Annotated in this window: 45 protein-coding genes, 1 tRNA gene and 2 pseudogenes; 20 read left to right on the plus strand and 28 right to left on the minus strand. The window is 66.0% G+C overall.

All coding sequences use genetic code 11. The features are described from left to right. Positions 1-193: 193 nt before the first annotated feature. The 5 genes and pseudogenes from A5750_RS06400 to A5750_RS06420 all read left to right on the plus strand — a co-directional run bounded on the left by A5750_RS06400 (position 194) and on the right by A5750_RS06420 (position 4,789). The gene (locus A5750_RS06400; protein ID WP_066954818.1) at positions 194-367 is read left to right on the plus strand and encodes a CsbD family protein; all 174 of its coding nucleotides are present in this window, start codon (positions 194-196) and stop codon (positions 365-367) included. Positions 368-390: 23 nt separating this feature from the next. Next, positions 391-1,071 carry a cutinase family protein gene (locus A5750_RS06405; RefSeq protein ID WP_082959057.1) on the plus strand — a complete coding sequence of 227 codons (681 nt, stop codon included), beginning with the start codon at positions 391-393 and terminating at the stop codon, positions 1,069-1,071. A gap of 27 nt (positions 1,072-1,098) precedes the next feature. Next, positions 1,099-2,082: an NAD-dependent epimerase/dehydratase family protein gene (locus A5750_RS06410; protein ID WP_066954819.1), complete on the plus strand. Its 984-nt coding sequence runs from the start codon at positions 1,099-1,101 to the stop codon at positions 2,080-2,082. 150 nt (positions 2,083-2,232) lie between these two features. Beyond that, positions 2,233-3,636, plus strand: a complete 1,404-nt coding sequence (locus tag A5750_RS06415) for a wax ester/triacylglycerol synthase family O-acyltransferase (RefSeq protein ID WP_067261684.1) — start codon at positions 2,233-2,235, stop codon at positions 3,634-3,636. Between the two features lie 12 nt (positions 3,637-3,648). Beyond that, positions 3,649-4,789 (plus strand): annotated as a pseudogene (locus tag A5750_RS06420) (zinc-binding dehydrogenase). Here the strand turns inward: A5750_RS06420 and A5750_RS06425 are convergent. Next, on the minus strand, positions 4,773-5,159 hold the full coding sequence (locus A5750_RS06425; RefSeq protein WP_066954828.1) for a PPOX class F420-dependent oxidoreductase: 387 nt from the start codon (positions 5,157-5,159) through the stop codon (positions 4,773-4,775). The pseudogene A5750_RS06420 and the gene A5750_RS06425 overlap by 17 nt on opposite strands. 154 nt (positions 5,160-5,313) lie before the next feature. Between A5750_RS06425 and A5750_RS06430 the strand changes: the two genes are divergently transcribed. Next, complete coding sequence (locus A5750_RS06430) at positions 5,314-5,850, plus strand: TetR/AcrR family transcriptional regulator (protein WP_066954972.1); 537 nt, start codon at positions 5,314-5,316, stop codon at positions 5,848-5,850. 6 nt (positions 5,851-5,856) lie between these two features. Here the strand turns inward: A5750_RS06430 and A5750_RS06435 are convergent, their stop codons facing one another. After that, the gene (locus A5750_RS06435; protein WP_067261686.1) at positions 5,857-7,059 is read right to left on the minus strand and encodes a cytochrome P450; all 1,203 of its coding nucleotides are present in this window, start codon (positions 7,057-7,059) and stop codon (positions 5,857-5,859) included. Positions 7,060-7,168: 109 nt separating this feature from the next. Here A5750_RS06435 and A5750_RS06440 point away from each other — a divergent pair, with 109 nt between their 5' ends. The 3 genes from A5750_RS06440 (at position 7,169) to A5750_RS06450 (ending at position 9,931) form a co-directional block, all read left to right on the plus strand. Then, a complete protein-coding gene (locus A5750_RS06440; protein ID WP_067261688.1) occupies positions 7,169-7,798 on the plus strand; it encodes a cysteine hydrolase family protein in 630 nt (209 codons plus the stop codon). A gap of 73 nt (positions 7,799-7,871) precedes the next feature. Continuing rightward, entirely contained in the window at positions 7,872-9,176 is a 1,305-nt protein-coding gene (locus tag A5750_RS06445; protein ID WP_067261689.1) for a hypothetical protein, read from the plus strand. Then, positions 9,173-9,931 (plus strand): rhomboid-like protein, encoded by a 759-nt coding sequence (locus tag A5750_RS06450; RefSeq protein WP_067261690.1) that lies wholly within the window; start codon positions 9,173-9,175, stop codon positions 9,929-9,931. The genes A5750_RS06445 and A5750_RS06450 overlap by 4 nt, the downstream gene beginning before the upstream one ends. Here A5750_RS06450 and A5750_RS06455 read toward each other — a convergent pair. Further along, on the minus strand, positions 9,928-11,970 hold the full coding sequence (locus tag A5750_RS06455) for a glycoside hydrolase family 172 protein (protein ID WP_082959054.1): 2,043 nt from the start codon (positions 11,968-11,970) through the stop codon (positions 9,928-9,930). The two genes, A5750_RS06450 and A5750_RS06455, sit on opposite strands and share 4 nt — an antisense overlap. 1,580 nt (positions 11,971-13,550) lie before the next feature. Then, positions 13,551-14,591 (minus strand): non-homologous end-joining DNA ligase, encoded by a 1,041-nt coding sequence (gene ligD, locus A5750_RS06460; protein WP_066954844.1) that lies wholly within the window; start codon positions 14,589-14,591, stop codon positions 13,551-13,553. Between the two features lie 26 nt (positions 14,592-14,617). Between ligD and A5750_RS06465 the strand changes: the two genes are divergently transcribed. Continuing rightward, positions 14,618-15,688, plus strand: coding sequence for an ATP-dependent DNA ligase (locus A5750_RS06465; RefSeq protein ID WP_066954847.1), 1,071 nt, complete (start codon positions 14,618-14,620; stop codon positions 15,686-15,688). A gap of 88 nt (positions 15,689-15,776) precedes the next feature. On the opposite strand, the gene usfY is transcribed toward A5750_RS06465, so the two are convergent. Beyond that, positions 15,777-16,157, minus strand: coding sequence for a protein UsfY (usfY, locus tag A5750_RS06470; RefSeq protein ID WP_231989146.1), 381 nt, complete (start codon positions 16,155-16,157; stop codon positions 15,777-15,779). A gap of 226 nt (positions 16,158-16,383) precedes the next feature. Between usfY and A5750_RS06475 the strand changes: the two genes are divergently transcribed. Then, positions 16,384-16,752 carry a hypothetical protein gene (locus tag A5750_RS06475; protein ID WP_066954850.1) on the plus strand — a complete coding sequence of 123 codons (369 nt, stop codon included), beginning with the start codon at positions 16,384-16,386 and terminating at the stop codon, positions 16,750-16,752. A 1-nt stretch (position 16,753) separates the two neighbouring features. Here A5750_RS06475 and A5750_RS06480 read toward each other — a convergent pair whose 3' ends face one another. Genes A5750_RS06480 through A5750_RS06495 form a run of 4 tightly spaced genes read right to left on the minus strand, consistent with a single transcriptional unit; the run spans position 16,754 to position 20,769 of the window. Then, positions 16,754-17,980: a cytochrome P450 gene (locus A5750_RS06480; protein ID WP_067261692.1), complete on the minus strand. Its 1,227-nt coding sequence runs from the start codon at positions 17,978-17,980 to the stop codon at positions 16,754-16,756. Between the two features lie 36 nt (positions 17,981-18,016). After that, positions 18,017-18,922, minus strand: a complete 906-nt coding sequence (locus tag A5750_RS06485; protein WP_066954856.1) for a haloalkane dehalogenase — start codon at positions 18,920-18,922, stop codon at positions 18,017-18,019. Between the two features lies 1 nt (position 18,923). Further along, positions 18,924-19,409 (minus strand): NUDIX domain-containing protein, encoded by a 486-nt coding sequence (locus A5750_RS06490; RefSeq protein WP_066954860.1) that lies wholly within the window; start codon positions 19,407-19,409, stop codon positions 18,924-18,926. A gap of 4 nt (positions 19,410-19,413) precedes the next feature. Beyond that, positions 19,414-20,769, minus strand: a complete 1,356-nt coding sequence (locus A5750_RS06495) for a wax ester/triacylglycerol synthase family O-acyltransferase (protein ID WP_067261695.1) — start codon at positions 20,767-20,769, stop codon at positions 19,414-19,416. Between the two features lie 123 nt (positions 20,770-20,892). Here A5750_RS06495 and A5750_RS06500 point away from each other — a divergent pair, with 123 nt between their 5' ends. After that, on the plus strand, positions 20,893-21,390 hold the full coding sequence (locus A5750_RS06500; protein WP_066954866.1) for an adenosine-specific kinase: 498 nt from the start codon (positions 20,893-20,895) through the stop codon (positions 21,388-21,390). A gap of 3 nt (positions 21,391-21,393) precedes the next feature. Here A5750_RS06500 and A5750_RS06505 read toward each other — a convergent pair whose 3' ends face one another. Beyond that, positions 21,394-21,777 (minus strand): DUF1330 domain-containing protein, encoded by a 384-nt coding sequence (locus A5750_RS06505; RefSeq protein ID WP_067261698.1) that lies wholly within the window; start codon positions 21,775-21,777, stop codon positions 21,394-21,396. 8 nt (positions 21,778-21,785) lie between these two features. Next, positions 21,786-22,643: an SDR family NAD(P)-dependent oxidoreductase gene (locus A5750_RS06510; RefSeq protein ID WP_066954872.1), complete on the minus strand. Its 858-nt coding sequence runs from the start codon at positions 22,641-22,643 to the stop codon at positions 21,786-21,788. A 106-nt stretch (positions 22,644-22,749) separates the two neighbouring features. Here A5750_RS06510 and A5750_RS06515 point away from each other — a divergent pair, with 106 nt between their 5' ends. From A5750_RS06515 to A5750_RS06530, 4 genes are read left to right on the plus strand one after another with little or no spacing between them, the layout of a single operon-like run. After that, positions 22,750-23,829 (plus strand): dihydrodipicolinate reductase, encoded by a 1,080-nt coding sequence (locus tag A5750_RS06515; RefSeq protein WP_066954975.1) that lies wholly within the window; start codon positions 22,750-22,752, stop codon positions 23,827-23,829. After that, complete coding sequence (locus A5750_RS06520) at positions 23,826-24,326, plus strand: VOC family protein (protein ID WP_067261700.1); 501 nt, start codon at positions 23,826-23,828, stop codon at positions 24,324-24,326. The genes A5750_RS06515 and A5750_RS06520 overlap by 4 nt, the downstream gene beginning before the upstream one ends. Then, a complete protein-coding gene (locus A5750_RS06525) occupies positions 24,323-25,096 on the plus strand; it encodes an SDR family NAD(P)-dependent oxidoreductase (RefSeq protein WP_067261702.1) in 774 nt (257 codons plus the stop codon). The genes A5750_RS06520 and A5750_RS06525 overlap by 4 nt, the downstream gene beginning before the upstream one ends. After that, on the plus strand, positions 25,093-25,707 hold the full coding sequence (locus A5750_RS06530) for a TetR family transcriptional regulator (RefSeq protein WP_066954880.1): 615 nt from the start codon (positions 25,093-25,095) through the stop codon (positions 25,705-25,707). Before A5750_RS06525 ends, A5750_RS06530 begins: the two co-directional genes overlap by 4 nt. Here A5750_RS06530 and A5750_RS06535 read toward each other — a convergent pair whose 3' ends face one another. From A5750_RS06535 to A5750_RS06565, 8 genes are all read right to left on the minus strand, one after another. Continuing rightward, complete coding sequence (locus A5750_RS06535; RefSeq protein ID WP_067261704.1) at positions 25,708-26,706, minus strand: D-2-hydroxyacid dehydrogenase family protein; 999 nt, start codon at positions 26,704-26,706, stop codon at positions 25,708-25,710. It abuts the gene before it with no gap. 42 nt (positions 26,707-26,748) lie between these two features. After that, the gene (locus A5750_RS25745; protein ID WP_156659606.1) at positions 26,749-26,895 is read right to left on the minus strand and encodes a hypothetical protein; all 147 of its coding nucleotides are present in this window, start codon (positions 26,893-26,895) and stop codon (positions 26,749-26,751) included. 230 nt (positions 26,896-27,125) lie between these two features. After that, complete coding sequence (locus A5750_RS06540) at positions 27,126-28,097, minus strand: LLM class flavin-dependent oxidoreductase (protein WP_067261707.1); 972 nt, start codon at positions 28,095-28,097, stop codon at positions 27,126-27,128. Position 28,098: 1 nt separating this feature from the next. Continuing rightward, positions 28,099-28,578 (minus strand): VOC family protein, encoded by a 480-nt coding sequence (locus A5750_RS06545; RefSeq protein WP_067261710.1) that lies wholly within the window; start codon positions 28,576-28,578, stop codon positions 28,099-28,101. A gap of 15 nt (positions 28,579-28,593) precedes the next feature. Beyond that, positions 28,594-29,343 (minus strand): SDR family NAD(P)-dependent oxidoreductase, encoded by a 750-nt coding sequence (locus A5750_RS06550; RefSeq protein ID WP_067261712.1) that lies wholly within the window; start codon positions 29,341-29,343, stop codon positions 28,594-28,596. Continuing rightward, on the minus strand, positions 29,340-30,581 hold the full coding sequence (locus A5750_RS06555) for an MBL fold metallo-hydrolase (protein WP_067261714.1): 1,242 nt from the start codon (positions 30,579-30,581) through the stop codon (positions 29,340-29,342). The genes A5750_RS06550 and A5750_RS06555 overlap by 4 nt, the downstream gene beginning before the upstream one ends. An 18-nt stretch (positions 30,582-30,599) precedes the next feature. Further along, positions 30,600-31,862: a sulfotransferase gene (locus A5750_RS06560; protein WP_067261717.1), complete on the minus strand. Its 1,263-nt coding sequence runs from the start codon at positions 31,860-31,862 to the stop codon at positions 30,600-30,602. Positions 31,863-31,932: 70 nt separating this feature from the next. Continuing rightward, complete coding sequence (locus A5750_RS06565; RefSeq protein WP_066954901.1) at positions 31,933-32,319, minus strand: DUF2237 family protein; 387 nt, start codon at positions 32,317-32,319, stop codon at positions 31,933-31,935. Between the two features lie 200 nt (positions 32,320-32,519). Here A5750_RS06565 and A5750_RS06570 point away from each other — a divergent pair, with 200 nt between their 5' ends. From A5750_RS06570 to A5750_RS26575, 3 genes are all read left to right on the plus strand, one after another. Further along, positions 32,520-33,653, plus strand: coding sequence for a 1,4-beta-xylanase (locus tag A5750_RS06570; RefSeq protein WP_067261719.1), 1,134 nt, complete (start codon positions 32,520-32,522; stop codon positions 33,651-33,653). A gap of 80 nt (positions 33,654-33,733) precedes the next feature. Next, complete coding sequence (locus A5750_RS06575; protein WP_067261721.1) at positions 33,734-35,371, plus strand: DUF4185 domain-containing protein; 1,638 nt, start codon at positions 33,734-33,736, stop codon at positions 35,369-35,371. Between the two features lie 33 nt (positions 35,372-35,404). Next, positions 35,405-35,932, plus strand: a complete 528-nt coding sequence (locus A5750_RS26575; protein ID WP_369828672.1) for a hypothetical protein — start codon at positions 35,405-35,407, stop codon at positions 35,930-35,932. 111 nt (positions 35,933-36,043) lie between these two features. On the opposite strand, the gene A5750_RS06580 is transcribed toward A5750_RS26575, so the two are convergent. From A5750_RS06580 to A5750_RS06595, 4 genes are all read right to left on the minus strand, one after another. Further along, complete coding sequence (locus tag A5750_RS06580) at positions 36,044-36,523, minus strand: CAP domain-containing protein (RefSeq protein ID WP_197505372.1); 480 nt, start codon at positions 36,521-36,523, stop codon at positions 36,044-36,046. Positions 36,524-36,676: 153 nt separating this feature from the next. Then, positions 36,677-36,766 (minus strand) — tRNA-Ser (locus A5750_RS06585). Between the two features lie 29 nt (positions 36,767-36,795). Then, positions 36,796-37,254, minus strand: a complete 459-nt coding sequence (locus A5750_RS06590) for a nucleoside deaminase (RefSeq protein WP_066954981.1) — start codon at positions 37,252-37,254, stop codon at positions 36,796-36,798. A 20-nt stretch (positions 37,255-37,274) separates the two neighbouring features. Beyond that, a complete protein-coding gene (locus A5750_RS06595; protein WP_066954912.1) occupies positions 37,275-37,796 on the minus strand; it encodes a tRNA adenosine deaminase-associated protein in 522 nt (173 codons plus the stop codon). A 131-nt stretch (positions 37,797-37,927) separates the two neighbouring features. On the opposite strand from A5750_RS06595, the gene A5750_RS06600 reads away from it, so the two are divergent. Beyond that, positions 37,928-38,872: a prephenate dehydrogenase gene (locus A5750_RS06600; protein WP_082959056.1), complete on the plus strand. Its 945-nt coding sequence runs from the start codon at positions 37,928-37,930 to the stop codon at positions 38,870-38,872. Here the strand turns inward: A5750_RS06600 and A5750_RS06605 are convergent. The 5 genes and pseudogenes from A5750_RS06605 to A5750_RS06625 form a co-directional block, all read right to left on the minus strand. Then, on the minus strand, positions 38,835-39,431 hold the full coding sequence (locus A5750_RS06605; protein WP_156659610.1) for a putative glycolipid-binding domain-containing protein: 597 nt from the start codon (positions 39,429-39,431) through the stop codon (positions 38,835-38,837). The genes A5750_RS06600 and A5750_RS06605 overlap by 38 nt on opposite strands. Positions 39,432-39,435: 4 nt before the next feature. Continuing rightward, a pseudogene (locus A5750_RS06610) lies at positions 39,436-40,145 on the minus strand (ABC transporter permease). After that, a complete protein-coding gene (locus A5750_RS06615) occupies positions 40,142-40,828 on the minus strand; it encodes an ABC transporter permease (RefSeq protein WP_066954921.1) in 687 nt (228 codons plus the stop codon). The pseudogene A5750_RS06610 and the gene A5750_RS06615 overlap by 4 nt, the downstream one beginning before the upstream one ends. Positions 40,829-40,842: 14 nt before the next feature. Then, positions 40,843-41,934, minus strand: coding sequence for an ABC transporter ATP-binding protein (locus A5750_RS06620; protein WP_066954924.1), 1,092 nt, complete (start codon positions 41,932-41,934; stop codon positions 40,843-40,845). Continuing rightward, a complete protein-coding gene (locus A5750_RS06625; RefSeq protein WP_067261724.1) occupies positions 41,931-42,878 on the minus strand; it encodes an ABC transporter substrate-binding protein in 948 nt (315 codons plus the stop codon). The genes A5750_RS06620 and A5750_RS06625 overlap by 4 nt, the downstream gene beginning before the upstream one ends. Positions 42,879-43,037: the final 159 nt, after the last annotated feature.

Genomic DNA, 43,037 nt, shown 5'->3' on the forward strand with positions numbered 1-43,037 from the left:
GCTCCGGGGCGGGCGGGGGAGCCGTCGGCGAATCGTTCAGATACCTGCGCAGCCGAAGCAACTGGTTGACCACCATGCCGACGCCCAGCAGCATCAGCCCCACCACTATTGCGACCACGATTGCGGCGCTCACGCCCTCCATGATGGCAGGACGGGGTTTTAACCTCGCCCATTGCTGGGTAGCCACACCGGCATGAGTAACGAGGACAAGCTGAAGAACAAGATCGAAGACCTGGGCGGGCGGGCCAAAGAGGCCGTCGGCAAGGCGACCGGAGACCACGACACCAGGGACGAGGGCCGGGCCGACCAGGCGAAGTCCAGCCTCAAGGACGCGGGCGAGAAGGTGAAAGACGCGTTCAAGAAGTGAGCGGGCTTTCCGCGCTGCGCCGGCTGCCGGCGCTCGTTGGACTGGCGGCGCTGGTAGCCGGCGCCCTGGTGTCCAGCGCGCCCAGCCCATCGGCGTCCGCGGAACCGTGTCCCGATGTCGAGGTGGTGTTCGCCCGCGGGTCGGGCGAGCCGCCCGGCATCGGCGGCATCGGCGGGTCGTTCGTGGACGCGCTGCGCTCGCAGATCGGCTCGCGGTCGCTCGGGGTGTATGCGGTGAATTACCCCGCCAGCACGGACTTTTCGGCTCCCGACTTCCCGCAGACGGTGGTCGACGGCATCCGTGACGCCAGTTCGCACGTCGAAGCCACCGCCAAGAACTGCCCCAACACCCGCGAGGTGCTCGGCGGGTACTCGCAGGGCGCCGCCCTGGCCGGGTATGTCACCTCGGCGGCCGTGCCGCCGGGGGTGCCCGCGTCGGCCGTGCCCCCGCCCATGCCGACCGATGTCGCCAACCATGTCGCCGCGGTCACCCTATTCGGAACGCCGTCGGGCGACTTCCTGCAGAAGTACCACGCTCCGCCGCTGGCCATCGGCCCCCTGTATCAGCCGAAGACCATCGAGCTGTGCGCCCAGGGCGACCCGGTGTGCGGCAGCGGCAACGGCGACGACTTCGCCGCGCACACTTCCTACGGGATGAACGGCATGACGGGCCAGGCCGCCAACTTCGCCTCCAGTCACCTGTAGCCCGGAAGGCCCTGCAAAGATCGCAGCATGCGCGTTCTGATCACAGGCGGTACGGGATTCGTCGGCGGCTGGACGGCTAAAGCCATCGCGGACGCGGGGCACTCGATCCGATTTCTGGTGCGCAACCCCGGCAAGCTGGAGACTACGGTGGCCAAGCTGGGCGTCGACGTGTCCGACTTCGCCGTCGCCGACATCACCGATCGGATAGCGGTGCGCAAGGCGCTGGACGGTTGTGAAGCCGTCGTGCACAGCGCCGCCCTGGTCGCCACCGACCCGCGCCAGACGACGGAAATGCTCACCACCAACATGCAGGGCGCCCAGAACGTCCTCGGCCAGTCGGTCGAGCTGGGCCTGGACCCGATCGTCCACGTGTCCAGTTTCAGCGCGCTCTTTCACGCCGGCCTCGAAGAGCTGTCGGCGGACCTGCCGGTCGTCGGCGGGGCGGACGGCTACGGGACTTCCAAGGCGCAGGTCGAGATCTATGCCCGCGGTCTGCAGGATGCCGGCGCGCCGGTGGACATCACCTACCCGGGCATGGTCATCGGTCCGCCGGTGGGTGACCAGTTCGGCGAGGCCGGCGAAGGCGTCAAGGCCGCCCTGCAGATGCATGTGATCCCGGGGCGGAGCGGGGCCTGGTTGATCGTCGATGTGCGCGATTTGGCCGCGTTGCATGCGGCCCTGCTGGAGCCCGGCCGCGGGCCGCGCCGGTACATGGCTGGCGGCCACCGCGTTCCGGCGGCGGAGTTGGCAAAGATGCTCGGCGAGGTGTCCGGGTCTGCGATGGTCTCGGTTCCGATTCCCGACACCGCGCTGCGCGTCGCTGGGGCGGTAATGGATCGCGCCAGCCGGTTCGTACCCTTCGATACGCCCTTCACATGGGCCGGGATGCAGTACTACACGCAGATGCCGGCGTCCGATGATTCCCCCAGCGAGCGCGAACTCGGCATCACCTACCGCGATCCGCAAGAGACTCTGGCTGACACATTCGAAGCCCTTCGCGCCGTGAGCTGAGCGGGGCGCGGCGCTCAGCTGAAGGACTAACGACTGCCGTAAACGGGGTCCTAATGCCCTCGCCGGCCGTGGTCGGCGGAGAGACCATCGCCGTATCGATTCGAGTCATGCGCGCCCGGGCAGGGTCGGACTGCGGATTGGAGGTACGGCATGACCAAACCCATTCCACCCCTGGATCTTTCATGGCTGTTGATCGAGTCGCCAGCCGGTACTACGCACGTCGGCGCCATGCTGTTGTTCAAGAAGCCGGCCGGCCGCGCGCCGATAGTGCGCGAGATCGTGAAGGCGTATCGAGCGTGCGCGCCGGCACCGCCCTTCAACTACGTTCCGGAGTTGCTCGGTCGGGGTGCGCCCCATTTCCGAGAGGTGACGCAGTGGGACCCCAACTACCACGTCGGACACCTGGCCCTGCCCGCACGCTCCTCCTACGACGATCTGCTGCGGCTCGTCGCGGATCTGCACGAGCCACAACTCGACCGTAACCGGCCGCTATTTCGGTGCTGGGTGATCGATGGAGTGCCGGACGGTATGTTCGCGATCTACACGAAGACCCATCACTCGATCATCGACGGCGAATCCGGCCTCAAGCTGCTTTACGCCGGGCTGAGCACGACCGGGGAGCGCACCGTCCCGACGCCCGCCTTCGCGCTGGGCGCGCCGGAACCCACACCACACCCTCCGACACCCCTCACGTCGCGGATCACCGATTCGATTCGCGCTACCCTCACGCAGGTCGAGGCGCTCAGCCAGATTTCGGTCGGCGCGCTGCGCAAGCTCTTCGCGACTATGGTCCGATCACATCTGGAGGGCAGTCTGCCGTTCGGGGCGCAACACGCCCCGACCAACGCCCCGCTGCAGATTGGGCGAAGCTTCGCGACGCTTTCCTTGCCGCTCGAAGAGATGCATGAGGTCGGGCGGCGCCTCGGGGCGACCCTGAATGACGTGGCTGTCACGGTCATCGATGCCGGACTGCACGCCTACCTACGCGAGACGGGCCAAGCCTTCGCGCACCCTTTCATTGCGATGTGTCCGGTGTCGTTGCGCGGCGGCCGGGACACGACGATCGGCACGCGAGTATCGGCCGTGTTTCCGCGACTCGGAGAGCCCGGAGCGAGCATGCCGGAACGGATCCACCAAGTGGTGGACTCGGTCGCCGCGTGCAAAAAGGAGCTCAGCCGCATGTCCAGCGAGGCGGCACTCACCTATGCGGCCGGGCTCGTGGCGCTCGCCGGCCTGGGTTCATCCACGCACCTGGACCGGGTCGCGCACCCGGCGTGCAACCTCGTAATTTCCAACGTGGCGGGCGCAGCGGAGATCAAATACCTCAACGGTGCGCGCCTCCTCGGCATCTACCCGGTTTCCGCCCTCGCGGCCTCGATCGGACTCAACGCCACCTTCGCGTCCTACCACGACAGCATGGACTTCGGTTTCATCGCCAACGCCGCGGCGCTCGGTGACCTACCGCGCCTCGCCCGGTGCACCCGACGGGCCTACGGAGAGCTGAAAGAGGCGGCGGGACTGCAACCGGAGGGTTCCAAGTCGGCCACCGTGTAGGAGGATCGACGGATGAAGAGCGTCACGTGCACCAACGCAAAACTCGAAGTGGTGGACCTGCCCGCACCGACACCGGGCAAAGGCCAGTTGCTGATCGACGTCCTCCGATGTGGCATCTGCGGATCGGACCTGCACGCGCGCCGGCACTGCGACGAACTCGCCGACGTGATGGCCGAGTCGGGATATGACGCGTTCATGCGATCGGATCAGCAGGTGGTGTTCGGTCATGAATTCTGCGGCGAGGTAATCGATTACGGTCCCGGCACCCGCAAGGCCCCGCGGCCCGGCACCCCGGTCGTCGCCCTGCCGCTGCTGCGGCGCGGCAAGGAGGTGCACGGGATCGGGTTGTCGACCATGGCGCCGGGCGCCTACGCCGAGCAGCTTCTGGTCGAGCAGTCGCTGACGTTCGCCGTTCCGAACGGACTGTCCCCCGACGTCGCCGCGTTGACCGAGCCGATGGCCGTCGGGTGGCACGCCGTTCGGCGCGGCGAGGTGGGCAAGGGGGACGTCGCCATCGTCATCGGCTGCGGGCCAATCGGTCTCGCGATTATTTGCATGCTCAAGGCGCATGGGGTGCGCACCGTCGTCGCGAGCGCTCGCGACGGCCTGCGGTGCCGATATCGTCGTCGACCCCGCACAGGACTCGCCCTACGAGACCGAGGCCGGCCGTAAGCATCTGCAAGGCATCCTCGAGGCGTTCGACCTCGCGGTCGGCACGATCGAGAAGCTACAAAGGCTGCGGCTGCCGTGGTGGCACGTGTGGCGCGCCGCGGAAGCGGCCGGCGCGGCCACCCCCAAGCATCCCGTCATCTTCGAATGCGTCGGCGTCCCGGGCATCATCGACGACATCATCTCCAGCGCGCCGCTGTTCTCGCGCGTCGTCGTCGTCGGAGTCTGCATGGGTGCCGACCGCATTCGGCCGGCCATGGCGATCAACAAAGAAATCGACCTGCGGTTCGTGCTCGGCTACACGCCACTGGAGTTCCGCGACACCCTGCATATGCTCGCCGACGGCAAGGTCGACGTCGCACCGCTGATCACCGGGACGGTCGGGTTGTCCGGCGTTGACGCCGCTTTCGAGGCACTCGGTGACCCCGAGGCGCACGCGAAGATCCTGATCGACCCGAAGAGCGACGCTAAGCGGCCGGCGTGATCTCTAGCCCCACGTGCACCTTGTCGACGCCGCCGCGCACGATCGAGTGCGCATAAAACCACCACGCGTGGTACCAGTATCGCTTGAGCACGGCGTTGTACACCCGCCGCGTCTCCGACTTCGGCAGGACCCGCGCGATCGCTTCGACCGGCTCGCTCTTCGGCTTGCCCAGGGATCCGCTCCTCGCGATCGTCACCCGCGGCGTGTTGTTGATCCGCCTGACCTTCCACGACCCGTCGTCGGTGATGACCAGGAGCTTCTCCCCCTCGGGCACACCCCAGATCGCCGTCGGTTTCGGGCGACCGTCCCTGGTAAAGGTGGTCAGCAGCAGGTATTTGGATGCGATGACGTCTTTGAAGCTTGGAGCCACGATTTTTCCTTCACTTTTTGAACTGTCCGGATGACAATTCCCCGGCCGCCGATTCCCTAATCATGGACTTGGCCTGCGCTCGCCCGCCGTGTTGATTTTTGGCGATCGCCCAAATTAGGGTCCGTTGATGGCCAGGGACTCCACGACGCGCGACATGTTGATCGACGCGACGGTCCGGATCATGGTCGACGAGGGTTACGCCGCGGCGACGTCGCGCCGGGTGGCGGCCGAAGCCGGCGTCAAACCCGCCCTGGTGCACTACTACTTCCCGACCATGGACGATCTCTACCTCAACGTCTTCCGGCGCGGCGCTGCCGCCTATCTGGAACGCCAACGGCGGGCGCTGGCATCCGACCGCCCCCTGCATGCCTTCTGGGACACGCTCATCGAGCCGAAGGACACCCGCCTGCTGCTGGAGTTCATGGGTCTCGCCAACCACCGCAAGGAAATCAGGGCCGAGATCGCGGCCTGGTTCCAGCGCTGGCGCGAGATGCAGACCACCGCCCTGAATTTCATCGTCCGCGAACACGGCCTGGACACAGGCGATTTCCCGCCCGCCGGCCTCGCGGTAATCATCGCCGCGGTCGGCCGCATGCTCATCCTGGAGCAGGCGCTGGGCGCCACGACCGGCCACTCGGAGGCCGTCGCGCTGGTGAGCCGGATCGTCGACCGGTTCGAAATGCCGAGTTAATCCGTTTCAGGGCAATGTGACCCGCAGCCGCTCCCAGCCACGCACGGTCGATGTCGAGGCCAGTTGCGCCGTGTCGTAGTTGATGCCCCATTCCGGCCAGCGGTTGAGAATCTCGTCCAGCGCAACGCGACCCTCGAGGCGGGCCAGGTTGGCGCCAAGGCAGTAGTGCACACCCTTCCCGAACGTGATGTGCGAGATGTTGTCGCGGCGGACGTTGTAGGTGTCGGGATCGGTGTAGCGGCGGTGGTCGCGGTTGGCGGCGCCGAACAGCAGCAGCATGGCGCTGCCGGCGGGAACCGTCGTGCCGTAACACTCGAAATCCCTTGCCATCCAACGCGCGACGTGCGGCCCCGTCGGCTCGAATCGCAATGTCTCGTCGACGGTACGGGTCAACAGTGACCGATTGTCATAGACGACGCGCCGCTGTTCGGGATGCTCGGCGAGCACCTTGGCCAGCCAGCCGATCAGCCGGCCGGTCGTCTCATTGCCCGCCCCGGCCACCACCTGCGTGTAGTGCAGCACCTCCTTGCGCGTCAGCTTTCGGTGCACCCCGTGCTCATCGTCGAACTCGACGTTGAGCAGCGTCGTCATCAGGTCATCGGAAGGGTTCTTGGACCGCCATTCCACGTATTCGGCGTAGATCCGGCCGTCGGCGATCGAATCGGCGTCGGCAACCTTCAGCGGTGCGCCCGGCTTGGTGCGCAGGTTGGCGTCATTGGCGTCGCGCACCGAGACTTGTTCGGATTCAGGGATTCCCAACAGCATCCCGATCACCCGCATCGGCATCATCGAGGCCAGCTCCGCGATGATGTCGAAGCCTTGCGAGCCGACGAGCGGGTCCAGGCACCGCACGCAGTATTGCCGAATCTGGTCCTCGAGGGCGGCCATCCGGCGCGGCGTGAACACGCGCGCCATCAGGCCGCGCAGCCTGGTGTGCTCGGGCGGATCCTGGAACATCATGACGCCGCCGGGCATGTCGAATTTCGACTGGATGAGCTCCAAAATGTCACTGCGCTTGTTGGAGAACGTCTCCCAGTTGGCCAGCGCCCGCTCGACGTCGGAATGCCGGGACAGCGCCCAGAAGTCATAGCGCTCGTTGTAGTAGATCGGTGCCTCGTCGCGCAGCCGCGCGTAGGTCGGATACGGGTCGGCGTTGATGTCCACGTCGTAGGGGTCGTAGTAGACGTCCGTGTCGCTGGCGACGGTCATCGATGCTTCACCTCCACACCGTTTGGGCGATCGCCCAAATTTGCGGCGAACCCATGTCTAGCAGCAGGTAGACCGGGCAGTCAAGACGCCGGAGAGGGATGATGTCCGCGTGACATTTGGCCAGGACACCACCGGGCTGGTGGTGATCGATCCGTACACCGACTTCATCTCCCCCGGCGGCAAGGTGTGGGACCGCCTGAAGAACGTCATCGAGAGCAACGACTGCGTCACGCACATGAGGCAGGTGCTCGACGCCGCGCGGACCGCGAACATCCGCGTGTTCTACGCGCTGCATCGCCGATACCGCCCCGACGACTACGAGACGTGGAAATACATCGCCCCCGTCCAGAAGGCGGCGTGGTCGCGCAGGACCTTCGAGTTCGGCACCTGGGGTGGTGAGCTTCGCGACGGGTTCGAACCGCAACCCGGCGATATCGTCGCCCATGAGCATTGGTGTTCAAGTGGTTTCGCCAATACCGATTTGGACCTGCAGCTCAAACGGCACGGCATTCATCGGCTCATCGTCATGGGGCTGATCGCCCACACCTGCCTCGAGGCCACGGTGCGGTACGGCGCGGAGCTTGGTTACGAGGTCACCGTGGTGCGCGACGCAACCGCGGACTATTCGGACGTCGAGATGCGCGCCGCGCTCGAGGTGAACATCCCGAACTACGCGACCGCGATCCTGCCGGCGAGCGAGGTGATCGCCTCGATCACGGCCAGTGTTCCGGATCTGTGAAGATTTACCGCCCGGGTGTGAAGGCTTCGTTAAGAAGGCGGCACGCCCGCGGCCGGACCGGCACCGTGGATGTATGACGCTCTTCGAGCTGCTTCCGTCGGTGAGGCACGGGCTGAACCCGCACCTCGACCGCGCGGTCTGGCCGCTCAGCGCGTACGTCGACGACCTGGGCCGATTGTGCGTCGGGGACGTCGCCGCCGACGATATCGCCGCCGAGTACGGCACCCCCACCTACGTGGTGGACGAGGAGGATTTTCGCGCCCGCATCCGCTGCTATCGCGCGACGCTCCCCGATGCCGAGCTGATTTACGGCGGCAAGGCGCTGTTGAGCGTGGACGTGGCCCGCTGGGCCGCCGACGAAGGGGCCGGCGTGAAGGTGTGCTCGGCCGCCGAGCTCGCCACCGCGCTGGCTGCCGACGTCCCGCCCTCGCGGATCGTGCTGGCCGGCGCGAAGACCGCGACTGAACTCGGTGACGCGATCGCGGCCGGCGTCGGGCGGATCGTGATCGACTCACCCAGCGAGATCTCGCTGCTCGCCTGCCGGGCGCGGCACCGTCAGCGCGTCCTGGTGCGGGTCATTCCCGACGTCGGGACGCCCGACCAAAAATTCGGCTTCGCCCTGGCGGGGGGCCAGGCTGCGCTCAGGCGTGTCGTGGACCAGCCGTCGCTCGACTTGGTGGGGCTGCACTGCCAACTCGGGGGGCACATCACCGACGCCTCGCTGTACGGTGCGGCTATCCGGCAGACGATCGGCGTGATGGCCGCGGTCCGCGAGCACCATCAGGTCGTCCTCACTGAGCTCAATCTCGGCGGCGGTCACGCGATCCCATACCGTTCGGGCGACCCGGAACTCAACCTGCGGTCACTCGGGGCCACCGTGGATGCCGCGTTGGAATCCGCTTGCGCGGAGCACGGATTCCCGCGGCCGAAGATCGCGATCGAGCCCGGCCGGGCGATCGCCGCACGCGCCGGGGTGACCCTGTGCCGGGTCACCGCTGTGAAGCGGCAGCCGGGCGGGCATACCTTCATCGCGGTGGACGACGGCCCGGCCGACAACCCGCGGAGTTTGGGCCTGAAATACACGGTGGCACTGGCGAACCGCCACCGCCCGACCGCCAGCGCACCCGTCACCGTGGTGGGCCGGAATGGACACGGTGACGAGATCGCCCGCGACGTCGAGCTGCCCGCGGACATCCACCCCGGCGATCTGCTGGCGGTGGCCTGCACCGGCGCCTATCAGCACTCGACGGTATCGAGCCCCAGTCTGGTGGGCCGGCCGCCGCTGGTCGCGGTCTCCGGCGGCCGCTCTCGCGAGCTGGTGCGCCGGGAGACCGTGGCCGACCTGCTGGCCCGCGACCGCGGTTGGAACGGCCAATGACGTCGCCCGGCACGAACGTTCGCGCACGCGCCGACCGCTTGCGTGTCACGGTGGCGTACGCCGTCCTGTTGCTCGCGGTCTCCGTCACCCTGACGGCCATGGGTGCGCGCACCCGCGCCTCGGTCGTGAGCGAAATGAGCACCAACCTGCACAACCTGGCGCACGGCCACCTGGCCGCCCTGGTCGGTAGCGCATTCGTCAGCGACGGGGGCGACGTCTATCTCTGGTTGCCGGGGCTGGTGTGCCTCCTGGCGCTGGGCGAACTCATCTGGCGCGGTCGGGGCTTGCTGATCACCTTTGCCGTCGGCCACATCGGCGCCACCTTGATCCTCGCGGTAGGGCTGGTCGCCGCGGTGGAGACGGGATGGTTGCCGTTCTCGGTCGCGCGAGCCACCGATGTCGGGATCAGCTACGGCGCGGTGTGCGTGCTGGGCGCCCTGACCGCATCGATACCGTTGCGCTGGCGTCCGGCCTGGATCGGTTGGTGGCTCGGCATCGGGTTGGTGGCCACGTTTAATGCGGACTTCACCGCGTTCGGTCACGTTCTGGCGCTACTCCTTGGCATGGGCTTGTCGTTCCGGTTGCCGTCGATGGCGCGCTGGACGCCCGTGCACGCGGCCTTGCTGAGCGTCGGCGCCGCGTTCGGGTTCTTCGTGCTGTCGGGATGCTCGTCGTTGATGGCTCCCGTCGGCGGGTTGACGGGTGTCGTGATGGCCCTGCTCGCCAACCGGGTGGTGCGGTCGGCCGCGGTCTAATCGGTTGAGCCGGTCAGCGTCTCGATCTCATAGCGGCTGGCCGTCCACGGCGGGGAGTCTTGTGTGGGCGTGAGGGTGATCGTCAGCTGCGCTTTGCCCGCGGTTATCGATTGCGGCAAGAGGTACGTGTCGTCGAGCCAGCGATGAAAGCCGTTGCTGCGCGGCTGCAGCCAATTCCCGACGGGAACGCCATCGATGGTGACGTCCGCCGACTGGAAGCCGTCCGCCTGATCCGACGTGCGGCGCAGCGCGATGCCGCGGTTGTCCGGGTCGGTCTCGAGGTGGAACGTGACCGCGGCGTTGGTGGCGCGGACCGACCCGATCACCGGATGGGTGTCGTCGGCCCCTTCATATTCGCTGACCAGCAGCTGATCGGCGCCGTCAATGTCGGCGTAGCCGTGCAGGAGTCGACTGACCGGGTCGCCCGGGCGAACGTCGTCGCCAGGCGTAAGAGTGTCATTCGGCTGCGTGTAGAGGAAAGCTGTTGAGCTGTAGTCGGGTTGAACCATGTTCCGTTTACCGTGCTCGATGCCGAAGCGGATCGCGGAATGGTAATCGATGGCGTCGGCGAGCATGAGTCGATAAACGGCGACACAGTAGTCGGCGCAGCCGGCGGTGGCCGTGCGCCGGTCGGGTTGCCCGGTGAGCGGGTCGCTGAAGCGGGTGCCATCCTTGAAATACCAACCGCCCTCGTAGAGGTCCTCGGTACCGGTGCCATACCACTGGGGCGACCCGGCGCCGTCCGTGTAGACGCGCTCGGCCCCTTCGAGAAAGTAAGGGGCGGCGTCACTGAACGCGGTCCTGATTCGAGAACCGCGGATGGTGTGGCTGACGCCGACGAATTTCCCGTGGCCCTGCTCGTCGGCGAACAACCAGTCCTGGCCGACGACCGTCGGCCCGGAATGCGAGCGAGCGGTGAAGTAGCCGGCGCGACCGCTGGCCAGCGCGGCCGCCCATTGGGCATCGGGGGCGGTGGTCACGTCGCTGTCGATTCCGGCTACCGGGTGGTCGGTGGTGTTCACAATCGTGATGCGGGCCGCGTGGGCGAAAGGCATGGGCCACCATGCGGACAACGACAGCGGTCCCCCGGGCTGCTGGACCACCGCGAACATCAGGGACCGCACGGTGTTGGCACCGAGCCCGGCGCCGAAGAACTCCCCGAGCGGCGAGTCGACCAGGGTGCGGCCGTCGAAGTCCATTCGCAGCCGCAAGCCGCTCAGCAGTTGGTCCGCCGGTTCGGGCAGTTGCAGCCGTAACGCCGAGATGGTGCCCGCGCCGGCCGATTCCGCGATGGTCATTTCGGCCCCGGCCGGGACCTCGACGACCCGGTTGTCGTGAACCGCCGCAGCCGCAGCCGGTTTGGGGTCGACGGCGCCCGCGGCGCGCAGCATGTCGAGCACGTCGAGCGCGGGGTCGGAGGGCGAGAAAGTGGACACGCCCATGGCGCTCGAGAATTGTCGATAGTCGACGTGGTAGTACTCGAGATTCGACGCGACGCTGATCCGCATCGACTGTCGGTAGGGCATCGGCACCTTGATGTACACACCACCCGGCGACTGCGCCGCATTCGCAACGAGCGGCCACTCGAACGGCGCACCCAACGCACCGTCGACCACCGATTGCAGGGGCGCGTCGATCACCGTTCGTCCGTCCAGTTCGACGCGGATGTTCCCGAGCCGGGTCACCTTGCCGCCGTCGCGGGTGAGCCAGATCGAATCCACCTCGCCGGCACCGCGATCCTCCGCGATGACGCAACCGGCACCGCCCGAGGTCAAACATCCTCCGGTGCCGTTGCGATTACCGGTGGAGAGGTCGAAATCACCGCCGCTGCGGTCGAAACTGGAAAGCTGCAGGGCCTGCGTGTCGGTGCGCAGATACGGCAACCGGTCGAGCCGTCGATAGGTGTCCCAGCCGACCAGCCGGTCGCCGGCGTCATTACCGATCGGCGTCGCGAGCGCCGCGCCCGCGAGGGTAATACTGGCCGGCACCGAGAGCGCAAAAGCTAATGTTGCGCACCACGTACGAAGAGCCACCGGCATAGCGAAGAAGCCTACTTTTCTCGGTCGGGTTGACCGGATTTGGAATCTAATCAGGCCGGTGCCGTGGGACACGAAAGATCACTCTGGCATGAAATGCATTCAGCGTGTCGTCACTTGAGGGAAGAGCGGACCGAGATTGGCGCGAGCGGATGCGCCGGCGCGGTGTGGTCGTGCAGACAGCCTACCGAGTTGGCCGGCAGGATTGCAATGGGCACGGCAAATGCCGGGATGGCCGACAATCGGCAGCGCTGCAGGGGACCCCAGAGTCCGTATCTCGGTTCCCCCGAGCATGTTTCGCATCGCCCTGCATTGTTGGAAATGTAGGTCGGATCGCGCGCTATTCCCTATCTTATGCCGCGCCCCGCCCCGGCGGAAGATTTTGGAAAATGAATGCAAATCAGGCTCGCGATCGTCATCATGGACGCATCCGCCGGCCGCGTTGCCGACGACTATGCCGCGCTTTCAATCAGTTGAAGTAGGCCGCCGCAAATTTAGTAAATCCCATAGCATTCCGCATTGCACTCACGTAACATAACTCCCCTCGGGCGTACATCTCTCCTCTAACGGATGGAGTGGTTCATGTCTCGTATGAAGTACAAGGTTGTCCTCGGGCTGATTCTGGCCGCCACCGCGTTAACATCCTCGGGTTGCACGGTGCCGCTTGTGATCGACTGCAGCACTGCAGCCACTGGAGTTACCTGCACGCCATAGGGGTCGTTCGGCCTTCGAGGGGTGCGCTGCTGGCACGCTTTCCTTGGTAAGACCCACTTTTGGGTCTACCGAGTGCTCGGCGTGCCAGTTAGCGCACCGGCTCTCGTCGTAGTGCTCGAGATGAGACTGCCTGCACGCCAAGCACTTATCTGAGCAGCGAGTCGCACGCTTCGTTCGCGCGCGCCGGTGACGAAAGTGTATCGCGCGATCCGGGCGGTCGTTGTGCGCTTTAATGCACGTCGGCACAGCCGCATCGAATCCGTTGCCGCCGAATGCCTGATACTCCTGGTGCGCTGCCCTATGTGGCCGCCCCACTAACCAGTGCGGACATCACGGTGACCCGGATCCTTAAGTCGTTGCGGCACAGGGACCTTCGATACCGGAATCGATGGCCGTGGTCTTACAACCTATCGACCGCTAGGGGACCAGGAATTCGCAAATTCGTTTAATCCCATAGTATTCCGGATTGTACTCACGTAATATAACTCGTCTCGGGCGTAACATTTCTCCTCGGATGGATGGAGTGGTTCATGTCTCGTATGAAGTACAAGGTTGTCCTCGGCCTGGTCCTCGCCTTCACCGCATTGACGAGCTCCGGCTGCACGGTGCCTACCTTCTCGTGCAGCGGTGGAGCGACCGGAATCACCTGTACGCCATAGGCCGTCGGGGTTGCGCTACTGGCACGCTCTACTTTGCAGGTCCGCCTTCGGCCATAGGGCGTGCCAGTCAGCGCACCGATGTCCGTCAGGGTTCCTTTAGCGTGCCCGTCGACTAGGCGCCGCGCCGGCGTCACTGTGACAAATCGCCGCACGCCCTGTGGCACAACGAAATCGCGGCTGCGCAGTGCTCGGCGCCCGTGGGCCGAAGCTCTATTGCTTCCCTTTGCCGTTCTTCTTCAAGTCCGTATCCCGGCTGGGCTGAACGCGTTTCGGTTCTCCGGGCATTTTCGGGTAGTTCGGCGGATACGGCATATCGCCGAGGCCGCGTTCTTCGTCGGCGTCAGCGATCGCCAGTAGGGGCGCGATCGACTGCGCCACGTCATTCATTGCGGCCCAGGGGTCTTGGCGGCCCTTCACTAGATCGGGAACCGTTGTGATGGTGTAGTCGTCTGGTTCCGCGCCGGCCAGTTGGTCCCATGTCAGCGGCGTCGACACTGTCGCGATCGGGGTGGGGCGTACCGAGTACGCGGATGCCATGGTGCGATCCCGGGCGTTCTGATTGAAGTCGATGAAAATACGCTCACCGCGTTGTTCTTTCCACCACGCAGTGGTGACGGCCTCAGGCGCGCGTCGCTCTACTTCACGGGCCAGCGCGATGCCGGCTCGGCGTACCTCGATGAAATCCCAGTCGGTGGCGATCCGAAGGAAGACGTGGATCCCGCGCCCGCCGGATGTCTTGGGATATCCCACCAGACCGAGCTCGTCGAGCAGTGGTCGCAACACGTCAACCGCGACCTCGCGCGCCTGCTCGAAGGCGACGCCCGGCTGCGGATCCAGGTCGATGCGCAACTCGTCGGGATGGTCGGTATCCGGGCAGCGCACCTGCCACGGGTGCAAGGTGATGGTGCCCATCTGTGCCGCCCAGACGATGGCGGAGGGGTGCGTCACCTTCAGCGCGTCGGCGGTGCGTCCAGACGGGAACGTCACCCGGCAGGTCTGCAGATAGTCGGGGTGATGCTGCGGGACCCGCTTCTGGTAAATCTCCTCACCGTCGATGCCATCCGGGAAGCGCTGCAGATGAGTGGGCCGGTCACGGAGCGCGTCGAGCATCGGACCACCAGCCACGGCGAGGTAATACTCGACCAGCCGCCGCTTGGTGCCTTTCGAGCCCAACTTGGGGAAATAAACTTTGTCCGGATTGGTCAGGCGAACCGCAATACCGTCGACGTCGAGCTCTTCTGCAGCGGCCATACCAAAGATTCCAGCACAATCGGCGTATGGACTTACCCGTCATGCCCCCGGTGTCGCCGATGCTTGCCAAATCGGTGCGGTCGATCCCGCCCGATGCGTCATACGAACCGAAATGGGACGGATTCAGGTCCATCTGCTTCCGTGACCGCGACGAAGTGGAGCTGGGCAGCCGCAACGAACGGCCCATGACGCGCTATTTCCCCGAGTTGGTGGCCGCGGTCCGCGCGGAGCTGCCCGAGCGTTGCGTGATCGACGGGGAGATCGTCATCGCAACCGACCACGGCCTGGACTTCGAGGCACTACAACAGCGCATCCACCCAGCAGATTCGCGGGTGCGGATGCTCGCCGAGGCGACACCGGCGTCCTTCATCGCATTCGACTTGCTCGCCCTGGGCGACGAAGACTACCTGCGGCGACCATTCAGCGAGCGGCGCGCCGCCCTCGTCGATGCCGTGGCGGACTCGGGGCCTTCGATCCATGTCACTCCGGCCACCACCGATGTTGAGGTTGCGCGGCGCTGGTTCGACGAATTCGAGGGGGCCGGCCTCGACGGTGTGATCGCCAAGCCGCTGACCGTCACCTATCAGCCCGACAAGCGCGTCATGTTCAAGATCAAGCACGAGCGGACCGCCGACTGCGTGGTCGCCGGCTACCGCGTGCACAAGTCCGGCGGAGACGCCATCGGCTCGCTGCTGCTCGGGCTCTACCAAGAGGATGGTCAGCTCGCGTCCGTCGGGGTGATCGGCGCCTTTCCAATGGCCGAACGACGGCGCCTGTTCACCGAGCTGCAGCCGCTCGTCACCGGTTTCGAGGACCACCCGTGGAATTGGGCTGCCCATGAGGCCGGCGAACGGACGCCGCGCAAGAACGAATTCTCGCGCTGGAACGCCGGAAAGGATCTTTCGTTCGTGCCGCTGCGTCCGGAGCGCGTTGTCGAGGTTCGCTACGACCACATGGAAGGCCGGCGCTTTCGTCACACCGCGCAGTTCAACCGGTGGCGCCCGGACCGCGAGCCGCGCTCGTGTACATACGAACAACTCGAACAGCCGGTCACCTTCAGCCTCGGCGACATCGTGCCCGGTTTGGGATCGAGCTAGAAAAGCGGCGGCTGGTTAGGCAGGAAAAGACGACCGCGCCGTCAGCTGGACTTCGCTGATCGCTTTTATGAGCGCGATGCACCCGCGATCAGCACTTTTGCTGCACGCCTGACACATCCAATTCGCTTAATTCCCTTGCCAATTCGCCGATCATTTCTGAGCCGTCGGCGCGCTGGCGTCGCGGGCGTCGCCGTAGTCGATATACCTGCTCGTCGATCCGAGCCACACGGCGACGCTCCACAACGCACCACAGCGCTCCGGCGATGGTTCCCAGTCCGGCGACCAATCCCGTCGTGGCGAGCCATTCGTAATGTCCGTAGGCCGCGACCGCCGCAGTGCTTATCATCCCGGATACCCCGATAGCTAGCAGGATGAGCCCCGGCCATAAGAGGTTGTCCTTCATCGTCATGCCGGCGTGCGGTTGCGTGGTCCGGAAATGATCAGTTGGATCGTGATGCCTGTCTCCCATCATCCTCTCCCTCGGTCGTCGGACGAGTGGCGGCATTCGTTACTTATAAAGACGATTACCGTCGGGGGGAGGTTCGGCGGATCCGGCGAAAACTTGGGCACCCCTGCTTTCGCGCAGCTCAGAGACAGGGAAACTCCACGCATCGTGGAGGCCGTGCGCGAAAAGACAGCCGCCATTCGACGGCCCCGGCGTTTAGCGCCCGCCGCGGGCGGGCACGCGGACGTACATGTCAGTGACAGCGTTTCAAGACCTGCCGTTGGCCGATCGCGATCGCAAGTGGGACGGTGACGCCGCGGAGAAGCGCGTCCGCAAATGGGCCGACGCGCAGGACGCACCGAACCAGAAGTACCGCGACGCCCACGTCTGGTACGACAACGCCAAGAAGGACAACTTCACGGCGTACAAACTGTTGATCGCCGATGTCGTCGGCGGCGACCTCAAGGCTGTGCCGCGTGGTGTGATGGCGGCCGGCGCCATCATGGACGGCGCCCGTGGCGGCATCGACCTGCCGAAGGCGGACGTCGACCGTGTAAAGAGCCACTTGGCGAAGTACTACAAGAAGATGGGCGAGAGCCCGCCCTGGGAGCGCGGGTGATCTAGACCGCGACGGACAGCCGCGACAGTCCGCGCAGCGTGACGTTGTCCTTGTACTGCGGCTCGCTGTCCAGCCGCGCGTTTGGGAAGCGCGCGGTTACCGCCGCCAGCGCGACACTTGCTTCCAGCCGGGCCAGCGGCGCGCCCAGACAGTAGTGCGCTCCCCGACCAAAACCCAGATGTCGCAATCCTTTCCGCTCCGGGTCGAAGAGATCGGGCCGGTCGAATTCCGCAGGGTCACGGTGGGCGGCGGCGAGGACCAACATCATGACATCGCCCGCTGGTACCTCGACTCCACCAATCATCATGTCGGCGAGAGCAATTCGCCCGACCAGCTGTACGGGTGGGTCGAACCGCAGGGTCTCTTCCACGATGGCCGACGCTCGACCGGAGTCGGCGCCCAACCGGCTCCACTGGCCGCGATCGCGCAACATCGCCAACATCGCATTCCCGATCAGGTTCACCGTCGTCTCGTGTCCGGCGATCAAGAGCAGATTGCAGGTGGAGACAATCTCCTCTTCGGTCAGTTGATCTCCGGACTCCTCCACCGCGATCAGCCCCGACAGCAGGTCGTCACCGGGTGTCGAACGGCGGCGGTCGACCAGGCCGTGAAAGTACTCGCGCAGCCACGTTCCGGCCTGCTGTCGCTCATTCGCGACCTCGGGCGGCACTCCGGTAATCGTCGAGAACGGATCCAGCGCCTGGGCGAGCAGGGCGGATGCACGGCTGAATTGGGGCTCGTCGTCGAGCGGCACGCCGAGCAGCCGGCAGATCACCGCGACCGGCAGCGGATAGGCGAAATCCTCGACGACGTCGAAGTGGCCCTTTTCGGCGACCCGATCGAGCATTCCGTCGACCAGCGAACGAATATCGGGTTCCAGCGCGTTCACCACCTTCGGCGCGAATGCCTTACTGACCAGCCTGCGCAGCCTGGTGTGATCGGGTGGATCGAGAAACAAAAAGCCCGGCGGGCCCTGCCTGCGCGGCGCCGTGCCGGTCTCGGCCTGCCGCTTGGCGACCGTCGAGTTGACGTTGTCGCTGCTTGACGATGGGTGCCGCAACACCTCGTCGCAGTCTCGGTAGCTTGAGAAGACGGTCAGGTTGGCGCCGGGCAATTGCAGCGCGCCGCCGTCGCGAAACTGCGCACACAGTGGATACGGGTCGGGCCGGTTGGCCGGGTCCAGCAGCTGCAGCAGCAACCCCTGGGAATCGGTCGGCGCGGTCGTCATGCGGCCATTCTGCCCCTAGGCGGACCGCACGTAGTTTCAGCGACGGAGGAACTCGACGATGTGGCCCGCCAGCTCCTCGCCCGCATCCTCTTGCAGGAAGTGTCCGGCGCCGCGGATCAGGGGATGATCGATTCCCTGCGCGCCGCGCATCTCGCGTTGGAAGATGGCGCCCATCGGGCCGGTGATCGGGTCGCTGTCGCTGAAGGCGACCAGCATTGGAGTGGGGCTCGCCGAGAGTTTGGCCCACGCCGCTTTGTTGGCCGCCGCCGCGGGATCGTCCGGCGAGGTCGGCACCAAGCCCGGCATGGCCCGCGGACCCGCACAGTACTCGTCGCCGGGGAACGGCGCGTCATAGCTCGCGCGCACGTCGTCGCTCATCGGTTGCCGACAGCCGCCCTGCACGAACGCGCCGACGTGTAGCTCCGGCGCGGTGGTGATCGCCTCGCGAAAACGCCACCAGACGTCGGGCATCGGCTGCTCCCCGGTCGGCAGGCCGGTGTTGGCCACGACCAGCTGGGCGAATCGATCGGGGTGTTCGGCAGCGAGGCGCAAACCGATCAGCCCGCCCCAGTCCTGTCCGACCAGGGTCACGTTTCGAAGGTCGAGGACGTCGAAGGCCACCGCGCGCATCCATTCGACGTGGCGCGCGTAGCTGTGATCCTCGCGGCGGGTTGGTTTGTCCGAGCGACCGAACCCGACCAGATCGGGGCAGATGACCCGGTGTCCGGCGCCGACAAGTACCGGAATCATCTTGCGGTACAGGAAAGACCACGACGGTTCGCCGTGCAGCATGAGGATCGGGTCGGCGCGCTCGGGGCCGTCTTGCACCCAGGCGACCCGCAGCGTCCCGCCTTCGCCGTCCGATATTTCGCAATACCTGGGCGCATACGGAAAGTCGGGCACGCGGTCGAACGACTCGTCGGGTGTGCGTAACGTCTGCATGTCAGGTCCCTTCGTGTAACCCCGCCAAATCGGGATACGCCATCAATCGGTCTAAGAATTCGAGTTGCCCTTTCAGGAGCTTGACGCGGGCCTGCGCCACCGAAAACCAGCCCACCCGATCGACTTCCGGGAACTCGCGAAACTTGCCCGAACCCTTCGGCCATTCCAATTCGAAGGTGTTGCTGCGCGCGTCGGTCACGTCCAAGTCGCCGCAAACGGCGAAGGCGGTGACCAGCTTGCCGCCGGACTGTTTGAGTTGGCCGAGATCCAGCCGGGCCCCGGCCGGGGCCGAAAGCCCGAGTTCTTCTAAGAACTCGCGTTGCGCGGCCGCCCACGGATCTTCGCTCTCGGCGTACTCCCCTTTTGGAATCGACCACGCCCCGTCGTCTTTTCGCGCCCAGAACGGGCCCCCCGGATGGGCGATCAGGACCTCGACGACGCCGTCGCGGGTCCGGTACAACAGCACACCCGCACTGAGCTTCGGCATTCGCTCAGGACCCGACCGAGCGTTCCAGGTCCTTGAGCGACGACTCGAGGTGCGCGAGCAGACGCTGCAGGTGCGGCACGCTGCGACGGCATCCCACCAAGCCGAAGTCGAGGTTTCCGGCGTTGTTGGCCAGCGTGATGTTCAGCGCCTGTCCGTCCAGCGCGATCGACAGCGGATAGTTTCCGTCGAGCCGGGCGCCCCCGTAGTAGATCGGCTGGGTAGGCCCCGGCACGTTGGAAATGATGATGTTGAACGGCGGCGACGTCGACGCCACCCAGCCGGGGACCGCCGCCAACGCGAGCGCTGACGTATTGGCTGCGGACAGCGCCAGCGCCTGGAAACGAGGCAACTGCGAAAACACCTCCTTGTTGCTCCGCATCGAATCGCTGATCGTCTGCAGTCGCTGCGCGGGATCGTCGGTGTCGGTGGCGAGATTGCACAGGATGGCTCCGACGAGGTTGCCCCCGGCGTCGGCCTCGTCTTCGGTGCGGAGGCTGACGGGGACCATCGCGATCAGCGGTGTGTCCGGTAGCGCGTTCTGCTCGAGCAGGTAGTAGCGCAGGGCGCCTGAACACATCGCCAGGACGACATCGTTGACCGTCACGCCGGCGGCTTTCTTGACACTCTTGATGCGGTCCAACGACCATGACTGCGCGGCGCAGCGGCGCGCGCCGCCGATCTTGACGTTCAGCATGGTGCGCGGGGCTCCGAACGGCAGCGTCAGCTGCTGTTCGAACAGCGCCGCTCGGGCCAGCAAAAGCGTCGACGGGGCGAGCGCCGCAAGAGATCCCGCCGCCCGCAGCGCCGAAGTCAGCGGGCTTACCGGGTTGCTCTTGCGCTTGCTTTTGGGCAGGCTCCATGGCGCGCGGATCTCACGATTGTCGGGATCGGTCGACAACGCGCGCTGCATCAGCTTCTGCGCGGAGACGCCGTCGATCAGTGCGTGGTGGATCTTCGTGTAGATGGCGAACCGGCCGTCCTTGAGACCCTCGATGATGTGCGTTTCCCACAGCGGACGATGACGATCGAGCAGGCTGCTGTGCCACCGCGAGGTCAGCTCGAGCAGTTCACGGATCCGGCCGGGCGACGGCACCGCCGAGCGCCTGACGTGGTAGTCGATGTCGACGTCTTTGTCGTAAGACCAGCCCAGGTTCGCGATTCCACCGACGAACGTCGCCGGATGCTTGCGGAATGTGGGCTGGAAATCATCCTGCGCGACCAAGCGGTCGTAGAGGTCACGGACGAAGCCGCGGCCGGCGCCCTCCGGCAGCTCGAACAACTGCAGACCGCCGACGTGCATGGGGTGTTCCCGCGACTCTCCCAGCAAAAATATCGCGTCGGTGGGCATCATCAGTTCCATCCATCAATTAGACCTCGACGGACGCCGGGCCGAAGGCGCTCTTCGAACATCGCGGTCTTTCGACCCGACCGAAAGGACAAAAGGCCGTACCGTAGGCCCGCAGCCGGGTGGCAGCATGGGTTCGTGACGACACCATCGTTGACCTGGGATGTGGTGGCCGTTGACAAGCCAGAGGATGTCAACGTGATCATCGGTCAGGCGCATTTCGTCAAAACGGTCGAAGACCTGCACGAGGCCCTGGTCGGCGTGAGCCCATCGCTGCGGTTCGGCGTGGCCTTCTGCGAAGCGTCCGGACCGCGGTTGGTTCGCCACAGCGGCAACGACGCGGACTTGGTCGACCTGGCAACTCGCGCCGCGCTGGCCATCGCGGCCGGACATAGCTTCGTGATCTTCTTGCGGGAGGGCTTTCCGGTCAATGTCCTCAACCCCGTGAAAGCGGTGCCCGAAGTCTGCGGGATCTACTGCGCCACAGCCAATTCCGTTGAAGTCATTGTCGCGGAGTCCCCGCGCGGTCGCGGCATCGTGGGTGTCATCGACGGTCAGACTCCCGTCGGAGTGGAAGGCGACCGCGACGCGGCCGAGCGCCACGATCTGCTGCGCGCTATCGGATACAAGCTCTGAGTGTCAGCCGCCCGCGAGTGACCACACCGACGTGGCGATCAGATCACCCCGATCGAGCCCGGCGGCGCGGTGTTGGTGCACTTCGGCGTACTCGGCAGTGGTCACCATGTCGATGAACGCCTGCGGCGTCGGGTATTCAACGATGAGAATGGCGTCCCACCATGGCTTTTCGCCGTCGCCGATGACGAAGGCCGGTGCGGTTCCCGCGTAGCGGACGGTGGCACCCACCCGCTGCAGGTGCGGTGCGACCTCCTGCCCGTAGCGCAGGTAGGACTCCAGGCCATCCGGGGTCTTGAACTTCAACAGGTTGACCATCACCACGGGTGCGTCGGCGGGCCGCGCGGCCAGGGCCGCGAACTGTTCGGCGGTGGGCTCCAAGTTGCTCATGGTGACGATTAGAGCAGATCGGTGATGGTCTTCAGGCCTGCTTCGTACAGCACGCCGGGCAGCATGCCACCGTCGTGCTCGATGGTGGTGCCGTTGACGAAGTCGGCCTCCCCGCCGGCCAGGAACACGCAGACCCTGCCCACCTCCGCGGGGTCGCCCGCGCGCCGTAGCGGAATCGCGGCGAAATACTCTGCGCCCGTTGGGTCGTCCTTGGGCAACACGAACGACCGGAAGTTCTCGGTCATCGTCGGCCCCAGCGCGATGCAATTGACCCGCACCTTGGGCCCCCACTCCTCGGCCAGCGAGCGGGTGAGATGGTTGAGCCCGCTCTTGGCCGCGCCATAGGAAACCAACGTCGGCGACCCGGCCGGATGGCCGGCCCCGCTGGAGATGTTGATGATGCAGCCAACACCGTCTTGGGTACGCATCTGCCGGTAGACGCGGATGGCGAACCAGAGCGGGCTGATGAGGTTCATCTGCACCGCGTACGCGTGGAACAGCGCGGTGCGCTCATATTCGTCGTCGCTGGCTGGCGCCCCCTGAATGCGTTGCACCAGCTCGGGAATGCTGTCGGCGTGCGGCGCCGGAACGGTACCGCCGGCGTTGTTCACCAGGATGTCGATCCGCCCGTGCTCGGCGACGACGTCGGAGACGAAGGAATCGATCGCGCGGTAGTCCCCTTGGTCACACACTTTCTGGTAGGCCCTGGCGGCCCAGTCGGTTTCGCAACCGGGGATGGCGTCCAGCGGCGAACGCGAACAGCCGACGACGGTGGCACCGGCGCGGAGCAGTTCGTGGGCGATGCCGACGCCCACACCGCGGCTCGTGCCGGTGACGATCGCGACCTTGCCGTCAAGGATGCTCATGACAGGCCTTCCCACTCGCAGTCGATGTTGACAGTCACTGTCAGCGGGTCATACTGTGCCAGTCCGGTCGTGGGCGTGTAAAGGCATGCAATTCGGAGGTCAGCAGATGAGTAGTCCGTCCAAGCTTCGTGTCATCCAGTGGGCGACCGGAGGCGTCGGCAAGGCGGCCATCGCGTGCGTCCTGAACCATCCGCAGCTGGAGCTGGCGGGCTGCTGGGTGCACAGCGCCGACAAGAACGGGGTCGACGTCGGGCGAATCCTCGGAACTGAGGACCTCGGTGTCACCGCCACTTCCAGCATCGACGAGATCCTGGCGCTGGACGCCGACTGCGTCATGTACAGCCCGCTGATACCCAACGACGACGAGGTGATCGCGATCCTGCGATCCGGCAAGAACGTTGTCACGCCCGTCGGCTGGGTGTATCCCGATCCGGGTAACCGCCGGCACCAGGCCGTCGCCGACGCGGCGGTGGAAGGCAAGGTGACCCTGCACGGTTCGGGGATCCACCCCGGGGGCATCACCGAACGATTCCCGCTGATGCTTTCGTCGTTGTCGTCGGCAGTCACCCACATCCGCGCCGAGGAATTTTCCGACATCCGCACCTACAACGCCCCGGACGTCGTGCGCCACATCATGGGCTTCGGCGGCACCCCCGAGGAAGCCATGCAAGGGCCCATGGCCGGGCTGCTCGATGCCGGATTCAAGCAGTCGGTGCGAATGATCGCAGATCACATGGGATTTCGCATCGAACCGAACATCAGGACCATCCAGGATGTCGCCGTCGCGACCGCCGACATCGACTACGCACCGTTCCCGATCACCACCGGAACCGTGGCCGCGCGCCGGTTCCGCTGGCAGGCCCTGGTAGACGGCGAGCCGGTCATCACGGCCGCGGTCAACTGGCTGATGGGTGAGGAAAACCTGGAGCCGGCGTGGAATTTCGGCGGCCGGGGCGAACGCTTCGAGGTGGAGATCACCGGTGATCCCACCGTGAGCCTCACCTTCAAGGGTCTGCAGCCCGAGACGATCGCCGAAGGGCTGGTGAAGAACCCCGGCGTGGTGGCCACGGCCAATCACTGCGTCAACGCGATCCCCGACGTCTGCGCCGCCGGACCCGGCATCAAGACTTACCTGGACCTGCCCATGTTCGCGGGCCGCCCGGCACCCCAACTCGCCTCGTCATGACCGGCGCCCTCGGCGACGTATCGTTCTGTCACCTCGTCGTCGGTGTGACCGACATGGACCGTGCCCTGATGTTCTACCGCGACCTGCTCGGCATGGAGATCGTGTTCGAAACCCTCATCTCCGGTGAGCCTTTCGACGCGGTGCTGCACGCCACCCGCAAACAGGAGGGCCGGGTGGTGGGCGGGCTGCTCGGCGGGCTGATGGTTGAACTGCTCTCACTGGGTGCGAGCCCTGCCGATCAGCGGCCCGCGCGTCGCGGTATCACCGGGATTCACAACGTCTCCCTGTCGGTGCCCGATCTCGACGACACCCACCGCCGTGTTAGCGCGGCCGGCTACCCGCCCGACCAGAAACCCTTCGAAATCGGCGGGGTGCGAATGTTTTTCGTCAAGGACCCGGACGGAACCCCGGTCGAGTTCATCCAGCTGCCCGACGGAGCGCGCAGCACCTACGAGATGCATCGTGGGACCCCGCTGCGGATGGGACCGGTCACATGACCTACAGCCATCCCTCCTCGATGCGCGAGCACGTCGCAATCGTCACCGGCGCCGCCCAAGGCGTGGGCAAGGGCACCGCCGCCGCACTGCTGGAACGCGGAGCGGCGGTGCTGCTGGTCGACATCCAGGACGAGTTGCTGGGCAAGACGGCCGCCGAACTGTCGGCGTTGGGACGCGTCGAGAAGCTGACGGCTGACCTGCGCGACCCGGACAGCGCCCAACGAATTGTGACGGCCGCGGTCGACGCTTTCGGCACGGTGCACGGCCTGGTCAACAATGCGATCGCCACCAACGAGCCCAAGGCGCTCGTCGATATCACCACCGAGGACTTCGCGCTCGGTCACGACGTCGGCCCGCGGGCGACCTTCCTGCTCATGCAGGCCGTGCACCCCGTGATGGTCGAGGCGGGCGGCGGCTCGATCGTCAATCTCGGCTCCGGGACGGGCACCGGCGGCGAGCCGAAATGGGGCGGATACGCCGCCGCCAAGGAGGCCATCCGGGGCCTGTCGAAGGTCGCCGCTTTGGAGTGGGGGCGCGACAACATCCGGGTCAACGTCATCTGCCCGTTCGCCGAATCGGACGGTGTGAAGTTCTGGAAGTCGTTCGCCCCCGGAGAGTACGAGAAGGCCGTGCGGCGCGTGCCGATGAAACGGATAGGGGATGTCCGCACCGACGTGGGCGCGCTGGTGGCCTTCCTGCTGGGCAGCGACGCGACGTTCATCACCGGCCAGACCATTCACGTCGACGGTGGAATCGGCTGCTTCCGGTGACCCTTCCCACCAGAGGAGAATCGCTGCGGGACCGGCAGCGCGCCCAGATCCGGGCCGACATCAGGCGCGCGGCGTTCCGGCTCTTCGTCGAGCGCGGATACGACGCCGTGACGACCGAGGAAATCGCCTCTGCCGCAGGAGTTTCGCCGCGAACATTTTTCCGGTACGTGCCAACGAAGGAAGAGCTGCTGCTCGCACCCGTTCGCCATGGCGGCGCAGCGATCGTCAACCTGCTCGAGCAGCGGCCCGCGAGTGAGCCACCCGATGTCGCGCTGATCAACGCCATCATCACGCGGACCCGATCGTTCGACCAGGCGGATACCGACGAGTGGCGAGAAGCGCTGCTGGTGGCCCCCGACCTGCTGCGTAAGGTGACCGTTCACACGCCCGCCGACAAGGAGCGGGCGGCCAAGCTGATCGCCGAGCGCATGGGCGTGAACTCCGACGCCGACCTCCGTCCCGGCTTGCTGGTCCAACTCGCTTTCGCAGCAGCCGATTTCGGTTTCCAGCAATGGGTACGTCAGTCGGGCCGCCCCTGGCCGCTGGACCGCTACGTCACCGAAGCACTCGAAGCGGTCAAGAGCCAGCACTGGAAACGGAAGCGCACCTGATCAACCCCGCAACGCCTCGGGGTTCGCGATCCGGATCGGGGCCCCGTCCAGCCACGCGGCCACCGCCTCCACGGTGTCGGAGTAGAAGGCGGCGAGCATCTCACGGGCGACGTAACCCAGGTGGGGAGACAGCGTCACATTCGGGAGCTGCCTTAACCGGTGATCCGACGGCAGCGGTTCGACGTCATAGACGTCCAGCCCCGCACCGGCAATGCGCCCGGTCTCGAGAGCCACGATCATCGCGGCCTCGTCGACGATCGGGCCCCGCGACGTGTTGATCAAGTATGCCTGCGGCTTCATCAGGGCCAGCTCGGGCTCACCCACCAGACCGCGGGTGCGTTCAGACAAAACGACGTGGATGGAGACCACGTCGGACTCCTCGAAGAGCGTCGCCTTCTCGACCCGGCGCGCGCCGGCCGCCGCGGCGGCGTCCGCGGTGAGGTTCTGGCTCCACGCGATGACGTCCATGCCAAAGACTTTCGCGTATTCGGCCATCCGCTTGCCCACCCGGCCCAGGCCGAGCAACCCGAGCGTCTTGCCGGACAACGTGAGACCCGTCGTCACCTGCCAGCCGCCGCCTCGCATGCGCCGGTGTTCTTCCGCCAGGTTGCGTACCGTGGCGATGAGTAACCCCCAGGCGAATTCGGGGGTGGCGTCGTGCACGGATCGGAATCGCGGATGGGCGAAGTCGGTGTGGGCGACGATGACGCCGAGCTCGGTTGCCGCATCCAGGTCCAGATTGGGCAGGCTTCTTCCGACGATCGTGATCAGTTTCAAGTTCGGCAGTTGCGCGAGCAGCGTTCGCGGTAGCGCCATCCGCTCGCGCAGGGTGCAGATCACATCGAATGGCCGCAGCTCTTCCGCCGCTTCGTCCTCGGAGAGGTGGCGATCGAAAACGGTTACGCGGGACCGGTTTTGCACCGATGACCAGTCGGCAAGCCGCAGGGCCGCTTTGGCATAGTCGTCCAAAATCGCCACTTGGGGCGCGGGGTCACCCATCTCACCATTCAAGCACCGACGCTTGGTCTTGTGATGCGGCGGCTAGCCCTGGTTGTGGTCGCGGCGATATGGGTCGTTGGGCCGGGCCCGGCGATAGGTCGCCAGCTCGCGCCTAACCGCCCCCACCGGCGCCTCCGCCAGCACCCCCAGCGGCGCCGCCACCCGTGCCTGTGCTCCCGCTGCCCCCATAGGCCCCACCGGGAACGGGCGGTGGTGGCGGTGGGGCCGGACTGGACGACGTGGGCGTCGGCGGCGCCTCGGGCGCCTTGCTTGCCGACGTGCCTGCGCCCGTACCACCACTTAGGGCGACCGCCAAACCGAGTGCGGCGGCGCCGCCGACGAGCGTCAGGGTCCTTGCTCCAGATTTCATGGCTGGCCGCATACCCGCTTATTCCGGGACGCAATCTGCGGTTGGCCCGTTAGTTCAGCGCGGGCAGGACCTTGTCGGTGAGCAATTGGACCGACTTCCACGCTTCGTCGACGGGAATGCCACCGACCAGTGGGTGCATCACGAGCGGTCCGTAGTCGTCGGCGTCGCGCACCTCGGCGATCAGCTCGTCGGGAGTCAGGAAGCGGTACCGGCCCGACGCACGGACCTCGTCCAGCGTTTGCACGCCGGGCAAATGCATCAGGGACCGTTGGTCGGTCGACCATCTGCCGTAAGTGACCGCCTCCCAAAGGATGTGGTCGCCGAGTTCGGCCCATGCCCGGTCCGGGTCCTCGTGCAGGAAGATCATTCCGCGGTTAACCGGTCCCGGCATGAGGATGAGCGGCGTCATGCCGGCGTCGGCACACAGCTGGCGGTAGTAGGCGGCGATGTCGGGCAGGTGGTCGGCGAGGCTGAGGGGTAGCCGGAATCGTGCCGCACGTCGCGCCGTGGCACGGGCGCCGCCGCCGACGTACAGGGGCGGATGCGGCCGGGTCCAGGTGCCGGTGCAGATTCCCGCTTCGGCCTCGGCGCCGGACCATACCGACAGCATCCGCTCGAGCAGGCTGTCCATCAGAGCGCCCCGGCGCGCGAAATCGACGCCCATTGCGCCATATTCGATGGTGCGGTACCCGAGGCCGACCGTGGTGTGCAACCGGCCGCGGCTCATATTGTCGACGAGAGCGATGTCCTCGGCGAGCCGGACCGGATTCCAGAGCGGGCCGAGCGCACAATCCACGCTGGCGATCAGCCTCGACGTTCGGGCCAAGAACATTGCCGCGGCCATGATCGGATTGCAGCTCCAGCCGTGGCCGGTCGCGTGGTGCTCGTCGACACTGATGGAGGTGATGCCGTGCGATTCGCCCCACTGCGCAAGTTCGAGGGCGGCCGACAACAACCCGCTCTGGGTGCGTGGTTCGCCTTGCGGCGAGGCGAAGTTGAAGCGCAGCACAGTCAGCAACACGTCATGCCCCCTCGGACCCCGCCATAGACCGTAGGAACGCGGGAAAGTCGGGAAACAGCGCGCGGTCGACGATCTCGATGCGGGCGCCGAAGGCGTCCGTGTAGTAGGCGAATAGCCCGAGGTCGGAGCCGGGGACGTCCGCCGTCATCTCGAGCGTGAAGCCGTTGGCCTCCAGCGCACGCGCACTCTGGGACAGGTCGTCGCTGAAGTAGCCCAGGTGGTGGACCGCGTTGCCCGGCGCTGCCGTCCACGGGCTCCCCGGCACCTCCTGCACGAGTTCGAGGTGCGGACTCTGCAAGGAGTAGACGATCGTCGAGGTCAATTCGCGGACACCCGCCGGGGTGCGGAACGGCAGGGTGTAGCTCATCGGGTTGATCCACCGGTAGCCGGCCAGCGCGCTCAGTCGGCCCATGGCCGCATCGAGGTCGGGCACGATGATGCCGGTGTGGTAGAAGTCCTCGGGCCGCAACGCAATTGACATGTCTTCCCTCGTGTCTCAGACGCAGTCCGACGCGGCGTCGACGACGAACACCGCGCCGCTGGTGTAGCTACTCTGCTCGGTGCACAGGAAGGCGATGGTCGGGGCGATCTCCCCGACCGAACCGAAACGGCGCAGCGGGATGTGCGCCAGTTCGGACTCCACCAATTCGGCCGAGCCGTGCATGGGCGCGGTCATCGGGGTGTCGATCGCGCCCGGCGCCACCGCGTTCACCCGGATTCCCTTACTGGCCCATTTGACCGCGAGGTTCCTTGTGATGCAGACGATCCCCGCCTTCGCCGCCCCGTATCCGGGCACCAGGGGAACGGCCCGCAGCGCAGACATCGACGCCAGGTTCACCACGCTGGCGCCGCCCGCGGCGGTCGACGCCTTCAGGGCCGGGTAGAGCCCGACCGTCAACCGGTACGGCCCGGTGAGGTTCAGCGCGACCGAGGCCTCGAACCCATCGGGCCTGGATTCGTCAAGGCCGCCAGGGAAATTGGCGCCGGCGTTGTTGACCAGTACGTCGAGCCGGGTGAACTTGTCCGCCAGCGCGTCCACCGAATCCGGGTCGCTGATCTGGAGCTGGTGATAATCCATGCCGGACAGGTCAACTTCGTAGTCGTCCGCCGCCGGTTTGGTTCCGGTGATGGCGACGCGGGCGCCGGCGTCGCGGAACAACATGGCGGTCGCGTGCCCGATCCCGCTGGTGGCGCCGGTGATCAGGGCCGTGGTCCCGGTGAAGTCGAAGCTGACGCGTGCCGTCATGAGTTCCTCGCTATCTGGTTTCTCAGCCAGGCGGTTTCCCAGAAGTTCGTGCTGCCGGCGAGAAGTTCTTCGTGGGCGTCCCGAAGCACGTCCCGGGCCCCGGCATGGTCCGACGGAAGAAGCTCGGCGAGGTGGATGGCCTGCAGCGGGCGACCGTCGGCGAGGTGTGCCCGCGCCCGGTTCACCAATGCGTCGGCCCCGGCCAGCTCGACCACGTCGGCCGCGACGGCGTCGAACCCGACCGGATAGAGCTCGGTGGTTGACTCGTGGTGAAACCAGCCGGAGTAGTTCTCCCAGATGGCCCGCACGTCCCAGGCCACCTTTCCATAGCCCTGTCCTACTTCGTATTCCGCGGGCAAGGCGATCTCGCGCATCAGGGTCCGGACATCCTTGCCGGCGTTCATCCCCTCGACGGTCTGATCGTGGACGTACCGGATCGCGTCGCGCAGCCGGGTCAGTTCGGCGTAAATCAGCTCGGCCCCGGCTATCGGTTCGAAATGACCGGTCACCAGGAGGTCGGCCCGCAGGTCGCGCACCCGCTCCACGGACGCGCTGGCCGTCAGCGCGTCGCGGTACCGGTCGCCACGGATGGTGACCAGGTTGGGAATGTGCCCAAAGAGCGGGCCGAAGACGTTACCGCACAAACATATACGCTCATCCGGCAGCCACACCACCAGTGAGTCGGTGGTCTCGCCGCCGGGCACCGAGATCAGCTCCATCCGCCGACCGGCGACCTCCAGGGTCAAGGTGTCCTCGAAATCGAGGTCGACGACGGGAACGCTTTGGCCGGCCAGCCGGCTACTCCCCAGCCGCCGCTGAACGGCTTGGACACCGGTCGCCAGGGTGTCCTTGAACGCGAAGGCGCTACGGCTGGCGCGATACGGAATGAGGCGCTCGTTGTCGTCGTGCCACAGCGTCCAGTTGGCCTGCGCGACGACGGTGGTGTCGGGGTCGCGCACGCTGTCCAAACCACCGACGTGGTCGACATGGCCCTGCGTGAAGATGATGTAGCGCACGGGCGAGGGGTCGACGGCGTCGAAGTTCGCCCGATGCACCGGGCCCTCGAAACCCATGCCGGTGTTGACGATCACCCGTCCCTCACGGGTGATGAGTAGGTAGGAATTCGACAGCCCCGGTGAGACCCACAGACCGGGCGCGATCTCCTCGGCCCGTTCGGCGGCCGCGGGGCGCATGGCGTCGGCCCCGGGCCTGTTGCGGTAGACCGGTTCGAAATTCATCGATGTGTCGCCTTCCGGTTAGCTCTCGGCAAGGACGTCGAACCTGTCGAAGTAGAAGTCGAATCGTCGGCGCAGCTCGTCGGCCGTGACGCCGAAGTGTTTTTGCAGGTCGTAGTGGATGCGGCCGTGTTTGCCGCGCGGATTGCCGCCCAGGTATTTCTGGAAGCGCGTCCGCACCTTCGGCGGCAGGTCGACGCCACCGCATTCGTAAAGCCTTTCAAGCAGCTGCATTTCGTTGCCGTTCAGCTGGTGGAAGCTGACGTCGATGCTGCGTTCGGCCGGGACGAGATCGCGGTCGCGCACGCAAGCGCTGAGCAACCGATGCACCCGGTCGCTCCAATAGTCCAGCAGCCAGTCGGGCTCGATGCTTGTGCGCCGCAGCCGATCGGAGTAGGCCATCATCGTGATCGCCGACTGGATAACCGCGACGGGATCGCGGTGCGTGAAAGCCACGGTAGCGTCCGGAAACGTCGCCATGAGCGGTCCGAGCTGCTCGCAATGCTGCGGGCTTTTCAGGACCCAGGTCCGCGGACCGCGCAGGAAGGTCAGCGCCTGCAGAACCTTTCTCAGGTATGCGTAGTGCCGGGTTTGATCCAGGCTCAGGTAGTAGTCGCGCCAATCCGGCACGCGCGCATGCCATTCCAGGACATAGGCGGCCACGTCGAGGTCGAGCAGTTCGACTTCTTCCTCGATCGCCTCGGGGAACCGGTCGTGCATGGCGGCGACCACCGGAGCGCTGGCCATCAACGCGTCGTGCTCGGATTTGGCTCGCGCATAACGGGGGTCGACCCCGGGGATGTCCGGCCCCTGACCGCGCGCCGGAATCGGCTCCTGGCTCTCCCAATACGGCAGGGCCCGCCGGCGCGGGTCGGCGGCAATGAGATTCACCAGATGAGTGGTGCCCGAACGCGGCATCCCGACGACGATGAACGGACGCTCGATCGGGATGGCTTCGATCTCGGGGTACCGCTTGAGGAGCTCGGTCAGGGACAACCGGTTGCGCAGCAACCGTACGACGCGTTGTCGCAACGACGAGCGCGTGAGCTGGCGCAGACCCTCATCGGCTTCGATCGCGGCGATGTGCGCGGCGAGCCGATCACCGAAGCCGTCGACATCGTCAAGGTCGTCGACTCCGGCCTGCTCGACGGCCTCCGCGAGCATCCGGTCGATGTCGAAGTCGACGTGTTTGGCCTCGGTGAATTCCAGGATCTGGCGTTGGACGTCGGTCAGCCTGGGCGCGGTCAGGTCGTCGAAGTCGATCTCGTCAACGGCAGAGCCCACCGGATCCTCTTTTCGACGTGTCGTCGAAGAGAAATATGACACAGACGTCAGGTGTCGATCTGCTGTGGTCCTACAGGTTCGCCAAGTCGTCGGGCACGTCGACCTTGTGCTCCTCCAGCGCCTCGAGGGGCACCACCTCGAGGGTGCGCTCGTGCGTGGAGGCCAGCACCACGGGTGCCGCGCAGCCATCCTGGTGCGCCCGCAGCCAGTTCAGCGCCGTGACGCACCAGCGATCGCCGGGCAACAGGCCCGGGAACCGGTATTCGGGAACCGGTGTCTGAAGGTCATTGCCGATGGAACGCTGGTGCTCGAGGAACTCCGTGGTCATGACCGCACAGATCGTGTGCCGGCCGAGGTCCTCGGGGCCGGTCGAGCAACAGCCGTCACGGTAGTACCCGGTCACGGGTTCTGTGCCGCACGGTTCCAGCGGGCCGCCTAACACGTTTCGATCGGGCACGGGTTCAGTATTGCGCTCCCGGGGGTGAAGTTTGAAGTAACTTTGCCGTCTCCGCCGGGGCAAATTTGTCCGGCTGCGGTGCGGGTGGGGCGGCGTGAGTGCGGGCGCCAGTGACGAACCGATAACAATTCCCACGTCAAGCTGGCGCGACGCGCTGAGCAAATCCCGGGGAAATCGCCGGGAAAATTTATCGTCACATCGTGCAACGAAGAACGGCCCTCAAGCTGCCACTTCTGCTGGCAGCCGGCACCGCGCTGGCGCGAGCGCCACGCGCCTCCGCGGAGGAACCGGGTCGGTGGCCCGCCGACCGCGCCAACCGCTGGTATCAGGCGCAAGGATTCCTCGTCGGATCGAATTACATCACCTCCAACGCCATCAACCAGCTGGAGATGTTTCAGGCCGACACCTACGACCCGCGGCGCATCGACGCCGAGCTCGGCTGGGCCAGGTTCTACGGGCACAACACCGCCCGGGTGTTCCTCCACGATCAGCTGTGGGCGCAGGACCAGCGCGGCTTCCAGACGCGCCTTGCGCAGTTCGTCGACATCGCCGCGCGCCATCGCATCAAACCGCTGTTCGTCTTCTTCGATTCGTGCTGGGACCCGGCACCCAAGGCCGGTCGACAACGCGCGCCGCGGCCGGGCGTGCACAACTCCGGCTGGGTGCAGAGCCCGGGGGCCGAAAGGCTCGGCGACCCCCGCTACGCCGGCGTCATGCGGGACTACGTCACCGCGGTGTTGACCCAATTCCGCAGCGACGACCGCATTCTGGGCTGGGACTTGTGGAACGAGCCGGACAACCCCGCGCGGCAGTACAGGAGCACCGAGCGCAGTGATAAGGATCAGCTGGTCGCCAACCTGCTTCCCCAAGTGTTCCGCTGGGCGCGCGCGGTTGATCCCAGTCAGCCGCTCACGAGCGGCGTGTGGCGTGGCGACTGGGGACAACCCCAGGGCCGCAGCGCAATCAGCGACATCCAGCTCGCCAACGCCGATGTCATCACGTTCCATTCCTACGCCGAGCCCGCGGGCTTCGAGTCCCGGATCGGCGAGCTTGCCCCCCTGGGGCGGCCGATCCTCTGCACGGAGTACATGGCCCGGCCCCGGGGCAGCACCGTGGAGGGAATCCTCCCGGTGGCCAAGCGCCACAACGTCGGCGCCATCAACTGGGGTCTGGTCGCCGGAAAGACCCAGACCTACTTTCCCTGGGAATCGTGGGACCACCCGTACACCGCGATCCCCAAAGTCTGGTTCCACGACCTGCTCCGGCCCGACGGCCGGCCCTTCCAGGACACCGAAGCGCTGACGACCCGAAAACTGGCCGGCAGCCAAGCCTGAGCGGGGCTGTTCGGTTAGCCGAATTTGCCGTTGACCGCCCTTTTTGCGGTAGTAGGGTTGAGCCGCAGAAGGGGGCGGCGGTGACTCTGACTCATCTGAGCGAACCAGAGCTGATCGCCTCGGGCGGGGGCGACCCGTGGGCGATCAACCAGAGCCTGCAGGCGGGTAGCCCGTTTCAAATCTCACGCCTGGCCGAGGCGTTTCATGCCGCGGGCCGACACACCGCCGAAGCCGACCATGCCTTCCAGATAGCCCAGAAGCGCTTTGCCGAGTCGTGGAACCACCAGAACGGTGACAACCCGATCAACGACTCCGCCGAAGTTCAGCGAGTGACGAAATCCCTTGGCGCGCAATCGGAGCAGTTGCCCAAAATCGGCGCTGACTTAGAGAACATCGCGGCCGCGTTGGCCGATGCGCAGAAGCAGGGTGCCGCCGAGATTGCCACCTTGGACCATCAGCTGCAGTTTCTCGACAAGCTTTATGGCGCCGCGCAAGCGGATCTGCGGGATCCGAGCCTTCCGCCGAAGGAGGTAGCAAAGCTGCACATGATCATGGACGCAGCCCACGCCGACGCTGTGGATGACGTCCGTGACGCGGTGAAGCAGATGAATTCGATCCGCAACGCCTACTCCGACACGCTGCATAAAGCGCTGGGCTCGTTGCACACCGAGGGTTACGATCCGCCCGCGAACATCGACGACACGCTCGAACAGCCGTTACGGGGCGAGGTTAGAGATCTCGGACCCGTCGCCGGCACTGGTGCCGTTCCTGGCATCCCGGGAATCGGCGCGGCAGATCTTGGTGAGATCGTCGAGGTGCCCGGACAGCCGGGGAAATTCCTTGCGATCTTCGGTGATTCGTTTTCCGGCAACAAAGTTGGCGAAGGTGATCATTATCGATCAGTGGCCGTCCCGGTGACCTTCGACGCCGACGGACGCCCGCACTTCGGCGCGCCGTTGACCGGAGCGAAGGATAGCGGCCATGAGCTATTTCCTATCCCAAACGAGGCGGCGGGCGTCACTGACACCCTGCCTGCAGGGACTATAACTGCAGGCGGAAAAACATACATGATGGTGACGGGTACTAAGGGGGATCTCCAACCGGTCGCTTCATGGTTGGTGGAAGTCAATGGCGACCCGGGCAAGGGGTGGACCATGGTGCCGAATTCATTGCGTGCGGCGGGAGACGCCCCCAGTCAGGTCAGCGGTTACAAGGGGTCCGACGGCAAGGTCTACATCGCGGCAGATTCCTTCGACCGCAGCCGAGGCGTCACCATGTACCGCGCAGATCCTGACAAAGTGTGGGACCGCGGCAGTTGGCAACCTTGGACTGGCAAAGATTGGGGAACTCCGGTGGACCGTCCTGTACAAGTAACTAACGATCGCTACGGTGAGCTCAGCTTTCGCGAGATCGGCGGCAAACCTGTCCTGTCTGGTTTCAATGTGGATGCGCATGGTGGAAGTGTTGAGGTACGTATCGGTTCGAGCCCGACTGGTATCTTCAGTCCAGACGTAAACCCGACCATGGTTGTCCAAAACGGCGACAGGACCGCTGCAAACTACATGCACCAGCCGTACGGGGGATATATATTGCCTGGCTCGACGCTTGATAACCTCAGGATGTTTGTCAGTGAATGGAACACATCCAAGGGACCCGATCACCAGCCGGTCGGTGCTCCATACGATACCCGCGAATTCCAATTGAATCTCCACCAGTGATCCATAACTTCCTTCGTTGCGGACTTCGATAGGATGAAGACGGTGCTATTAAATCTGTTCCGGGTCACCGGTTTAGCGGGCGCCACTTTATTAGCAGCTTGCGCGGCGCATGCCGACGGACCCAAGTTTCCCGACCTGAGTAAATATGCTGTCGCAGCACCCGCCGACTACACGATCGACGTTCCTAATCCAGGACGGCCACCGCTAGCCACAGTTTACTTCCTCACACCTGACGGTATAGTTTGCAATTTTTTGCCCGACCAAGCGCAGTGCAGTGGAAATAATTTCCCGGCGATACCTCCCGCCACCGGCAACACCAATGCCAGTCGCGCTGCGGTGAATTGGATAGGAACTACGACAGGGTTGAAGCAAACCAACGAGGGGGAGCCGTCTCGTGTGATCGATGACCAACCCATCAAAACGCTTCCTCCGTTTCATTCCCTTTCCGTGAATGGGTTCACGTGCGGAGTCGACAACTCCGGAATGACCGCCTGCAAGGACCCGCAAGGCCGTGGGTTTGTGCTGTCGCCGCACGGCTCGGGTTGGCTGCCCCATGTGTAGACGCCGCCTAAGCGGCATCTCACTGGATACATCGCAATGCGGCACGACGATCCTTCGAAGCATTAGACAGCATCCCGTTACCGTCACCAACCGAGATTGAATAGCAAGGACCTAGGAGGCCGCGAAGTCTCCCACCGCAGTCATCTTGTTGCCGTCAGAGGCGGTGGCGAATCCGGCCGCGGTGAAAGCACAGTTGACGATGATCCCCCGGTGTGGAGGACTCTGCATCCACGAGTCGACGGCCTGGGCGGGAGTCCCGGCCGATCCGGTGCCCCAAAATACGATCTCGCCGGTGGCAGGGGCCCTGGTGTAGCCGGCATCAGCGATACGCGTCCGCGGCGATGAGCCGTCGGAACCGATATGGCCGCTTAAACCGGTGCGCAGCATGTCTTCGGCGTGCCGCTGCGCTGCCGCCCTCAACCGGGGATCATCTGCGAGTGGCCCACACGGCTGACGAAGCCCGTTGACGCCGCTATACAGCACCGCACCGGAATCGTCTGCGCGCGCGACGAATTCACCAACCGTGCCCGGCATCGTAGTGAGGACGCAACAGCAGGAGAGGATGGCGACGATCTCTACTTTCTTCGTCATGTGGCCTCTTGCCGCGCGCATCGAATTTGTCCGTGAATAAATGCTAGCCACCATCGACCGAGATTGGCCGAAAATCGTCTTTGCTAAACCGACACGCGGGATCCGCGTGAGAACGCAGGGGCGGCCCCCACCCGCGATAGCAGGTGAAGGTGTTGGCGGTGGCGGAGGGATTTGAACCCTCGGACGGTGTTAGCCGTCACACGCTTTCGAGGCGTGCTCCTTAGGCCGCTCGGACACGCCACCGCCGAGCAGCTTACCGAACCCTGAGCCCCTCACCCCAATCGCTGGCGGGCGAAGAAGGCCTCCAGCGGTGCGGCGCACTCTTCGGCGAGCACGCCGCCGCGCACTTCCGGGCGATGGTTGAGCCGCCGGTCGCGGACCACGTCCCACAGCGATCCCACCGCTCCCGTCTTCGGTTCCCACGCGCCGAACACCAGCCGGCCGACGCGGGCCAGGACCAGCGCGCCGGCACACATGGTGCACGGTTCGACGGTGACCGCCAGCGTGGCGCCCTCCAGGCGCCATCCGTCGCCGAGCACGCCCGCCGCGGCCCGCAGCGCCAGGATCTCGGCGTGCGCAGTGGGATCGCCCAGGGCTTCGCGGGCATTGACCGCACGGGCGAGCTCAGTTCCGTCGGCCGCGACGACGACCGCGCCGATGGGCACGTCGCGGGGACCCGCCGTCGCGGCGACCGACAACGCGGTACGGATCAGATCTTCGTCAGCGATCACCGACCGGCCAGCGCTTGCGATCACCGACCGATGCGGTCGATCACCGCCGACAGCTGGTCGGCGAAGCCCATCTCCCGGGCGATGCGGCCGAGCTGCTCGTCCGCGTACAGGTCGGCCTCGTCGAGGATGACGCCCAGCACCGCCTCGGGCAGCCCGATATCGGAGAGCAATCCCAGGTCACCCTCTTCGAACGGGTCGGAATCCTCCAGGTCCTCGGGGTCGATGTCGGCGTCCAGCTTGTCCAGCACTTCGGCGGCGATGTCGTAGTCCAACGCGGCGGTGGCGTCCGAGAGCAGGAGCCGGGTCCCCGACGGCGCGGGGCGCACGATCACGAAAAACTCGTCATCGACGTCGAGCAGCCCGAACACGGCGCCGGCGCTGCGCAATTCCCGCAGCTCCGTCTCGGCGGCCTTGAGGCTCAGCAGCGATTTGCGGGCCATCGGGGAACACCGCCACTGGCCCTCTTCGCGCACGACAGCTACGCCGAAACCGTCCGGCGTATCGGCGGACAGGCCTTGGGCTGGGGCCCGTTGTGCTCCCATGGCCGCTTACGGTAGTCGCAGACCAGGCCCCCTGACCAGATGGAGCGAAACCGCGGCGACATCTTGACGCACCGCCGCCGCCAGATTGTGCCAACCTTAGGTCTGTGGCTAGCCCTGTTTCTCAAACCCCGGTGTGCGTGCTCGGGCTGGGGCTGATCGGGGGTTCGATAATGCGGGCCGCCACGGCGGCAGGCCGCGAAGTGTTCGGCTACAACCGGTCGGTGGAGGGCGCAAAAGAAGCCGCCGCCGACGGCTTCGACGCGACCACCGACCTGACGGCGACGCTCACCCGCGCCGCCGACACCGGCGCGCTGATCGTCCTGGCCGTCCCCATGCCGGCGCTGGCCGGCATGCTCGCCCACATCGCCGAACTGGCCCCGGCCTGCCCGTTGACCGACGTCACCAGCGTCAAACGGGCCGTGCTCGACGAGGTTGTCGCGGCCGGCCTGCAGGAACGATTCGTCGGCGGTCACCCGATGGCGGGCACCGCCCATTCGGGCTGGGCCGCCGGCCACCCGGGCCTGTTCACCAGGGCGCCGTGGGTGATCAGCGTGGACGATCACGTCGACCCGGTGGTGTGGTCGATGGTCATGACGCTGGCCCTGGACTGCGGCGCGGTGCTGGTCCCGGCCAAGTCCGACGATCACGACGCGGCGGCGGCCGCGATCTCGCACCTGCCGCACCTGCTCGCCGAGGCGCTGGCGGTCATCGCCGGGGACGTCCCGCTGGCGTTCGCGCTGGCCGCCGGATCGTTCCGCGACGGGACGCGGGTGGCCGGCACCGCCCCGGACCTGGTGCGGGCGATGTGTGAGGGCAACTCCGACCAGCTGGTGCCGGCCGTCGACCGGATGATCGAGTTGCTGAGCCGGGCCCGCGAGTCGCTGGTCGCGAACAACTCGGTGGCCGAGCTCGTCGAGGCCGGCCACGCCGCCCGCACCCGCTACGACAGCTTTCCGCGTTCCGACGTCTTCCACGTCATCATCGGCGGTGAGAACTGGCGCGAGGAGTTGGCCGCCGCGGGTCGGGCGGGCCGCGTGATCAGATCCGCTCTGCCAAGCCTGGATAGTCGACGATGAAGCCCTCGTCGTCGACGCTCACGACGGTGTCGGCGACCGGGGAGTGCAGCTTGATGCCGTCGTGGCCGCCCGTGCTGGTGTAGCTCACGAGGTCCGCGGTGATCGCCATGTCGGGCAGGTTGATGTAGACCACCGGCAGTGTGACCGAGTCCGGTCGCTCGTGCAGGCCGAGCCGCCGAATGGGCAACGCGTTGAAGAACGGGCTGAAGACCACATCGCAGTCGAGCGCGCTGTTGTACGACGCTCGGCGCTCGCCCTGATGGTCGGTGACCAGCCACATGTTCTCTTCGTCACGGGCGATGGACAGCACGCGCTCCCGTTCGGCGAGGGTGACCGTCATCCCAAGCCGCTTGGTGGCGCCGGTCTCATCGGTTTGCAGGTCGTAGTACGCACCGAATGCCGGGTTGGTGGCGGTGGCGGCAGCGACGATCCGGCCGTTCGCCTTGATCCTCTTGCCGGACACCTGGATTCGTACCGATTCCATCCGGGAGACGTCCTGGGCGCGCCAGGTCAACATTGCCTGCCACACGCGCCGAGGATCAGAGGGGTCTGCGTTCACTCACCTACCGTAAGACGTGCGGGCGAACCGCGGCAGGCCTGTCGAGTAAGTGTGGCGAAGTCGTCCGGTGCCCGGCACCGACGCCCACACCACCAATGCGAGCAGCCCGTCCAGCGCCAGCGCCAACGCGGCCACCATCAAGGCACCGACCAGGGCAAGGTGGAACTCTCGCTCCTTGATTCCGTCGATCAGGTATCGGCCCAGCCCGCCGAGGCTGGCATAGGCCGCAACCGTGGCGGTGGCGACCACCTGAAGCGTCGCGCTGCGCAACCCGCCCAGGATCAACGGCAGCGCGTTGCGCGCCTCCACCCACAGCACCTGCGCCTCGGTCATGCCCATCGCCCTGGCCGCGTCGACCACGGTCGGCTCCACGTTGGCGATTCCCGCGTAGGTGCCGGCCAGCAGCGCCGGGACGCCCAGCAGCATCAGGGCGACCAGCGGCGGCCCCATCCCCAACCCGAACAGCAACGTCCCGAGCAACAGCACGCCCAGCGTCGGCAGCGCGCGCAACCCGTTGACCATGCCGACCACCAGCACCGTGCCGCGGCCGGTGTGCCCGATGATGAGACCGGCCGGGACGGCGATCAGGGCCGAGGCGCCCACCGCGACCGCCGTGTACTCGAGATGCTCCAGGACGCGCGCCGCGAGCCCGACCGGGCCGGTCCAGTTGCCGGCGGTCATTAGGTAGGAGATGGCGCCCTGCACGAAGTTCATCGCGCGCCACCCACTATCGGGGCCACCACCGACCGTCGACGCGGCGAGCGCCCGGCGCGCTCCCACGGCGTGGCCAGGCGGCCGGCCACCACGATCAACGCGTCGATGACGACGGCCAGCACGAAGAGCGCGATGATGCCGGCAAGGATCTGATCGCTCTTGTTCGTCTGGTACCCCTCGGTGAACCAGGTGCCCAGGCCGCCGATGCCGATCACCGAACCCACCGAGACCATCGCGATATTGGTGACGACCACCACGCGCAACCCGGCGACCAGGACCGGAACAGAAAGCGGCAGTTCGACTTTCAGCATGCGGGTGATCGGCGGGTAACCGACGGCGGTGGCGGCGTCGCGCACCTGGGCCGGCACCGCGTCCAGCGCCTCGAGCACCGCCCGCACCAGCAGGGCCGCGGTGTAGGCCGTCAGCGCGACCATGACGTTCGCCTCATCGAGGATGCGGGTCCCGATGACCATCGGCAAGACCACGAACAGCGCCAGCGACGGAATGGTGAACACGACACTCGCGGTCGCCGTCGTCAGCCGGCGGGCAACCGGTACGCGTTGCACCGCCGCGCCCAGCGGGACGGCGAGGGCCAACCCGATCAGCACCGGCACCAACGCCAACCGCAAATGGACGATGGTCAGCGCCCAGGCGTCGTCGAGGTGGGTGAGCAGGTAGTGCATATCTGTTCCCCCGGTCACGTCTTTTTTCGGGTTTCCGCCGCGGCCAGCACGTCGTCGGCCAGCACACCGCCGATGACTTTGCCGCCTTCGTCGACCGCGAGGCCCACGCCCGACGGCGACGACAGCGCCGCGTCCAGCGCGTGGCTGAGGTTCCCGCGGGGACGGAACAACGAGCCGACGCCACTCATGCTGTCCGACAACGACGCACCCGCGCGATGCCGGCGCAGGCCTTCGGAATCGATCCAACCCATCGGCGCGCCCGCGCCATCCACCACCACCGCCCAGCCGTCCGCGAGGGCGGTGTCGGCGAGGTCGTGCGCCGGGATGCGTTGCACATCATGTACCGGCAAGCCGGCCGCGTCGATGAGTTGCAACCATCGATATCCGCGGCCGAGACCGATGAACCTCGAGACGAAATCGTTGGCAGGGCGCGACAGCAACCGCGTGGGTTCGTCGTACTGCTGCAACGTGCCGGCCCGAAAGACCGCGACTTTGTCCGCGAGCTTGAGCGCCTCGTCGATGTCGTGGGTGACGAACACGATGGTCTTGTGCAATTCGCTTTGCAGACGCAGGATCTCGTTCTGCAGGTCAAGCCGGACCACTGGGTCGACGGCCGAGAAGGGCTCGTCCATCAACAACACGGGGGGATCGGCGGCCAGCGCACGCGCCACGCCGACGCGTTGTTGCTCACCACCGGACAACTGCGCCGGGTAGCGGGTGGCCAGCTTCGTGTCCAGCCCGACGCGTTCGAGCACCTCGTAGGCGGCGGCCCGAGCCGCCCGGCGGGACTGCCCCTTCAGCACCGGAACCGTTGCGACGTTGTCGATCACCCGCAGGTGCGGCATCAGCCCGGCATGCTGGATGACATAGCCGATCCCGAGGCGCAGCCGCACCGGGTCCAGGCTGGACACGTCCACACCGTCGACGGTGATGGTGCCGGACGTGGGCTCGATCATGCGGTTGACCATGCGCAGCGCCGTGGTCTTGCCGCTGCCCGACGAACCGACGAAGACGGTCAACTTCCCGTTCGGGATCACCAGGCTCAACCGGTCCACCGCGGTGGTCCCGTCGGCGAAGGACTTGCTGACTTTGTCGAAGACGATCATGGGCCGACCGGATGATCGAAGCCGTTGTTCCGCAACCAGTCCCGGGCGGCCTGGTCGGGATCGACACCGGAGTTTCCCGCCACCGCGGCGTTGAGCCCGGCCACGCCGGGAGTGGTCAGCTTCGCCGACACGGCGTCCAGCACCTCCTTGAGCCGGTCCGACTTCTTCTGCGAATTGACCAGCGGCACAATGTTGCCGGCCAGGAAGTTGTGCTCCGGGTCTTCGAGCACCACCAAATGGTTCTGCGGGATTGCGGGCGAGGTGGTGAAAACGTTGGCGGCGTTGACCCTCCCCTCCACCAGGGCGCGCACCGTCACCGCGCCGCCGCCGTCGTTGATGGCGACGAAGTTGCCCGGCCTGATGTCGAGTCCGTACTTCTGCCGCAACCCGGGCAGGCCGGAGGGCCGGTTCGCGAAGGCCGACGGCGCCCCGAACCTCACGTCCGCCGAATGCGCCGCCAGGTCCGCGATTGTCGTCAGATTCCACGAATTAGCGGTCCCGCCTGTCACCGTCACGGTGTCGGTGTCGGTGGCCGGCGAGGGCGTCAGGACCGCCAGGTCGCCGGGCAGCCTGCGGTCGAGCTCCAATTCGACGGCGTCGAGCATGGTCGCCGTCGACTCGGGCGCGAAATAGAGCAGCAGGTTGCCGATGTACTCCGGCACCAGATCGATGGAATGGTCCTTCAGCGCCGGGATATAGGTCTCCCGACTGCCGATCCCCATCCGTCTGCCGACCTCGAATCCGTTGGCCTGCAACGCTTGTGCATATATCTCGGCGATGATCTGCGATTCCGGGAAGTCGCCGGACCCCACGACGATGGATTTGGGGCTGCGGACCTGGGCACCCAGCGGGTCCGAACTGCTGCACGCCGCGAGAACGCAGATCGCCGTGAGCCACACGGCCGCTTGGATGATCGCGCGGCGCGCGCGCGACGGCATCCCCATACCGCCGACACTAACCTCAGAGTCGCCCGCGCGCCGGGACATCATCCAAGCGGCCGTGTGGCTCACGGCGATCTGCGTTGTCGCGGGGTGCAGCAGTTAGGACCCGCTGGGTGGCCAGGTCCGCCCCCCCAAAAACAACGTCGTGGGGGGGGGGTAAAA

The organism is Mycobacterium sp. 852002-51613_SCH5001154, from assembly GCF_001667425.1.
GTDB lineage: Bacteria > Actinomycetota > Actinomycetes > Mycobacteriales > Mycobacteriaceae > Mycobacterium.

Excerpts from the sequence above, each read along its gene's own strand:
- A5750_RS06400 (WP_066954818.1), top strand. The coding sequence starts at position 194 with ATGAGTAACGAGGACAAGCTGAAGAACAAGATCGAAGACCTGGGCGGG.
- A5750_RS06410 (WP_066954819.1), top strand. The coding sequence starts at position 1,099 with ATGCGCGTTCTGATCACAGGCGGTACGGGATTCGTCGGCGGCTGGACG.
- A5750_RS06415 (WP_067261684.1), top strand. The coding sequence starts at position 2,233 with ATGACCAAACCCATTCCACCCCTGGATCTTTCATGGCTGTTGATCGAG.
- A5750_RS06430 (WP_066954972.1), top strand. The coding sequence starts at position 5,314 with ATGTTGATCGACGCGACGGTCCGGATCATGGTCGACGAGGGTTACGCC.
- A5750_RS06435 (WP_067261686.1), bottom strand. The coding sequence starts at position 7,059 with ATGACCGTCGCCAGCGACACGGACGTCTACTACGACCCCTACGACGTG.
- A5750_RS06445 (WP_067261689.1), top strand. The coding sequence starts at position 7,872 with ATGACGCTCTTCGAGCTGCTTCCGTCGGTGAGGCACGGGCTGAACCCG.
- A5750_RS06450 (WP_067261690.1), top strand. The coding sequence starts at position 9,173 with ATGACGTCGCCCGGCACGAACGTTCGCGCACGCGCCGACCGCTTGCGT.
- A5750_RS06455 (WP_082959054.1), bottom strand. The coding sequence starts at position 11,970 with ATGCCGGTGGCTCTTCGTACGTGGTGCGCAACATTAGCTTTTGCGCTC.
- ligD (WP_066954844.1), bottom strand. The coding sequence starts at position 14,591 with ATGGCCGCTGCAGAAGAGCTCGACGTCGACGGTATTGCGGTTCGCCTG.
- A5750_RS06465 (WP_066954847.1), top strand. The coding sequence starts at position 14,618 with ATGGACTTACCCGTCATGCCCCCGGTGTCGCCGATGCTTGCCAAATCG.
- usfY (WP_231989146.1), bottom strand. The coding sequence starts at position 16,157 with ATGGGAGACAGGCATCACGATCCAACTGATCATTTCCGGACCACGCAA.
- A5750_RS06475 (WP_066954850.1), top strand. The coding sequence starts at position 16,384 with ATGTCAGTGACAGCGTTTCAAGACCTGCCGTTGGCCGATCGCGATCGC.
- A5750_RS06480 (WP_067261692.1), bottom strand. The coding sequence starts at position 17,980 with ATGACGACCGCGCCGACCGATTCCCAGGGGTTGCTGCTGCAGCTGCTG.
- A5750_RS06485 (WP_066954856.1), bottom strand. The coding sequence starts at position 18,922 with ATGCAGACGTTACGCACACCCGACGAGTCGTTCGACCGCGTGCCCGAC.
- A5750_RS06490 (WP_066954860.1), bottom strand. The coding sequence starts at position 19,409 with ATGCCGAAGCTCAGTGCGGGTGTGCTGTTGTACCGGACCCGCGACGGC.
- A5750_RS06495 (WP_067261695.1), bottom strand. The coding sequence starts at position 20,769 with ATGGAACTGATGATGCCCACCGACGCGATATTTTTGCTGGGAGAGTCG.
- A5750_RS06505 (WP_067261698.1), bottom strand. The coding sequence starts at position 21,777 with ATGAGCAACTTGGAGCCCACCGCCGAACAGTTCGCGGCCCTGGCCGCG.
- A5750_RS06510 (WP_066954872.1), bottom strand. The coding sequence starts at position 22,643 with ATGAGCATCCTTGACGGCAAGGTCGCGATCGTCACCGGCACGAGCCGC.
- A5750_RS06515 (WP_066954975.1), top strand. The coding sequence starts at position 22,750 with ATGAGTAGTCCGTCCAAGCTTCGTGTCATCCAGTGGGCGACCGGAGGC.
- A5750_RS06520 (WP_067261700.1), top strand. The coding sequence starts at position 23,826 with ATGACCGGCGCCCTCGGCGACGTATCGTTCTGTCACCTCGTCGTCGGT.
- A5750_RS06525 (WP_067261702.1), top strand. The coding sequence starts at position 24,323 with ATGACCTACAGCCATCCCTCCTCGATGCGCGAGCACGTCGCAATCGTC.
- A5750_RS06535 (WP_067261704.1), bottom strand. The coding sequence starts at position 26,706 with ATGGGTGACCCCGCGCCCCAAGTGGCGATTTTGGACGACTATGCCAAA.
- A5750_RS25745 (WP_156659606.1), bottom strand. The coding sequence starts at position 26,895 with ATGGGGGCAGCGGGAGCACAGGCACGGGTGGCGGCGCCGCTGGGGGTG.
- A5750_RS06545 (WP_067261710.1), bottom strand. The coding sequence starts at position 28,578 with ATGTCAATTGCGTTGCGGCCCGAGGACTTCTACCACACCGGCATCATC.
- A5750_RS06550 (WP_067261712.1), bottom strand. The coding sequence starts at position 29,343 with ATGACGGCACGCGTCAGCTTCGACTTCACCGGGACCACGGCCCTGATC.
- A5750_RS06555 (WP_067261714.1), bottom strand. The coding sequence starts at position 30,581 with ATGAATTTCGAACCGGTCTACCGCAACAGGCCCGGGGCCGACGCCATG.
- A5750_RS26575 (WP_369828672.1), top strand. The coding sequence starts at position 35,405 with ATGAAGACGGTGCTATTAAATCTGTTCCGGGTCACCGGTTTAGCGGGC.
- A5750_RS06580 (WP_197505372.1), bottom strand. The coding sequence starts at position 36,523 with ATGACGAAGAAAGTAGAGATCGTCGCCATCCTCTCCTGCTGTTGCGTC.
- A5750_RS06595 (WP_066954912.1), bottom strand. The coding sequence starts at position 37,796 with ATGGGAGCACAACGGGCCCCAGCCCAAGGCCTGTCCGCCGATACGCCG.
- A5750_RS06615 (WP_066954921.1), bottom strand. The coding sequence starts at position 40,828 with ATGCACTACCTGCTCACCCACCTCGACGACGCCTGGGCGCTGACCATC.
- A5750_RS06620 (WP_066954924.1), bottom strand. The coding sequence starts at position 41,934 with ATGATCGTCTTCGACAAAGTCAGCAAGTCCTTCGCCGACGGGACCACC.
- A5750_RS06625 (WP_067261724.1), bottom strand. The coding sequence starts at position 42,878 with ATGGGGATGCCGTCGCGCGCGCGCCGCGCGATCATCCAAGCGGCCGTG.